Source organism: Gluconobacter aidae (genome assembly GCF_009547075.1).
GTDB lineage: Bacteria > Pseudomonadota > Alphaproteobacteria > Acetobacterales > Acetobacteraceae > Gluconobacter > Gluconobacter aidae.
The window spans coordinates 1-44,851 of the sequence record NZ_WIPH01000020.1; the positions used below are offsets into that span (position 1 = coordinate 1).

General features: G+C 60.4%; 42 protein-coding genes, 3 tRNA genes and 1 pseudogene. 29 read left to right on the top strand and 17 right to left on the bottom strand.

Annotated features, from left to right (window positions below; genetic code table 11):
• Window positions 1-692, bottom strand: a 692-nt coding sequence (gene nth, locus GFJ39_RS09330; RefSeq protein ID WP_194285334.1) for an endonuclease III, incomplete at its 3' end; no start/stop codon positions are given.
• Window positions 693-876: 184 nt separating this feature from the next.
• Here nth and GFJ39_RS09335 point away from each other — a divergent pair.
• Entirely contained in the window at window positions 877-2,694 is a 1,818-nt protein-coding gene (locus GFJ39_RS09335) for an ABC transporter ATP-binding protein (protein WP_153431111.1), read from the top strand.
• Window positions 2,695-2,827: 133 nt separating this feature from the next.
• Window positions 2,828-4,207, top strand: coding sequence for an amidohydrolase family protein (locus GFJ39_RS09340; RefSeq protein ID WP_153431079.1), 1,380 nt, complete (start codon window positions 2,828-2,830; stop codon window positions 4,205-4,207).
• A gap of 149 nt (window positions 4,208-4,356) precedes the next feature.
• On the opposite strand, the pseudogene GFJ39_RS14255 reads toward GFJ39_RS09340, so the two are convergent.
• Both GFJ39_RS14255 and GFJ39_RS09345 read right to left on the bottom strand, forming a co-directional pair.
• Window positions 4,357-4,474: pseudogene (locus GFJ39_RS14255) on the bottom strand (IS1595 family transposase); the annotation flags it as partial.
• Window positions 4,475-4,522: 48 nt separating this feature from the next.
• Window positions 4,523-5,257: a glycosyltransferase family protein gene (locus GFJ39_RS09345; protein WP_194285335.1), complete on the bottom strand. Its 735-nt coding sequence runs from the start codon at window positions 5,255-5,257 to the stop codon at window positions 4,523-4,525.
• A 3-nt stretch (window positions 5,258-5,260) separates the two neighbouring features.
• Here GFJ39_RS09345 and GFJ39_RS09350 point away from each other — a divergent pair, with 3 nt between their 5' ends.
• Together GFJ39_RS09350 and GFJ39_RS09355 are read left to right on the top strand one after the other, a co-directional pair.
• Window positions 5,261-5,791, top strand: coding sequence for a hypothetical protein (locus GFJ39_RS09350; protein WP_153431081.1), 531 nt, complete (start codon window positions 5,261-5,263; stop codon window positions 5,789-5,791).
• A 51-nt stretch (window positions 5,792-5,842) separates the two neighbouring features.
• Window positions 5,843-6,007 carry a hypothetical protein gene (locus GFJ39_RS09355; protein WP_153431082.1) on the top strand — a complete coding sequence of 55 codons (165 nt, stop codon included), beginning with the start codon at window positions 5,843-5,845 and terminating at the stop codon, window positions 6,005-6,007.
• A 1-nt stretch (window position 6,008) separates the two neighbouring features.
• Here GFJ39_RS09355 and GFJ39_RS09360 read toward each other — a convergent pair whose 3' ends face one another.
• From GFJ39_RS09360 to rph, 3 genes are read right to left on the bottom strand one after another with little or no spacing between them, the layout of a single operon-like run.
• The gene (locus GFJ39_RS09360; RefSeq protein ID WP_153431083.1) at window positions 6,009-7,808 is read right to left on the bottom strand and encodes a discoidin domain-containing protein; all 1,800 of its coding nucleotides are present in this window, start codon (window positions 7,806-7,808) and stop codon (window positions 6,009-6,011) included.
• 55 nt (window positions 7,809-7,863) lie between these two features.
• Complete coding sequence (rdgB, locus tag GFJ39_RS09365) at window positions 7,864-8,490, bottom strand: RdgB/HAM1 family non-canonical purine NTP pyrophosphatase (protein WP_153431112.1); 627 nt, start codon at window positions 8,488-8,490, stop codon at window positions 7,864-7,866.
• The gene (gene rph, locus GFJ39_RS09370) at window positions 8,490-9,212 is read right to left on the bottom strand and encodes a ribonuclease PH (RefSeq protein ID WP_153431084.1); all 723 of its coding nucleotides are present in this window, start codon (window positions 9,210-9,212) and stop codon (window positions 8,490-8,492) included. The genes rdgB and rph overlap by 1 nt, the downstream gene beginning before the upstream one ends.
• Before the next feature lie 83 nt (window positions 9,213-9,295).
• Here rph and hrcA point away from each other — a divergent pair, with 83 nt between their 5' ends.
• The 8 genes from hrcA to GFJ39_RS09410 all read left to right on the top strand — a co-directional run bounded on the left by hrcA (window position 9,296) and on the right by GFJ39_RS09410 (window position 18,753).
• On the top strand, window positions 9,296-10,366 hold the full coding sequence (hrcA, locus tag GFJ39_RS09375) for a heat-inducible transcriptional repressor HrcA (protein ID WP_153431085.1): 1,071 nt from the start codon (window positions 9,296-9,298) through the stop codon (window positions 10,364-10,366).
• A gap of 107 nt (window positions 10,367-10,473) precedes the next feature.
• Window positions 10,474-13,116 carry a penicillin-binding protein 1A gene (locus GFJ39_RS09380; RefSeq protein WP_153431086.1) on the top strand — a complete coding sequence of 881 codons (2,643 nt, stop codon included), beginning with the start codon at window positions 10,474-10,476 and terminating at the stop codon, window positions 13,114-13,116.
• A 40-nt stretch (window positions 13,117-13,156) separates the two neighbouring features.
• Window positions 13,157-14,288 (top strand): peptide chain release factor 2 gene (gene prfB / locus GFJ39_RS09385; protein ID WP_153431087.1). Its coding sequence is split into 2 segments (ribosomal slippage): window positions 13,157-13,225 and window positions 13,227-14,288, totalling 1,131 coding nucleotides; the frame shifts between segments, so codons are not numbered across the junction.
• Between the two features lie 379 nt (window positions 14,289-14,667).
• Window positions 14,668-15,336: an energy transducer TonB gene (locus tag GFJ39_RS09390; RefSeq protein WP_153431088.1), complete on the top strand. Its 669-nt coding sequence runs from the start codon at window positions 14,668-14,670 to the stop codon at window positions 15,334-15,336.
• A gap of 137 nt (window positions 15,337-15,473) precedes the next feature.
• Window positions 15,474-16,571 carry a MotA/TolQ/ExbB proton channel family protein gene (locus tag GFJ39_RS09395; protein ID WP_153431089.1) on the top strand — a complete coding sequence of 366 codons (1,098 nt, stop codon included), beginning with the start codon at window positions 15,474-15,476 and terminating at the stop codon, window positions 16,569-16,571.
• Window positions 16,572-16,575: 4 nt separating this feature from the next.
• Window positions 16,576-17,001 carry an ExbD/TolR family protein gene (locus GFJ39_RS09400; protein ID WP_153431090.1) on the top strand — a complete coding sequence of 142 codons (426 nt, stop codon included), beginning with the start codon at window positions 16,576-16,578 and terminating at the stop codon, window positions 16,999-17,001.
• Between the two features lie 72 nt (window positions 17,002-17,073).
• Window positions 17,074-17,508, top strand: coding sequence for an ExbD/TolR family protein (locus GFJ39_RS09405; protein WP_153431091.1), 435 nt, complete (start codon window positions 17,074-17,076; stop codon window positions 17,506-17,508).
• A gap of 3 nt (window positions 17,509-17,511) precedes the next feature.
• The gene (locus GFJ39_RS09410; protein WP_325062899.1) at window positions 17,512-18,753 is read left to right on the top strand and encodes an outer membrane protein assembly factor BamD; all 1,242 of its coding nucleotides are present in this window, start codon (window positions 17,512-17,514) and stop codon (window positions 18,751-18,753) included.
• Between the two features lie 60 nt (window positions 18,754-18,813).
• Here the strand turns inward: GFJ39_RS09410 and flgH are convergent, their stop codons facing one another.
• Window positions 18,814-19,575, bottom strand: a complete 762-nt coding sequence (gene flgH, locus GFJ39_RS09415) for a flagellar basal body L-ring protein FlgH (protein WP_153431092.1) — start codon at window positions 19,573-19,575, stop codon at window positions 18,814-18,816.
• A 304-nt stretch (window positions 19,576-19,879) separates the two neighbouring features.
• On the opposite strand from flgH, the gene GFJ39_RS09420 reads away from it, so the two are divergent.
• The 3 genes from GFJ39_RS09420 to GFJ39_RS09430 all read left to right on the top strand — a co-directional run bounded on the left by GFJ39_RS09420 (window position 19,880) and on the right by GFJ39_RS09430 (window position 22,392).
• Complete coding sequence (locus tag GFJ39_RS09420; protein ID WP_228391880.1) at window positions 19,880-20,794, top strand: GDP-mannose 4,6-dehydratase; 915 nt, start codon at window positions 19,880-19,882, stop codon at window positions 20,792-20,794.
• An 87-nt stretch (window positions 20,795-20,881) separates the two neighbouring features.
• Window positions 20,882-21,061: a DUF4089 domain-containing protein gene (locus GFJ39_RS09425; RefSeq protein WP_062456129.1), complete on the top strand. Its 180-nt coding sequence runs from the start codon at window positions 20,882-20,884 to the stop codon at window positions 21,059-21,061.
• Window positions 21,058-22,392, top strand: coding sequence for an AtzE family amidohydrolase (locus GFJ39_RS09430; protein ID WP_153431093.1), 1,335 nt, complete (start codon window positions 21,058-21,060; stop codon window positions 22,390-22,392). Before GFJ39_RS09425 ends, GFJ39_RS09430 begins: the two co-directional genes overlap by 4 nt.
• Window positions 22,393-22,437: 45 nt before the next feature.
• On the opposite strand, the gene GFJ39_RS09435 is transcribed toward GFJ39_RS09430, so the two are convergent.
• Both GFJ39_RS09435 and GFJ39_RS09440 read right to left on the bottom strand, forming a co-directional pair.
• Window positions 22,438-24,030 carry a gamma-glutamyltransferase family protein gene (locus GFJ39_RS09435; RefSeq protein WP_228391881.1) on the bottom strand — a complete coding sequence of 531 codons (1,593 nt, stop codon included), beginning with the start codon at window positions 24,028-24,030 and terminating at the stop codon, window positions 22,438-22,440.
• A 10-nt stretch (window positions 24,031-24,040) separates the two neighbouring features.
• Window positions 24,041-24,913, bottom strand: coding sequence for a LysR family transcriptional regulator (locus GFJ39_RS09440; RefSeq protein ID WP_228391882.1), 873 nt, complete (start codon window positions 24,911-24,913; stop codon window positions 24,041-24,043).
• Window positions 24,914-25,028: 115 nt separating this feature from the next.
• Between GFJ39_RS09440 and GFJ39_RS09445 the strand changes: the two genes are divergently transcribed.
• From GFJ39_RS09445 to GFJ39_RS09455, 3 genes are all read left to right on the top strand, one after another.
• Window positions 25,029-26,264: an allantoate amidohydrolase gene (locus GFJ39_RS09445; RefSeq protein WP_153431095.1), complete on the top strand. Its 1,236-nt coding sequence runs from the start codon at window positions 25,029-25,031 to the stop codon at window positions 26,262-26,264.
• Window positions 26,261-27,493 carry a pyridoxal-phosphate-dependent aminotransferase family protein gene (locus GFJ39_RS09450; RefSeq protein ID WP_153431096.1) on the top strand — a complete coding sequence of 411 codons (1,233 nt, stop codon included), beginning with the start codon at window positions 26,261-26,263 and terminating at the stop codon, window positions 27,491-27,493. Before GFJ39_RS09445 ends, GFJ39_RS09450 begins: the two co-directional genes overlap by 4 nt.
• 1,224 nt (window positions 27,494-28,717) lie before the next feature.
• Complete coding sequence (locus tag GFJ39_RS09455) at window positions 28,718-29,263, top strand: hypothetical protein (protein WP_153431097.1); 546 nt, start codon at window positions 28,718-28,720, stop codon at window positions 29,261-29,263.
• A gap of 32 nt (window positions 29,264-29,295) precedes the next feature.
• Here GFJ39_RS09455 and tnpC read toward each other — a convergent pair whose 3' ends face one another.
• The 4 genes from tnpC to GFJ39_RS14070 all read right to left on the bottom strand — a co-directional run bounded on the left by tnpC (window position 29,296) and on the right by GFJ39_RS14070 (window position 32,126).
• Entirely contained in the window at window positions 29,296-30,822 is a 1,527-nt protein-coding gene (gene tnpC, locus GFJ39_RS09460) for an IS66 family transposase (protein WP_153431098.1), read from the bottom strand.
• Window positions 30,823-30,874: 52 nt separating this feature from the next.
• The gene (gene tnpB / locus GFJ39_RS09465; protein ID WP_153431099.1) at window positions 30,875-31,237 is read right to left on the bottom strand and encodes an IS66 family insertion sequence element accessory protein TnpB; all 363 of its coding nucleotides are present in this window, start codon (window positions 31,235-31,237) and stop codon (window positions 30,875-30,877) included.
• Entirely contained in the window at window positions 31,234-31,893 is a 660-nt protein-coding gene (tnpA, locus tag GFJ39_RS09470) for an IS66 family insertion sequence element accessory protein TnpA (protein WP_153431100.1), read from the bottom strand. The genes tnpB and tnpA overlap by 4 nt, the downstream gene beginning before the upstream one ends.
• 62 nt (window positions 31,894-31,955) lie before the next feature.
• Window positions 31,956-32,126, bottom strand: a complete 171-nt coding sequence (locus tag GFJ39_RS14070) for a hypothetical protein (protein WP_194285336.1) — start codon at window positions 32,124-32,126, stop codon at window positions 31,956-31,958.
• Window positions 32,127-32,282: 156 nt separating this feature from the next.
• Between GFJ39_RS14070 and GFJ39_RS09475 the strand changes: the two genes are divergently transcribed.
• The 5 genes from GFJ39_RS09475 (at window position 32,283) to GFJ39_RS09495 (ending at window position 37,400) form a co-directional block, all read left to right on the top strand.
• Window positions 32,283-33,209, top strand: coding sequence for a 2-hydroxyacid dehydrogenase (locus GFJ39_RS09475; RefSeq protein ID WP_153431101.1), 927 nt, complete (start codon window positions 32,283-32,285; stop codon window positions 33,207-33,209).
• Between the two features lie 79 nt (window positions 33,210-33,288).
• Window positions 33,289-33,364, top strand: a tRNA-Thr gene (locus GFJ39_RS09480).
• 251 nt (window positions 33,365-33,615) lie between these two features.
• Entirely contained in the window at window positions 33,616-35,100 is a 1,485-nt protein-coding gene (locus tag GFJ39_RS09485; protein ID WP_153431102.1) for a paraquat-inducible protein A, read from the top strand.
• Window positions 35,097-36,779, top strand: a complete 1,683-nt coding sequence (locus GFJ39_RS09490; protein WP_325062900.1) for a PqiB family protein — start codon at window positions 35,097-35,099, stop codon at window positions 36,777-36,779. Before GFJ39_RS09485 ends, GFJ39_RS09490 begins: the two co-directional genes overlap by 4 nt.
• Before the next feature lie 3 nt (window positions 36,780-36,782).
• Window positions 36,783-37,400, top strand: coding sequence for a PqiC family protein (locus tag GFJ39_RS09495; RefSeq protein WP_153431103.1), 618 nt, complete (start codon window positions 36,783-36,785; stop codon window positions 37,398-37,400).
• Between the two features lie 77 nt (window positions 37,401-37,477).
• On the opposite strand, the gene nusG is transcribed toward GFJ39_RS09495, so the two are convergent.
• From nusG to GFJ39_RS09510, 3 genes are all read right to left on the bottom strand, one after another.
• Window positions 37,478-38,008, bottom strand: a complete 531-nt coding sequence (gene nusG / locus GFJ39_RS09500; protein ID WP_153431104.1) for a transcription termination/antitermination protein NusG — start codon at window positions 38,006-38,008, stop codon at window positions 37,478-37,480.
• Between the two features lie 9 nt (window positions 38,009-38,017).
• Window positions 38,018-38,272: a preprotein translocase subunit SecE gene (gene secE, locus GFJ39_RS14075; RefSeq protein WP_228391883.1), complete on the bottom strand. Its 255-nt coding sequence runs from the start codon at window positions 38,270-38,272 to the stop codon at window positions 38,018-38,020.
• 62 nt (window positions 38,273-38,334) lie between these two features.
• Window positions 38,335-38,411: transfer RNA gene (locus GFJ39_RS09510), tRNA-Trp, on the bottom strand.
• 169 nt (window positions 38,412-38,580) lie between these two features.
• Here GFJ39_RS09510 and GFJ39_RS09515 point away from each other — a divergent pair.
• A tRNA-Gly gene (locus GFJ39_RS09515) sits at window positions 38,581-38,654 on the top strand.
• A 28-nt stretch (window positions 38,655-38,682) separates the two neighbouring features.
• Here the strand turns inward: GFJ39_RS09515 and GFJ39_RS09520 are convergent.
• Window positions 38,683-39,246, bottom strand: coding sequence for a cupin domain-containing protein (locus GFJ39_RS09520; RefSeq protein ID WP_153431105.1), 564 nt, complete (start codon window positions 39,244-39,246; stop codon window positions 38,683-38,685).
• Window positions 39,247-39,573: 327 nt separating this feature from the next.
• On the opposite strand from GFJ39_RS09520, the gene atpH reads away from it, so the two are divergent.
• The 5 genes from atpH to atpC are packed head-to-tail and all read left to right on the top strand — an operon-like array spanning window position 39,574 to window position 44,488.
• Window positions 39,574-40,146 carry an ATP synthase F1 subunit delta gene (gene atpH, locus GFJ39_RS09525; protein WP_325062901.1) on the top strand — a complete coding sequence of 191 codons (573 nt, stop codon included), beginning with the start codon at window positions 39,574-39,576 and terminating at the stop codon, window positions 40,144-40,146.
• Window positions 40,146-41,681, top strand: a complete 1,536-nt coding sequence (gene atpA, locus GFJ39_RS09530) for a F0F1 ATP synthase subunit alpha (RefSeq protein ID WP_153431106.1) — start codon at window positions 40,146-40,148, stop codon at window positions 41,679-41,681. The genes atpH and atpA overlap by 1 nt, the downstream gene beginning before the upstream one ends.
• Before the next feature lie 9 nt (window positions 41,682-41,690).
• Window positions 41,691-42,581, top strand: coding sequence for a F0F1 ATP synthase subunit gamma (locus GFJ39_RS09535; protein WP_153431107.1), 891 nt, complete (start codon window positions 41,691-41,693; stop codon window positions 42,579-42,581).
• Window positions 42,582-42,603: 22 nt separating this feature from the next.
• Window positions 42,604-44,067, top strand: coding sequence for a F0F1 ATP synthase subunit beta (atpD, locus tag GFJ39_RS09540; protein WP_153431108.1), 1,464 nt, complete (start codon window positions 42,604-42,606; stop codon window positions 44,065-44,067).
• 4 nt (window positions 44,068-44,071) lie between these two features.
• Window positions 44,072-44,488: an ATP synthase F1 subunit epsilon gene (atpC, locus tag GFJ39_RS09545; RefSeq protein ID WP_153431109.1), complete on the top strand. Its 417-nt coding sequence runs from the start codon at window positions 44,072-44,074 to the stop codon at window positions 44,486-44,488.
• The last annotated feature ends 363 nt before the right edge of the window (window positions 44,489-44,851 follow it).

The window sequence follows — 44,851 nt, forward strand, 5'->3', positions numbered from 1 at the left end:
GCGACAGCCTTCCGTGGCGCTGGCGCCGCCAGGCGTTTGTCCGGATACAGGCACCATGTCGTGGCCGGGCAACGCCAGCATTCGGGCGCGCGCGCTTTGCAGACATAGCGCCCGTGCAGGATCAGCCAGTGATGCGCCGGGCGGAGCATGTCTTTCGGGATGCGTGCGACCAGCCCGTCCTCGACCTGTCGCACGGTTTTGCCGGGGGCCAGGCCGGTGCGGTTGCCGATACGGAAAATATGCGTATCGACCGCCATCGTATCCGCGCCGAACGCGACATTCATCACGACATTCGCCGTCTTGCGCCCCACACCGGCCAGCGCTTCGAGCGAAGCCCGGTCGGATGGCACCTGCCCTCCGTGACGTTCCAGCAACTGGTGGCAGAGCAGGTTCACATTATGTGCTTTCGCCCGCCACAGGCCGATGGTGCGGATGTGCCGCGCAATGCCCTCTTCGCCGATGGCCGCCATGGAGGCCGGGTCGGGGGCTTCCTCGAACAGGCCCTTCGTCGCCTTGTTGACGGATTTGTCCGTCGCCTGTGCCGACAGCACGACGCTTACCAGAAGTTCGAACGGATTGCGGAACACCAGTTCGCTTTCCGCATCGGGATTGGCTTCGGCAAGCGCTGTGATGAAGGCTTTTGCGGCCGCCTTGCTCATGGCCCGCTTCGCGGTTGCGGGGGCATCGGTCATGACGGGCACTCCAATAGGGTATGTTGCGTCCGGTCCGGACACACAGCAAGATACGGCAAAGTTCTGAAAATTCCATGCCATCATCCTCCATGTCATTACACCGTGGCCTGTTCTGCATGACATCGCAGACCGGCAGACGGCGGAGCGCCCTGTGTCTGATACCGTGTCCGATACCCCTCTTCCCATGACCCGCCAGCAGCAGGAGGGGAGCAGGCAGGATGTCTCCTTTACGGATGTTCTGTCTTTCGTCTGTAGCCGCTGGCGCGATCATCCCCTTCTGCTTGCGAAGACCCTCGGCGGCGTTGCCCTTGCCACGCTGGCCGATGTCTGCACGCCCATTCTCGCAGGACGTCTGGTGGAGGATATTTCCCGCCATGCCGCCGGGCCTGCCGTGGAGAAAACCGCGGAGCTTATTCACCTGCGCGACGATGCGGGGCTGATGGTCGCGGGGCTGATCGTACTCGGGCTGGTCGGGCTGTTCGGACGACGCTCCTCCTTCATCGGGATCTCGCATCTCACGCTCGCCATCATGCATCGTGTTGCCAATCAGGCGTTCGATCGCGTGCAGCGGTTTTCGACGGACTGGCACGCGAACAACTTCGCCGGCTCGACCGTCCGCAAACTGACGCGCGGTATCTGGGCGATCGATACGCTGGACGACACGCTCCTGCTCCTGATCGCGCCGGAAGTGCTGGTTCTGGGTGGGACGACGGCGGTGCTCATGGTTCGCTCGCCGCTGATGGGGTCGGTTCTGGCGGTTTCGGTGGTGCTGTTCGCCACGCTCTCCATCATGCTGACCCTGCGCTATGTCGCGCCCACCGCCCGTGCGTCCAATGAATGGGACACGAAAATGGGTGCGGCCATGGCGGATGCCGTCACCTGCAATCCGGTCGTCAAGGCATTCGGTGCGGAAAACCGCGAGGACGACCGGCTCGACAGCATCATCCGTGGCTGGCGTCAGCGCACTCTGAAAACCTGGGTGCGCGGCACCAACAGCGCCAATCTTCAGGCTCTGGCCTCGCTCGCCATGCGGATGCTGCTGATCGGGCTTGCCGTCTGGCTGTGGTGGGACGGCAAGGCTGGTCCGGGTGACGTGGCCTATGTGCTGACGATGATGTTCCTCGTGCAGGGGTATCTGCGCGATCTGGGGCAGCAGGTCAGTCAGGTGCAGCGTTCGGTCAACGAGATGGAGGAACTCGTGACGATTTTTCGCCGCGATCCCGCCATTCAGGACGCTTCCGATGCCCGGATGGCGCGTTTCACGACAGGGGCCATCCGCTTCGAGCAGGTGGATTTCCAGTATCCGGGGCAGGCCAAACCGCTTTACCACGATCTGAGCATTGATATCGCGCCAGGGTCCCGTGTGGCGCTTGTCGGGCCGAGCGGTTCGGGCAAGACGACCCTGACCAAGCTGCTTCAGCGCCTCTATGATGTGAATGGCGGACGCATCGTGGTGGATGGGCAGGATATCGCCCATGTCACGCAGGAGTCCCTGCGCGCGCATATCGCCATCGTTCCGCAGGAACCGGTGCTGTTTCATCGCACGCTTGCGGAAAACATTGCCTATGCGTGCCCCGATGCGAGCCGCGCCGAGATCGAGGAGGCCGCCCGTCTGGCCAATGCGGCACCGTTCATCGAGCGGCTGCCCGAGGGGTATGAAACCATGGTTGGAGAGCGTGGCGTGAAACTTTCGGGGGGTGAGCGCCAGCGCGTTGCCATCGCCCGCGCCTTTCTGGCCGATGCGCCCATTCTGATTTTCGACGAAGCGACCTCAAGCCTCGATTCCGAGTCCGAATCCCTTGTGCAGGACGCGATGCGACGCCTGATGCAGAACCGGACCGTCATTGTCGTGGCGCATCGTCTCTCGACCGTCATGGAACTGGACCGCATCCTCGTATTCAGTCAGGGGGCTCTGAAGGAAGATGGCACGCATGCCGAACTGATTGCCCGCGAGGGCGGGATCTACCGCCGCCTGTTCGAGCTTCAGTCGCTGGAGGGCTGAAGGCGGAAGGAAAGGGTCTGCTTTTCGGCATCTTTCCCGGTCTGGGGGCGTTTCGTCCTTCATGGACGTTTCCGCCTGGGCCACATGATGCCCGATGAAGAAGCTCGGCGGGAGCCACACAGGAGACCGCCGCATGACCATCCGTTCCACCTTTACCGCCCTGTTGCTCGCAACGCCCGCCGCTTTCAGCATTGGAAATGCGCTGGCCGAACCGGTCGCGTTCGACCACGCGCGGCTGATTGACGGAACCGGGGCATCGGCGCAGCCGGACGCCACGGTGGTCATCGACAATGGTGTGATCCTTTCGGTCGGCACTCCGGCGCCCGCCGATGCCCGTCATGTGGACCTGACGGGCAAGACGCTGATGCCCGCTCTCATCAGCGATCACAGTCATGTCGGCCTCGTGAAAGGTACGGGGGCCAGCCGCGACAACTATACCCGCGCCAATATTCTCGCCGCCATGAAGCAGTATGCCGACTATGGCGTGCTGACCGTTACGGCACTGGGTCTGAACCGCTCTCCGCTGTTCGATACGCTGCGTCAGGAACAGCATGAGGGCCGCAATCCGGGGGCGGATCTGTATGGCGTGGATCAGGGGATCGGCGCGCCGGATGGTGTGCCCCCGGCCGCCATGGTCAAGGGCATTGGTCCCGATCAGGTCTTCCGTCCGACGACGCCTGAAGAAGCGCGCAAGGACGTGGACCAGATGATTGCGGAACACACGGATCTGGTGAAGCTCTGGGTGGACGATTTCCGCAATGACGTTCCGGACGGCAAGACCTATCCCATGCTGCCACCCGCCATCTATCAGGCCGTTATCGACGAAGCGCACCAGCACGACACGCGGGTTGCGGTCCATATCCACGATCTTGCCGTCGCCAAGGCCATCGTGGCGGCAAAAGCCGATATCCTCGCGCATGGTGTGCGGGACCAGCCGGTGGATCATGATCTGATCGCGGCGATGCTCCGTCAGGGCACATGGTATATTGCGACGCTGGATCTGGACGAGGCGAACTATCTTTATGCCGAGCAGCCGGAGCTGCTCTCCAATCCGTTCGTTCTGGCAGGCATCGACAAACCCCTGCGCCGCCAGTTCACGGACCCGAAATGGCGCGCGGAGACACTGGCCAAGCCTCTGACCAAGGCTTCGCATTACGCGCTATCCGTCAACCAGAAGAACCTCGCCGTTCTGTATCGGGCGGGGGTGAAGGTTGGTTTCGGCACGGATTCCGGGGCCGCACCGACCCGTATTCCCGGCTTCGCAGAGCATCGCGAGCTGTATCTGACGGTGCAGGCCGGGCTGTCTCCCGTCCAAGCCATCAGTCTGGCGACGGGCAATGCCGCGGCCCTGCTGCATCTGTCAGACCGGGGCGTGATCGCACCGGGGCGCCGGGCGGATCTTCTGGTCGTGGACGGGAATGCGGATGAAAACATTGCTGCCGTGGACCAGATTGATCAGGTCTGGCAGCGGGGCGCGCTTGTCAGCCACGGCCCCGTCCGTTCGAAGAACTGACTCTGTCGCTGCTTCGGGGGGCAAACGTCCCGGGAGCAGTCGGAACACTGGTCCGGTCAACGTCGTGGAAATCACGGTCAGAACCATGAGCGAGGCAGGGGCCAGGGGCGAATTCCGAAAATCATGCCAGCGCGTGTGGGGTGGATGAATCAGGCGTGGAGCGAGCGGTAATTGAAGCACCACTCGCAGTCAGTCAGGAATAAGGGGAAAGCCCTGACGTGGGATTCCATTGTATCGTTGCAGATGTCGTTTCGCCTGGTGCCCAAATTGGTCTTTGGATGGCATATGCCAACTGGTTGCGACGTTTTGCTTTCTTTATGATTGGCGAAGCTTCTCGGCTTCGTCAATGTAAGTCTGCATGGCCAGATGTTTCTCTGCTGTATTCCAGAAATGGATGAAGCCACGTGGATGGGCGGGGTCCGTGGGATGGTCGTAACCGCCTATCTGGGTTCGGGCACTGACAGGTTCGCCATCGAAATCGTCGAGTTTATACAGCGTGTAGTTTAGCACGCTCTGGTCATAGAACGGGATGGATTTGCGGCCATGCCGGGATGTGTAGCGGACCAGTGTCTGATAGGCGGCTCTGATGTAGCGGGCATGATCCGTCATGTTCGGAACCAGAAGAAGGCCGCCATTGAAGCCATGCAATCCTTCGCATGTAAACGGATCGGCCTGCACCAGACTGGATCCTGTGTGTTCTGATGTGGTAATCATATGGAAAGGTTCGATTTGTGCACTGCACCGACGGGCTTTGACTGCCTCGATAAGGAAAGATTCGATGGGGTGGTCAAAAACGATATCCACGTCCGAATACAGGATGGGCTGGTATTCATCGAGTAATGACGTGTTGAAGATCGTCAGCCGGGCGCCAACAAAGTCGAGCTGGTCCGAGCCTTGCATCGGAATGACCTGGATCTGACTGCGAAGGGCCTCAGGGGCCAGACCTTTCAGATGGTCCGCTTCGATGTTGCTGACGATCAGGATCGTGCCGTCATATTTTGCGAGCGATCCAATACTGCGGATGCATTCGCAATACTGCTGAAGAGCCACTCCATGCCCGAAAACGACAAGGACGATGGCGGGATTGAGCAAAAATGCTTCATGAACTTTCCAGTCATCGAAAAATATGAAGCGGGGCAGGTGTTTCGTGGCTGCGGCGCTGTTGAAGAACGCTTCCATTGGAAGCTTCTTTTCTCCGAATGTAACCTGGTCGAAATTCGATTCCCGGAGATTCAGCTTTACGATGGTGTCGCTGCCCCCCAAGACCCAGCGATAGCTGGCAACCCGTCTGGCAGCATGAAAGGTCTCAATATCGAGAAGCTTGAATGTTTCCCAGAGGTTGCGGTGCTCGGCAACGAAATCAAGACCGCCAAGATGGTTGGCCCGAGCGAATCTGCCACCGTACTGAAAGCTGTAATGCCCATTGCCATGATACTCGGATGTTATCGCGACAGTGGGAATGGCGCGCGTGACGGTCAATGTTTCGAGATCCAGCCAGCGGTCCGCATCTTCCAATGTACAGAAACCCTGAAGTCCGTTTCTGTCATAAAAACAAAGAACATCTTCAGGACGTTTAATATTTGAAAGATCTCGCTGAACGACGCGCTCTCCTTCCACGTGGAAGACTTTCAAATTATGGCTGACCAGAATTTTCAGCATTGGTTCGCGCGCGCTTTCCCTGTGAATGGCGGTTTACAACATCGCATGAATTATGTTTGGAAACAAACCGGCATCGTTGCCGATGACCTCTTTGAGGTCAGTATTCCGTTTGTAAGTCCTGGCCTCATTCTGCAGGGTTGATTCAAGTAGAAGGGCGGCCCAAAATCTGAATTTGACGCAGGTTCAGGACACCGTGCTCCAGCAGCCGGATACGCAGATGGCGGGTGGCAACGGCCTGCTTCGGGTTCCACACGATTTCGTCTTGTGGAGCCGGGGAAGGGCTTTGTCCATCCAGGACCAGACGCATGACACTCCAGTACTTGCCATCGGCCGAAGTCTCGAATGCAAAGCGGATGAAGCGGTTGCGCCATCCGGGGCGTGTCAATATCCGGATCTGATCGATGACCACCAGCCGGTCGAAATCTGCTTTCCACCACGGAAAAGATTCATTTTCCGAATGAATACTGTAGTCGTCCGATCCAATGAAAAGTAAATCGGCTTCGGAATATTTATCTTTCCCGCGTGAATAAACGGAAACAGAACTCATTTCAGCTGACGCATAAAGAGAAAGATTCTGTGGAATGCCTAAATCCAGGGTTTCCGCCCTGAGAGAGCGTAGATGCAGGCAACTCTTTGACAGGCTGGTAATACGAAGGAAGCGTCCAAGAGAAGGGGCTTTGAAAGTAACAAAACTTTCTTTTTTATCGGGATCGATGGAAAGGTCGAAAACCTCGCTGCGCCACGATTCACTGTCCAAGCTTGTCTCGATAGTGAAATGTTCAAAGCGTTCGGAATAGGTTTCCCGGTTTTTGATCGTGAGTGATTTAAGAAAGGTCCCTTCAAGAAGATCAATCACGATCCATGGATGATTTTCGTAACCTGTATGGAAAGCAAATTCGCCCTCCCAACGTGGATTGGTGAGGTTGTCAGCTTCTGCGGGAAGGTCGGACCGGGAATAATCACTGCTGGAACTCGTTGCCACGGGTTTGTGTGCAGCGGGATCCTGCGTGGAATAAATGTCGATTTCGTAAATGCGCGACAGTATGGCTGCGGCCGTATGGTCTGGTTCGCGCAGGGATTTGTCCAGAATGGCTTGCTGCACTTCCCTCTGGTTTTCGTAACGGAAGGCGGCTTCGTCCTCCGGATAATTGTCTATGAAGGTGCGTGTCGGCCGGGAAGCCAATGCAAGATTAATGATCTTCTTTCCTGATACCACCGAATGGACGAAGGAGCCCGGAATATTGACGATCGGATTGTGCTCCGAATATTTTCTTTCGAAATGGAAGTTGTGCAGATTTGCGAAATCCTGGAGATCGGCGATCTTCAGGCCTGCGTCCCGTATTGTTGCCGGCACGACGGTTTCGCAAAACGGCCAGTTGGTACGAGTGCCGACAGCGTGCTCTCCTGCCATTTCCAGACGTCGCTCTGTTATGAGTTCGAGGGCTTTGTGCGAGAAAACAGAGACGCAGAGCAGACATCCCAATGGGTCGTTACTGACCGAAAGGGCGTCATTGTACCACATCCATTCCGGTGTCGGACTGTGGATGAAATCGACGATGAGATCGATGCCATCTTTCGCCATTGTTTCGCAAAGACGGGAAAAATCCATGTTGACGGAAACATCTGATTCAGTAACGACGTAGTAGTCGTATTTCTGTTTTTCCCATGACAGAATAATGGGGCAGATGTAATCCCAGTTGTGCCAGAGTGGCCTGTCTTTTGGTATGATCGGAAGCCCCAATTGGGCGATTTCAGTCTGTGTATGTCCGATACAGTCAAAACCAGGTGTGGCAAAGACGTGCTGCGTGAAATCAGCGGCAATGACAAAATCTCCCCCATGGCTGCTGTCCTGCGCCTTGTGGGCCATTCTGTCGATACATTCATCCCATGAATAGGTTCTGAACACGGTAAGAAAACGCATCTTTTCTACACAGTCTGGCATGATCAACTGCTCATGATTAACAATGTATGCTTCAATCCAGTCAATATTTTAGATTTTAGCATGTTTTCGGGCGCTCGACATGAAATGTGTCCAGACAAGTGTTCAGAAACGCCGTCAGGGCCCGTCCGCGATGGCTTAGGGTGTTCTTTTCGGCTTCCGTCATTTCCGCGAACGTCCGGCTTTCGCCTTCGGGTACGAACATGGGGTCGTAGCCATGTCCATGATCGCCCCGTGGGGGCCAGACGACCGTGCCGTGACATTCGCCCTGCACGGTCCGCGTTTCGCCGTCCGGCCATGCCAGACACAGCGCTGCGACGAAAAAGGCCCGATGATCGGCGCTGTCGCCCATCTCCCGGTGCACGCGCTCCATCGCGATCTGCATGTCCTTGGTCGGGCCGCCCCAGCGCGCGGAATACACGCCCGGCCGGTTGTCCAGCGCCGCGACGCAGAAGCCGGAATCATCGGCCAGCGCGGGCAGTCCGGAAGCCCGGGCCGCGGCCAGGGCCTTGATGGCGGCGTTGCCGGTGAAGGTCTCTTCCGTCTCTTCGGGTTCCGGAAGGTTCAGTTCGGCTGCCGAGATGACGGTGATCCCGCTCTCGGCCAGCAGAGTGGAGAATTCGCGTAGTTTGCCGGCGTTATGGCTGGCCAGAACGATTTTTGAGCCTTGGGACAGTGTCCGCATCATGCAGTCTCCAGTACGTGGTTCTGGGCGTCGAACAGTCGGGCCGTGCCGAGCTTCGCCAGTCGGAGGAGTTCGAAAAATTCGGTCTCCTGAAACGGTTTGTCCTCGGCGGTTCCCTGAATTTCGATGATGCCACCATCTGCCGTCAGGACGAAATTCGTATCGGCCTGCGCGCTGCTGTCTTCGATATAGTCCAGATCCAGCACGGCTCCCGCCTCTGTCAGCCCGCACGAGACCGCTGCGACCTGGGCCGTGAGGGCCTGCGAGCGCCTGATTTTCTTCAGTGCGATCGCCAGTGCCACCCAGGCGCCCGTGATGGAGGCGCAGCGCGTGCCGCCATCCGCGTTCAGCACATCACAGTCGAGCGTGATGGTCCGCTCTCCCAGCTTTTTCAGATCCACACAGGCCCGGAGCGACCGGGCGATCAGGCGCTGGATTTCCTGCGTGCGGCCGGACTGCTTGCCTTTGGCCGCCTCGCGCTGGCCACGATGATGCGTTGCCCGGGGGAGCATTCCGTATTCGGCCGTGATCCAGCCCTGTCCCCTGTTGCGCAGGAACGCCGGTACACGCTCCTCGACCGTGGCCGTGCACAGGACTTCCGTGCCGCCCACGCGGATGAGGGCGGAGCCTTCGGCATGGCGGGCAAAGCCCGTTTCGATTGAAACAATGCGGTTTTCGTCCGGCGCACGCCCCGATGGACGCTTGCGTGCGGTGTCAGTCATGTCAAAATAGATCCTGTGGAAGAATATGTCCCGCCTCTAGCGCGTTTGACGCAGACCCATCCAGCCCCGACAGTGGGTTTACCATGATGCGACCACAGCCTCCCCTGTTCCGCCCTTCCATCCCGATGCCGCACGGTCTGGGAGATCGTGAAGCCGCGATTTTGCGCGAAATCGTCGAGGAATATGTCGAAACGGGTGAGCCCATCGGCAGCCAGACTCTCGCCCAGCGCCTGCAACCGGCCCTGTCTCCAGCCACGATCCGCAATGTCATGGCGGATCTCGCGCGGGCCGGACTGCTGTTCAGCCCGCATGTCTCGGCTGGGCGCCTGCCGACCGAAAAGGGCGTGCGTCTGTTCGTGGACGGACTGCTCCAGTTCGGCCCCCTGACGGAAGAAGACCGCGCCAGCATCGACAGCCGGCTCGATATTCACGGGCGGTCCTATCAGGATATCCTGTCCGAAGCGTCGTCCCTGCTGTCGGGCCTGTCTTCCGCCGCCGGGCTGGTGCTCGCGCCGAAATCGGATGCCGCGCTCAAGCATATCGAGTTCGTAGCACTTGGTCCGGGGCGGGTTCTGGTCATTCTGGTGGGCTCGGACGGGCAGGTCGAGAACCGCATCATCGAGACCCCGCCCGGCGTGCCGCCTTCCGCTCTTGTCGAGGCCGGGAACTACCTGAACGCCCGTCTTGGTGACCTGACGCTCGGCACGCTGCGCGAGCAGGTTCGCAGCGAAATGGATGCCAGCCGCCATGAACTCGATGCCCTGACCGCCAGTGTGATCGAAAGCGGCCTTGCGACATGGGATGCCGAGGGGGGGACGCTGTTCGTGAAAGGGCAGGGGAAGCTTTTGGCCGACATCACGGAAATCGAGCGCCTGACCACGATCCGCATGCTGTTCGACCATCTGGAGACGCAGGAGACCATGCTTCAGCTGCTGCAACTGGCGGATGCGTCCGAAGGGGTGCGGATCTATATCGGGCGCGAAAGCGGCATGTTCGGGATGTCGGGCGTGTCCATGATCGTGGCGCCTGCCCGCAACGAAGCCCAGAAAATCGTAGGTGCGATTGGTGTGATCGGCCCGACCCGTCTGAATTACGGGCGGATCGTGCCTGTGGTGGACTACACCGCGCGAATGGTTGGTCGTCTGCTGGGCTGAGGGCTTCTGGATGTTGCGGGATGATGATCCCGGAGTTACGCCTCTTTCATGAAATGACCTTTTTAGACGGGGCGACTAAAGGTACGGAATAATGCTATGCAGGGGACATGACGCGACGCTCTTTCCGCTCCCGTAACCCTCAAGGTCCGGGCGCCACGCCACCACGCCCTCCCCGTTTCCGCCGCTACCGGCAGTCCCTGGCGATCATCGCCGGTGTGGGGCTTGTGGGTGTGGCCGGGGCGGGCGTTCTGGGCTGGACGACCTATGCCAAGCTGGTGGCTGATCTGCCCAGCGTGGACAGCCTGCGCGCCTATCAGCCGCCGACCGTCAGCCGTATCTACACGTCCGATGACCGCCTGATGGCCGAACTGGCGAACGAGCGCCGGATATTCGTACCGATCAACGCCATTCCAGAGCGCGTGAAGAATGCCTTCATCGCCACGGAAGACCATAATTTCTATACGCATGGCGGCGTGGATTTCATGGCGATCGGCCGTGCGGGTCTGACGGACATTTTTGCGCGTCATGGCCGCCGTCCGCTGGGGGCTTCGACCATCACCCAGCAGGTGGCGAAGGTCATGCTGCTCAACAGCAACGTTCTGAGCCTCGATCGCAAGATCAAGGAAGCCCTGCTCGCCATGAAAATGGAGCAGGTGCTGTCCAAGGATAAGATCCTCGAAATCTACCTGAACGGTATCTATCTCGGGAACGGCGCCTATGGTGTGGCCGCGGCCGCGCAAAGTTATTTCAACAAACCGCTCGACCAGCTCGATGACGCCGAAGCCGCCTCTCTGGCGGCACTTCCCAAATCACCCACGAACTACAATCCGTTTCTGCATCCGCAGGCCGCGATGGGCCGCCGTAACCTCGTGCTGGATCTGATGGTCGAGGCTGGCGTCCTGACACGTCAGCAGGCCGATCAGGAAAAGCAGGAGCCGTTGGTCCCGCAGCAGAAGCAGCGTTTCGGACCTCTGCCGGATTCCGAATGGTTCGGCGAGGAGGTCCGTCGTCAGCTCATCGCCCAGTACGGACAGGAGCGTGCGGCGCAGGGTGGTCTGGAAGTCCATACCAGTCTCGACCAGAACCTTCAGGTTACGGAAACGCGCCTTCTGCATGAAGGCCTGATGAATTACGACCGTGTCCATAGTGGGTGGCGCGGGCCTTTGCGGAACCTGCCGGACATTCAGGATGATGGCTGGAAAAGCGCGCTCGATCATGTCACGCCGCCCGGCGGGATGCTGCGCGAGTGGCGTCTGGCGGTCGTGTTGCCGGGTGGCACGCATGTCGGCTGGATCGAGGAAGGTAGCCCCCGCAAAGGCGCGCTCCTTGCGACCGATATCGGCTGGGCGCGTCGGGCGCATCCGCTGCGTGCCGGGGACGTCATCATGGTCGAACCGCAGGAAGGCGGTGCGGCGGCACTGCGCCAGATTCCGCAGGTCGAAGGGGCGGCGGTGACGCTGGATGTGCATACGGGCCGCGTTCTGGCGATGGTCGGCGGCTGGTCGTTCCATGAAAGCCAGTTCAACCGGGCCACGCAGGCGCTGCGTCAGCCAGGGTCGTCCTTCAAGCCTTTTGTCTATCTGGCGGCCATGGAGAAGGGGATTTCCCCGTCCGAACGCTTCGACGATTCTCCCATTTCCTATGGCGACTGGCACCCGCAGAACTACGAGCACGACAACTGGGGTCCGACGACGCTGCATGACGCGCTGCGTGAAAGTCGCAACCTCGTCACGATCCGCGTCGCTGCCCATCTTGGCATGAAAGCGGTCGCCGATACGGCCATCCGCGCCGGACTTGTGGCGCAGATGCCGCATGTCCTGCCCGCGGCGCTGGGCGCTGTCGAAACCACCGTCATGCGCGAGGCCGCTGCCTACGCCACGATCGCCAATGGCGGCCACATCGTCACGCCAACCCTTGTAGACGATATTCAGGATCGCGCCGGGACTGTCCTGTGGCAGGCGGGGGGGCTGAAACTCGGCACTGCCATGCAGGCACCGCCCGGCGAGCAGCCCGCTCCCACGGACGGTACCTCGGCGGATAGCGCGACGCCGCCTGTCACGCCTACTCCCGTCACGCCTACTCCCGTCCCGGCCACGCCAGTACCCGGCAGCGTGTCTGTCCCCTCTCTGATCGACACACGCCCGACGCTGGCCAGCGAGCAGAGCACATTCCAGATCGTGAAGATGATGCAGGACGTGATCGCCCGGGGCACTGGCCGTATGGCGGGTGTCGGCATCGACCGTCCCATCGCGGGCAAGACCGGCACCAGTCAGGACTTTCATGATGCCTGGTTCGCCGGATTCTCGCCCGATATCGTTACGGTGGTTTGGGTCGGTTTCGACACGCCCCAGACATTGGGACGCAATTCAGATGGTGGCCGTGTGGCTGGACCCATTTGGAATAAAATCATGAAGGTGGCGCTCGCGAGCCGCCCGAAACTCGACTTCCGTGTGCCGGATGGCATTATACTGGCCAGCTACGACACGGGGCGCATTTCGGCCGTGGATGGCTTCAAGACCGATCAGGTTCCGGGAGCGTCGGTTGAACTGCATGGCTTCGGCGCGGGTACCGAAGCTTTGACCGCCGCCGATACCGGAGCCGATGCCGTGATTTCGGACTCCGAAAGTGACATGGCCCAGACACCTGGCCAATCCGGAGCCGCGGTGGGCACCGGCAGTTCCGCAGCGCAGGGACAGGCCCAGAAGCCTGCTCCGTCCGATGGTGACATCGGCGTGGGCGGCCTATACTAAGACCCACCAGAACAGACCCCCCTTATGAGTGGAGGAACCTATGTCGGCCGAAACCGAGGCCCTTTCCGAGCAGATCAAGCAGTCGGTGGCACTGCTGAGGAGGCATCTTTGACTGGGATGTCGCAACAACACGCCTCGCGGAACTGAACCATCGCGTTGAAGATCCCGACCTGTGGAATGACGCGGACGCTGCCCAGAAGCTGATGCGGGAGCGCACGACGCTCGCCAACCAGATCGAGGGCGTCCAGCAGATCGAAGCCGAGGTCGAAGGTACGCTTGAACTGGTCGAACTGGCGGAAATGGAAGGGGATGACAGCCTCGTTCAGGATGCCGTTCAGACCCTGCGCGCCATCGCCGAGGACGTCCGCAAGCGCGAAATCGAAAGCCTGCTCTCTGGCGAGGCGGACAGCAATGACTGCTATGTCGAGGTGAATGCGGGCGCTGGTGGCACGGAAGCTCAGGACTGGGCCGAAATGCTCCTGCGCATGTATACGCGCTGGGCCGAGCAGCATGGCTACAAGGTCACGTTCATCGAAGGCAGCGAAGGCGAGCAGGCCGGCATCAAATCCGCCACCATCCAGGTGAGCGGCCCGAATGCCTATGGCTGGCTCAAGACTGAAGCGGGCGTCCACCGTCTGGTCCGGATCTCGCCGTTCGATGCGGCCGCCCGCCGGCAGACGTCGTTCGCGTCTGTCTGGGTTTATCCGGTCGTGGATGATTCGATCGAGATCGAGATCAACGATTCGGACCTGCGCGTCGATACGTTCCGCGCCTCGGGCGCAGGTGGACAGCACGTCAACAAGACGGATTCGGCCATCCGGATCACCCATATCCCGACCGGAATTGTGGTGGCCTGTCAGACCGACCGTTCGCAGCACCGCAACCGCGCCAAGGCCATGGAAATGCTGCGAGCCCGCATGTACGAGGCGGAGCTTCAGAAGCGTGAGGCCGCCGCGGCGCAGACAGAGGCCTCAAAGACCGATATCGGCTGGGGGCACCAGATCCGTTCCTACGTCCTGGCGCCTTACCAGTTGGTCAAGGATCTGCGGACGGGAGTGGAGAAGGGGAACCCGGGCGCCGTGCTTGATGGTGCTCTGGACGATTTCATGTCGGCCTCTCTGGCGCAGAGCGTCGGGGCGACCCGTTCGGAAGCCAGCGCCTCGGCCCAGTAAGCCCTCTCTCCCCTAAGATGGATTCGGTCACGCGTCGGAACAGTTCGCTGTTCCGGCGCTTTTTTCTTAAATCTGTCATAACGCGCCGTAGTGAAATTGCGTTGCAAGGATTTCAGAGGATATTTTTGTTTGTCCCTCTGGCCCACAAAGCGCAGAATATGTCGACAATATGAAAAAATCGTTTCGATAAAAGCAATCACCCGCTTGACAGCATGGAGGTTAGACTGCCCAATCAGCATATCGGGTATGTTCTCAAAGCATGTGACGCATTTTATGGGTCTGCGGTGAGGGAACCTGATGGAAACACAGAAATCGGGGGCACCGCACCCGGCAGATGTGGATCAACGCCGGTGTCAGTGAGGGGTAAGAAGGTTTCGACATGAAGAGCTACGCCGCACAGCAGCGCAAGCCGACAGACTACATTGTCGCGATCATCGTGGCCGTGCTGGCTATGGGCGCCGTGATCTATGCGCTCATGAGCGGTGCCGTGAGCAAGCTGGTCCAGGAAAAGCCGCCTATCAAGACGGAGGTCATCAAGGAACAGCCTAAACCACCGCCGCCGCCACCGCCGCCGCCGCCGCCGCAGATGGAACAGCCGCCACCGCCGTATATTCCGCCGCCGAAGATCAGCGTTCCGCCGCCGCCGAAGGCGATCCAGCGGGTCACGCATGCCAAGCCGCCGCATCCGGTGCCGCCCAGCCCGACTCCGTCGCCAGAGCCCGTTCCGGCTCCGCCGCAGGGTCCGCCGGCTGAGGCAGTTCCCGACCATTCGGCGGGCGCACGACCGATCAACGGCGCACAGGCAGTCTATCCGGACGAAGCCATGGAAGAAAATCGCGAGGGTCATGTGACCGCATCGTGTGACATTCTTCCGACAGGCAAGACGGCGAACTGCACCATTGTGAATTCAAGCGGTGGCCACGAGTTCGTGGAAAGTGCGCTCGACTTCCTTCGTCGGGCCCGTTACCAGCCCGCGGTCGTGAACGGCGCTCCGGTAACAGAGCATCATCACGTGCTGCACATCGACTTCACGATGGGCGACGACTGATCTTTCGATTGCCGTCAAACAGAATTGCCCTGTCAGGTTCTCCAGGCCTGGCAGGGCTCAGAAAAGGGCCGGTCTCCATATGGCCGACAACCCAGAAAGCTCCGAAAACGGGCATCTCTAACGAGGATATGGAGTTCATGACCAGACTGTTCCGCCTTCCTGCCCTTGCCGTTCCGACGAAGGCGCGTGCCGTCCGGGCCAGCGCACTGGCTCTGACGCTGGCCCTGGCTTCCGGTGCGGTCGCACCGGCCGTCGCTTTCGCCCAGCCGGCTCCGGCCGACCAGAGTGCTCCCGCAGCGGCGCCGGTGGATCCCTCTTCCAACCCGGCAGCTCCGGCGACCACTGCTGATCCGGCTGGCGCGCCGCCTGCTGCACCCAACGATGCCGGTGCTCCGGCAGGAGGCGCTCCTTCCGACAGCGCAGCTCCGGCAACGGCTCCGGCCGATGAATCTCCCGCCGCGGCCGCAACGCCGGGTGAGAGCGCAACCGCAACGCCGGAAGCTCCTGCTCCGCAGGGCAACCCGTACGGCCTTGGCGCCCTGTGGGCCAATGGTGACGCGATTGCCCGTGGCGTCCTGATCATCATGGTCATCATGTCCGCTGGTACCTGGATCATCATGGTCATGAAGTTCCTGGAGCAGGGCCGTCTGTTCGCAGCCTCCAAGGAAGCTGCCCGCGAGTTCTGGACCAAGCCGTCCGTTCATGACGGTGCCGCTGCCCTGAAGCCCTCTTCTCCGTTCCGTTACATTGCCGAGACGGGGATCGTGGCCGCAGAGCATCACGAAGGCTCCATGCGTGACTCGATCGATCTGCCGTCCTGGACCGAAATGTCCATCTCCCGCTCGGTCGACACCATCAACACCCGTATGCAGGGCGGCCTCGCTTTCCTTGGTACGGTGGGCTCCACGTCACCGTTCGTCGGTCTGTTCGGTACGGTCTGGGGTATCTATCACGCCCTGACGGCCATCGGCATCTCCGGCCAGGCGTCCATCGACAAGGTTGCCGGTCCGGTTGGTGAGTCCCTCATCATGACAGCCATCGGTCTTGCCACTGCTGTTCCGGCCGTGCTGGGTTACAACCTGCTCGTTCGCCGCAACAAGGGTGCCATGGATCGTGTCCGCAACTTCGCGGCTGACATCCAGTCCGTCCTGATCGGCGGCTTCCGTCACGGCGTCAGTCCGGAACAGGGCAGCATGGCTGTTCCGACCACAATCACCACCAGCGAGCGGATCTGATCCTATGGGAATGAACGTCGGAGGAGGCGGCGGTGACGACGAGGTGGTGTCGGCAATCAACACCACCCCCCTCGTCGACGTCATGCTGGTGCTGCTGATCATCTTTCTGATCACCATCCCCGTCGCCACGCATACGGTGAAGGTCAAGCTGCCGGTCGATGCGAATACGCCTACCCAGACCAGGAAGGGCAACATCGTTCTGGCAGTGAACTCGAACGGGCAGGTGTTCTGGGACACGACGCCGATTGCGAACCACACTGATCTGCTGAACCGTCTCGTCGAGGCGGCAAAGCAGAAGCCCCAGCCGCAGATCCAGATCCGCGGTGATCAGGCTGCCAAGTATCTGGCAGTCGGCCAGGTGGTCGCGACCTGTCAGGAAGCTGGCATCGCCCACGTGGACTTCATTACCGAGCAGCCTCACTCGAACTGAGGTCGTGTCGGGTCGTTTTCATCAAGGCGGCCCGTCCCTGCTTTTACGTCACCCTTTTGGAGAACCGCCGTCATGGGCATGAGCGTCGGATCTGACAGCACGCACGAAGACGAAGGCATTGTCGATATCAACACCACGCCGTTGATCGACGTGATGCTGGTGCTGCTGATCATGCTGATCATCACCATCCCGCTTCAGACACACTCGGTGGCGATCGATCTGCCTCAGGGCAATCCTCCCCCGTCGACCGTACAACCCAAGCTCGTGACCGTCAGCATCGGCTACGACAACAGCATTTCCTGGAACAACGAGCCGATCACGTCCGAGGCCGCTCTTCAGGCCCATTTCGAAGCTGCCGCAGCAATGCCGGACCAGCCTGAAATGCATATCCATCCCGATCGTCTTGCCGATTACAAGACGGTGGCCCATGTTATGGCAGATGCGCAGCGTCTCGGCATGACCAAGCTGGGAATTGTCGGTCTGGATCAGTTCATGGAAGGACAGTAATTCGTGTCTTTGTCCCTTTACCGCCGTCTGAGCGCCCGTAATCTCCTGCTGGCCGGTGTTTTCGGTATCGCCGCTCTTGCCGGCTCTGCTCATGCTGACGATGTCCTCGGTCAGGCCGTGGGCAAGGATCTGCAGCAGGCCCAGAGCGCCCTGGCATCCAAGAACTACGCCAAGGCGATGGCAGCCGTCGACGCCGCGGACGCGGTCAAGGGCAAGACTGATTACGAAGCCTATACCACGGCCCAGATGCGTGCGGCCATCGCCGCGCAGTCCGGCAACACGGATGCTGCCATCAAGGCCTATGATGTCCTGATCAACAGCTCCCGTACGCCGAAGGCCGCCAAGGGGCAGATGCTGATGGCGCAGGCCACGATGGCCTACAGCGCCAAGCAGTATGCCCGGGCGATTCCGGCGACCGAGCGTTATCTGAAGGAATACGGCGCCGATCCGCGCATGCAGACGATGCTGATCCAGTGCTACTACCTGCAGCAGGACTGGAAAGGCACGGCCAAGGCTGCGCAGGAGCAGGTGGACGCCACGATCAAGGCTGGCAGGATTCCGCCTGAGAACCAGCTTCAGATGCTGGCCACGGCCTATACGAACCTGAAGGACGCGGATGCCAAGACGCATGCCTATGTGCTGCTGGCCAAGTATTATTCCAAGCCTGACTACTGGTCGATGCTGATCCATGATCTGGTGGCCAACCCGAATCTTTCGCCACCGCTCGTTTTCTACGTCGAGCGTCTACGTCTGGCGACCGGTGTGCTCAAGGATCCGTCCGATTATCAGGATATGGGCGAGCGCGCAGTTCAGATGGGTCTGCCTCAGTTGGCGCTTAATCTGCTGAATCAGGGCTATGCCAATCACTCGCTCGGCAATGGTCCGACCGCAGCCACTGACGCGAAGTTCCACGCCTTTGTGGCCCAGCAGGCTGCAACAAACCGGAGCCAGCTGGCCTCTGCCGTTACGCAGGCTGCTTCTGCTCCGAACGCAGGTCCCGCTCTGACCGCTGGTTATAATCAGGTGCTGAACGGACAGGTTGATGCCGGTCTGGCTCTGATGAAGACAGGTCTGGGCAAGAAGCCGCATTATCCGGATCTGGCTCAGGTCGAATACGGAATGGCCCAGATGGATGGTGGCCAGAAGGCCGAAGCCATCAAGACCTTTGCTTCCGTGCAGGGCAATGGCCCGGCCAAGGACGTTGCTGAACTCTGGTCGCTGCTACTGTCGCGTCCTGCAAAGTAAGATTTTCGTCTTGGAGAAGTATAAAAAAGCCGGGGTTCCGCCCCGGCTTTTTTTATGTATTCAGAACGGCAGGATCGCGTCCATGACCTGCTGGCCATAACGGGGTGTCTGAAGCTGCGTGAGGGTTCCGCGACCTCCGTAGGAAATCCGTGCTTCCGCCATCCGGTCATGCGTTACGGTATTATCGGCCGTGATATCCTGTGGTCGGACGATGCCGCTGACTCCCAGTTCACGCAACTCGCTGTTCACCCGCACTTCCTGCTTTCCCATTACGACGAAATTGCCGTTGGGCAGCACCTGGGTGATCGTTCCTGCCAGACGCAGGGTCACGGTCTCGTTGCGGGTAATCTTGCCGGTTGCGCCGGAATCGCTGCTGCTGGCGGTGCTCAGGCTGTCTGCTCCGGTGATGGCGCTGATGACCTTGCCTTTGATCCCGAACAGATTGGGAATCCCGAATTTCTCGTCAGCGGTCCGGTCGGCAGTCGTGCCGTTGTTGAAGGCGGCGTTGTCGGTGATATCCACGATGATCGTGACCAGATCACCCACCTGCGATGCCCGCTGATCCTTGAAGAACGCCTTGCTGCCCGAGCGCCAGAGGCTCGCGGCCTCGTCGGGGGGGGGCTGAAGTGGCGGCATCGGCATGGTGACGGGCCGGTAGGAATTGGCCAGCGTGGGATCGGTAATGGATGTCATGCGGGGAGGCCGCCCGATCTCCGACATCTGCGCGAGGGAATTGCAGCCTGACAGGACCGGCAAAAGGCCGAGCAGCCCCAGAGTGCGAACAGCCAGAGTGCGAACAGAATGTCGAAAAGCGTACCGCATGGGAAAGTTGAGATCCGTCAGTTCCGTATGATCCCAAGCAAACACGACAACGGTAAAAAACCTGTTAAGACGTCATCATTCCAGTCCACTGAAAAGACTCGGACTTCGCCTGCATCTGGCGGGAAGGCTGTTTGAGCGTGACGGTTCCCGCCTGACCCTTGCCCTGTCGGAGGATGTGGCCGAAAACAGCATGGCGTGGGCCGATGTTCCTGATGGCCCGGGCCCATCCTGTCTGGAGAATGCCCCATGCCGATCGTTTCAGCTTCTTTCACCGCGGATAGTTCCTCCGCATTCCGCTCCTGACATGGGGCTGCGGATTCTGCTGACTGGCGGCCAGGGCTTCGTCGGGCAGCATTTCAAGGCGCGTCTGAAAGATCGCATTCCCGGTCATGTCCTGCTCGAAGATCCGATGGATATCCGGGACCGTGCCGCCGTCGAGCGGTTCGTGAAAGACGAAAAGCCCGATGCCTGCCTGCATCTGGCCGCCGTGTCTTCGGTTGCCCGTGAGAAAGCGGAAAATGCTGAGGCCTGGACCGTCAATCTCGATGGAACGCTCATTCTGGCCGAAACCTTCGAGACCCACGCTCCTCAGGCCAGTTTCGTGTTCGTTTCGACGGCCGAGATCTATGGCGCCAGTTTTGCCTCGGGCCAGCCTCTCGACGAGTCCGCCCTGATCGCGCCAGTCAGTTCCTATGCGTCAAGCAAGGCCGCGGCGGATCTGGCGATCGGAAATCTGAGTCAGGAAGGGCTGCATGGCCTGCGTCTGCGTTCCTTCACTCAGGCTGGAACGGCACAGGATGAAGAAGCCATTCTGCCGTTTCTTGCGGCTCAGGTCGCCCGGATCGAGGCAGGACAGCAGCCCCCGGCCATGACCGTGGGTCATCCGGATGCCGGTTTTGACATCACCGACGTTCGCGATGCCTGTGACGCCTATATCGATGCGCTCGCACTTCCCCGGCCTCTGCCGAACGGAACGGTTCTGAACATCTGTTCCGGCGTGACCCGGAGCGTGCGGTCCATGGCGCGTGATCTGCTGGAAGTCGCCGGGATTTCCGCATCCCTGAAGGTCGATTCCACCATCCCCTGTCCGTCCGGTCTGCCATCCATGCGGGGTAATCCGGCTGCCGCCCGTCAGGCACTGGGCTGGGCGCCGCGTATTCCGTGGCATGAGACCCTGGTCACGGTTCTCAATGACTGGCGTTACCGGATCAGACCATAAGGTTCTGCTCTCGAGATCGTCAGATGCTGGACAGCGCCTGAGCGCGTTGTCATTCTTTCCGCAGAACCGGCAACCGGAGTGCGTATAGTGACAGACCCTCATGATACCGAAATCACGGTGCTCGCCCGTGCGAATGGCCTGACCATTCCTGCCGAATTTCACGCCGGCGTGCGGAGCAATCTTGAGCTTTTGCGCAGCTACGGCGCGCTGATCGAAGGGCTGGACCTGCCAGATCGCCTCGAACCTGCCTTCCGGTACGAACCATGAGCGGCCTTCAGCAGCGCACCCTCGGGCTTGCGGCCAGTGTACGCAAAGGCGAGATTTCCGCCCGCGACCTGACCGTAAAGACCCTGGCCGATATCGAGGCGCGGGACAAAGACTATAACTGCGTCACGCGCCTGCTGATGCATCGTGCGCTGGAAGCTGCCGAGCGCGTGGACCGGCTGGTGCTACAGGGTCAGGATCCGGGGCCGCTCGCCGGGGTGCCCTTTGGCATCAAGGACCTGTTTGATGTCCGTGGGGAAATTACGACGGCTGGCTCGAAGGTTCTCGCCAATGATCTACCAGCCACGCAGGATGCAACACTTGTTGCTCACATGATCGCGGCCGGGGCCATTCCCATTGCGCTGACGAACATGGACGAGTTTGCCTACGGGTTCGCCACGATCAATGCCCATTACGGCAATACCCGCAATCCGCATGTTCCCGAGCGTCTGGCCGGCGGATCATCAGGCGGTTCGGCGGCGGGGGTGGCGGCGCGGATGTTTTCCCTCGGTCTTGGGTCTGACACGAACGGCTCCATCCGCGTTCCGGCATCGCTTTGCGGGATCTGGGGTCTGCGGGCGACGCAGGGGCGTCTGTCGGTTGAAGGCAGTTATCCCTTCGTCCCGAGCCTCGATACGGTTGGGCCGTTCGCCGACAGTGCAGGCGGCCTGAAAGCCTGTTTTGAAGCCCTCTGCGCCAGATCGCTGGCGGATGTGGATGTGGGCAGTCTGCGCATTGCCCGTCTTGGCGGATGGTTCGGAGAGAACATGTCTGCGCCGATGCAGACCGCGATCGATAGGCTTTCCATGGCGCTGGGAGCCACGGATGTTGTCGAACTTCCGGAAGTAGCGCGGGCGCGGGCTGCGGCTTTCGTCATCAGCGCTTCCGAAGGGGCGGGGCAGCATCTCAAACGCCTGCGCGCGCAGGCCGCGGACTATGATCCCGCTGTCCGGGATCGGCTTCTGGCCGGTGCGCTCCTGCCGTCAACGCTGATCTTTCAGGCCCATCGTCTGCGGAACTGGTTCCGCGACCGCATGCACGAGGCTTTTGCGAAGACGGACATCCTGCTGGCTCCGGCGCTTGTCGGCGAGGCGCCGCGTTTCGATCAGCCGGAAATCGAAATCGGCGGCAAAATGGTCTCTGCCCGTGCCAATCTGGGCCTTTACACCCAGCCCTTGACGCTTGCGGGTTTCCCGGTCCTGACGGCCCCGATGAAGGTTCCGGGCCTGCCCCTCGGTGCGCAGTTGATCGCGCGTCCGGGGCGGGAGGACCAGCTCTTTGCTTTGGCGGAAAAGCTGGAAGCGGCCGGACTGGCCGAAGCCCGTCTGATCTGATTAGCACCCCAGCGCCTCGGCCATTTTCGTGTGGTCGAGGCGCTTTCACCACGCGGCAACGGCCCCGTCACTGCGAGGATCGGTGGCACCTTCAAGCCGACCGTTTTCGTGGCGGATCAGCGCACCGGCATGGCCCATGATGATGGATCGCCCGTCAAGCGCCTCGACCGTATGCCCGGCTGCCTCAAGCCGCGACATGACATTCGGACTGAATCCCGGCTCTACCTTGAGCGACAGGCTCTCGTCTCCCCAGGTGCGCCCGAGCAGCCAGCGCGGACGGCAGATGGCCTCCTGAAGTGGCACGCCATAGCGGACGTGACGGCTGAAGATCGCGGCCTGTGTCTGGGGCTGGCCTTCGCCGCCCATGGTGCCATAGACCATCGTGCGGCCATCCCGCAGCCGGGCGGCAGCGGGGTTGAGCGTATGGAACGGCTTGGCGCCGGGACGCAGGATGTTCCAGCCGGAATGGGCCAGCCGGAAGGATGATCCGCGGTTTTGCCAGAACAGTCCGCTCTGTGGCAGCATCACGCCGGAGCCGAACTCGAAATAGAGGCTCTGGATCATGCTGACTGCGACGCCATTGCGGTCGATCGCACCCATCCAGGTCGTGTCGCCCCACTGTGTCTGCTCTGTCCAGGGCATGGCGTGGGTCATGGAGATGCGGGACGCCATCGTTTCCAGCCGTGCCGGATTGGCCAGCAGTTCCCGGGCGAGTGTCTCGGAGTGTTCGCTGCCATCCGTATGGCGGTTGCGATAGAGGAACGCCTGTTTGGTCGCTTCGACCAGACCATGCACATGCGCAAAGCTCTCCGGCCCGTCCGTACGGCTCAGGTGATCCGACAGGGCCAGAATGAGCAGTGAGGCCACGCCCTGCGTGGGCGGGGCGGTATTGTAAAGGAAGCCATCGCTGGTCTGCACATGCAGCGGTTCCTTGATCTCCGCCCGATGTGCCAGAAGATCCAGAGACCGGACCGGACTGCCTGCGGCGGCAAGATCGGCGGCCAGACCGCGCGCCAGCGGCCCGTTATAGAAACTTCGCAACCCGTCCCGGGTTAGCATTTTCAGCGTCCGGGCCAGTTCAGGCGATTTGCGGATACTGCCCGCTGTCCATGGTTTGCCGTCGGGAAAGCAGATCCGCGCCAGCGTCGGATCCGACATCAGTTCCGGCTGTTTCTGTGCAAGAAGTGCTCCCTCGCTTTCGGAGACGACCCGCCCGTGTTCCGCATAATGGATGGCATCACGCAGCAGGCGGTCCAGCGGCAGGGGCTCGCGGAGTTCGGCGCTCAGGCCCAGAGCGGCTTCCCAGCCGGACACCGTTCCCGCCACCGTATTGGCCGCGAGACCGCCGCGCCAGGGAATGGTGGTGTGTCCGGCCTCGGCATAGAGCGCGTGCTCTGCTCCCATCGCCAGCGCCCCGCAGGCGTCTATGGCGATGGTCCGTCCGTCCGGATGGCAGATCAGCCAGAACGCATCCCCCCCCAGACCCGTCATGTGGGGGTAGACGACGGCCAGCGTGGAGGCCGTGGCGACAATGGCCTCGATCGCCGTTCCACCGTCGCGCAGGACATCCAGCCCGGCCTGGCTTGCAAGATGGTGCGGGCACGTCACCATGCCGCCAAGGGCGTTGGGTGTCAGCATGGCAGGAGCCTCACAGTGGCAGGTGATCGGGTTGCAGTCGGGGAATATGGAGGCAGAGTGTGCGGACCAGCAGGGCTTCCGGCCCCTGAGCGGTCTGGTGACGGGTGGAGGCAATGAATTCCACCTGAGGCATTTCGGGCAGCAGGCCGGGCGTGCAGTGTGACAGGTGTTCCATATTGCGCAGAAAGGCAGGTTGCGGAGTTACGCCATATCCCGCGCGCACGGCAGCCAGCAGGGCGCCAAGACTGCCGCTGGTAAAGGCCAGATGCCATGCGCGGCCGGACCGGTTGAGCGTTTCGATGGCCAGCCGCCGCGTGACGCTGCCATCGGGGAAGGTCACGAGCGGGATGGACTGGTCTGCGGGAAAATCCGCGTCGGCCGGAGCGTACCAGCGCATGTCTTCGGTCCAGAGCTTCTGCCCTCGGGTCTCCGTCGTGCGTCGCATGCCGCACCAGACGTCCAGTTCACCCTGTTCCAGAAGACGCGCCAGACAGGCCGAGAGCCCGACCGTCATCGTGATCTGAAGGAGCGGATGGGAGGCGCGGAAGGTCCCGAGGATCTCGGGAAAGCGTGTCAGGAGCAGGTCTTCCGTTACACCCAGACGGATCGTCCCACGCGGCGCATCCTGCCGGAAGCGGGACAGGATGCTGTCCTCGCACTGGAGAAGCTGTCTCGCCAGACCGATGAGCGCCATGCCATCCTCGGTCAGTCGAACGCTTTTGGTGCTTCGGGCCAGAAGGCGCGCGCCAAGCTGCTCCTCCAGCCGGCTGACATGCTGGCTGATGGTGGACTGGCTGACTCCCTGGCTCTGCGCGGCGGATGTGAAGTGCAGCGTTTCCGCGACCGCGAGAAAGGATTGCAGATGGAACGGATCGAGATGCATCTGATCTTTCATCCCGATATGTGGGACCATATTTATTGGCAGGTCAACTTGATCTGACTCCGTTATGAGAGCAAAGTTTCCCTTCCTTAACACATCCCCCTGGACAGGAGCCCCCATGACAGCCCACGGAGCCCGCGCCGTCGAGCGGTGCCGTATTCTCGCGGATGTCCCGTTCAGCGAGACATCGGGCAGTCTGTTCCGTTTCTGGCTTGGTCCCGCCTATCAGCGTACCCTCACACAGGTCGCGGAATGGATGGAAGAAGCCGGTCTGACCACCCGTCTGGACGCGGCCGGGAGCCTGATCGGACGCTATGAGGGTCTGACGCGTGGCGCTCCGGCGCTGATGATCGGCTCCCATCTCGATACGGTTCGCAATGGCGGGGCCTTTGACGGGAATCTGGGGGTTATGCTGGGGATCGAACTGGTCGCCGCTCTGAATGACGAAGGCACGCGCCTGCCATTCGCCATCGAAGTCATGGGCTTCGGAGACGAGGAAGGCTCGCGTTTTGCGGCTCCCATGATCTGTTCCCGCGCCATGGCCGGGCTGATCGAGTCCATCCCTGAAAACATGACCGATGCATCCGGGATAACCATGGCCGACGCCATGATCCGCTACGGCCTCGATCCCGCCCGTCTGACCGAAGCTGCGCGTCGCCCCGATGAACTGCTTGCCTATATCGAACCCCATATCGAGCAGGGGCCCGCCATTGAAAGCGCGGATGGTGAAATCGGCGTCGTCACGGCCATCGCCGCCCAGACCCGGCAGCGCGTGACGGTCACCGGCCAGTCCGACCATGCGGGCACGACTCCCATGAGTATGCGTCAGGATGCTCTTGCGGCGTCGGCCGAAATGATTCTTGCAGTCGAACGTCATGGTGCCTCAGGCGGCACGACGCAGGTCGCTACGGTTGGTCAGATCGACGTTACTCCGAATACGTCGAATGTCATTCCCGGCGAAGTCCGCTTTTCGCTCGATATGCGGGCCGAAACCAACGAGGCCCGCGATGCCATGGCCGAGGCGATCCGCATCGATCTGCGTGCCATAGCGGGTCGGCGCGGTCTGGGGATCATGTTCGACACACCCCAGAATCTGCCTGCCGCCGCCTGTGCGCCCGAACTGGTGGAGCGGCTGGCCCGCGCCGTCACGAACGTCACCGGTTGTCCGGCCCAGCGCCTTCTAAGTGGCGCCGGTCATGACGCCATGGCCATGGTCGATCTGTGTCCGATGGGGATGCTGTTCATCCGCAGTCCCGGTGGCCTGAGCCATCATCCCGATGAAACAGTCCGTGTGGGAGATGTCGAGCTTGCCCATCGCGCCCTGCTCGCCTTCGTCAAGGAGTTCCAGTCATGAGTCAGCCCGCAGCTTTCGCCCAGCTCGATCTGCCGTCCCGTCTGCTGATGGGGGCGGGACCGACCAATGTCCACCCGCGCATCCTGCGTGCCATGTCCTATGACGTGATCGGCCAGATGGACCCGGAAATGACCGCCTATATGGACGAGGTCATGGCCCTGTACCGCGAGGTCTTCCGCACGAAGAACCACTGGACGCTACTGGTGAACGGCTCGGCCCGGTCTGCCATTGAAGCGGCTCTGGTGTCGCTGGTCTCGCCGGGCATGAAGGTCGTCATTCCGCGCTTTGGCCGCTTTGGGCTGCTGCTGACGGAAATCGTCCATCGCTGCGGTGGCGTTCCGTGCACGGTGGATGTGGAGTGGGGGGAGGTTGTCGATCCGGCCCGCATCGAAGCCGCCATTATCGAGCACAAGCCCGGTCTGGTCGCCTGTGTGCATGGTGACACGTCCACCACGACGGCCCAGCCGCTCGAAGAGATCGGCCGGATCTGCCGCAAACATGACGTGCTGTTCTATGTGGACGCCACCGCGACCCTCGGCGGCATGACGTTCGAGACCGATGCCTGGAACATCGACGTCGCCACGGCCGGGCTTCAGAAATGCCTGAACGGCCCTCCGGGTTCGGCACCCATTACGCTGTCAGACCGTGCCGTTGCCGCCATTCTCAAGCGTCGCCATGACGAAGCTGGCATTGCCACCGGTCAGGTTCAGGGCGACGGCCCGGTTATCCAGTCGAACTATTTCGACCTGGCGATGCTGATGAATTACTGGTCTCCGGCGCGGATGAACCATCATACCGAAGCCACATCCATGCTCTACGCCGCCCGCGAAACGGCGCGTCTGGTCGTGGAAGAGGGTGTGGAGGCCCGCGTTGCCCGTCATGTGCGGGCAGGGCGCGCCATGGTCGCCGGCCTGCGCGCCATGGGCCTGAAGGTTTACGGCGACGATGCCACGCGCATGAGCAATGTCACGGGCGTCTGGGTGCCGGAAGGCGTGGACAATGCCCGCATCCGTCAGCTCATGCGCGACGATTTCGGGATCGAGATCGTCTCGTCCTTCGGGCCGCTGACCGGCAAGATCTGGCGCATCGGGGCGATGGGCATCAACGCCCGCAAGGACAAGGTCCTGCTGACGCTCGCCGCCCTCGACTCCGTGCTGGCCGGCGAGGGCGTGACTCTCAACCGTGGCGCGGGCGTGGATGCCGCCCGTGCTGCCTGGGACGCGGCCTGATCGGTCTTCGGGCCGGAAACCTATTCCTTCGGATGGTTCTTCCGGCCCGAACCGCTTTTCTTCCGTAAGCGTCCGAGAATTGCACGATTGACGGCTGCTTACGCCCTCATTCCTGACGAACGAAGGAGCGTTCGTACTGCGCGACACAGCGCGGCTGGCTGGCTTTCCCATGAAAGTACTCGGCATGACGACAGCCGACGCCCTTGCAAGGCGCGCGGAAAAGGAAGTTGATTACGCCGCGAGTTTTGGTCTTGCTGGATGGTGGGCGTGGGATGTCACCGAGGAGCCCAAGCAGCAGATTTGTCATTCAGCCTGGCTAAGGAAGACGAGCGTCCAAGAAAACTCCCGGACAAGCCGCATAATCTCGATCTTGCCTGATTATCTGATTCATTGGCGTTTGCCGTGCGCCACTTATTAAGTTCGGTCCAGCAAGCTTGATGCCCGCCTTTCTGGCCGCGCGAGAATTGCATAAGCGAGGCCACCGATTGCACCTGTGAGGAAAAATAACAGTCCGCTGCTCTGGGACGCCTCCAGATAGCTGGACCAAAAACCGGCTGTCGGTATGGCTGTTGTAGCAAGATCAGGCATCATCGGCCCAAGTAGTGATCCTACCGTCAAACCGGTCATCGCCCCACCTCCTGTATAGAAGAGAAGGGTATGTCGCGTCGCTTTTGCAGTGCACCAGCGGATTACAGTGAACGGCAAAATGGCACCTACTGCGAACAGTAATGTGAACAAGGCCGTTAGACCGAGCCACATCACCATATGGTCAGCATGGAACCGATGGCGATCAGCAATCAGTCCTCGGAATACTATGAAGAAAATCGCGGAGCAGAAGACACTCACACAATAAGCCATTGCCTAGTCCTCACGTAACGACATCTGCCACACCAGAAAAAAATCGGGCCAAAAGATTTCTATTTTGATCACGTCAAAAGCCTACTTGGTTGCTACTGCTCTCGCCCTCTTTCTGGTCATTTCAACGACCGGCACGTCACTCCGTAATCGGACGTAAAAACTCAGTGATTTGCTATATGTCTACTAAAATTATATCGATTTTTTGTACCGTTGCAGATACGCGTCCTCATGCAATTCTAATATTTTCTTGCATCCTTCAACGTGCGCATGGAGGCTAGGGGCGTCTCCGTAATCATCATACCGTATTGACTGTTTTTTTAAGTTAAACGCCGGAGCTACAGGGTGAAACGTCGAGGCTAGATCGTTATGCACACAAGACATGTCTTTTATTTTCTGGCATTTCTGGGCGCAGTCGCCGTTGCGGCACGCGCCGACGATATAAGTGTGATCGGGGGCCGCTATAATGTCCATTTCAAAAATAGCGATATATATAGGAACCAAAATTATAGTGATGACGTAGCCGAGATCGTTCCTCTTTCGCCGCATGACGCTTATATCCGAATTTCATTGTGGTTCTTTAACGGCCATAAATGTGACATCTCGGGTATTGCTCAATGGGATGGCGCGTCGCTCGTCTACAAGCCAGCTCTGCAGTTACCGCTATCAAAATCATGCGTGCTCGCAATCCGTAAGCTGGGTGACAGGCTACGGCTTGATGACGACGAGACCTGCAAGCCATACTACTGCTCGATGAGAGGCAGCTTCAACGGTATGACCTTTCCCATGTCGAGCCGCCGACCGATCACCTATTTGCCGAGATTGCGTGAGTCTCGCGAGTATCAAGCCGCCATAACCCAGTGGCATCATGAGTCGCCCCCGGATCAACAAAAACATCTTCTTTCAAGTCATTGAGTCGCAAACCAAGCATTCTGTTTTTCCCCAAATCAGCCGTTGGCGTTTTGAGGGAACGGGAGCAGTTCGCTGATGCGTGCGGCTGGATGCCCGTCAATCATGCGCGTCAACACGTCACGCAGCCAGGAAAAAGGCTCGATTCCATTGAGCTTGGCGGTTTCGATCAGGGATGCCACGATGGCCCATCGGTTGGCGCCGCCTTCGCTACCCGCGAACAAAGCATTCTTACGGCCGAGCGTGACGGGTCGAATAGCCCGTTCCACCGGATTGGTGTCGAGATCTATGCGCCCGTCCCCGACAAAGCGCGCGAGATCGTCCCAGCGGTTCAATGCATAACGGATCACTTCTGCCAGTCTGGCGCGAGAGGGCAGCAGAGCCAGTTTTTGTCGGAGCCAGAGTTCCAGCGCCTCAACACGCGGTCGACTGTGTTCCTCCCGAAGCGTTTTGCGTTGATCAGGCGGCAGCCCCCGAACGGATGCCTCAATCTCATACAGAGACCGGATCTGCATCAAAGCCTCGGTGGCCATTGGTGATCCCGTCTGGTGCAACTCATAAAACTTACGGCGCGTGTGTGCCCAGCAGGCCGCCAGATGGATTTTTCCGTCCTGTGTCAGCTGCTCAAACCCGGCATAACCGTCGACTTGCAGAACGCCGCGATAGGTCTGCAAATGACGGGCAGGCCAGGAGGCCGTGCGATCTGGTGTCGCATAAAACACCACGGCGGGTGGGGCCGTACCACCAAAGGAACGGTCGTCGCGCGCGTAGGCCCAGAGCCGTCCAGTTCGGGTGCGTCCGCGTCCCGGATCAAGGATGGGGAGTGAGGTGTCGTCCGCGAAAACCCGTTCTGCGGCACAGACATGGTTCATCAGCTGGTCGCGCAGCGGGGCCAGCCACCAGGCGGCGGCCTTGACCCAATCGGCCAGCGTGGAACGCGCGAGAGTGACACCGTGACGGGCCAACATCTGGCTTTGGCGATACAGCGGCAAATGATCGCAATAGCGGCTGGTCAGCACATGCGCGATCAGGCCCGGAGTGGCGAGACACCCTTCGGCAATGCGCTCAGGCGCTGGAGCCTGATGCAGCGTGCCGCAGGCGCGACACGCGCATTTGGGCCGGTTGATCCGCACGACCCGCACCGAGGCCGGAACCCAGTCCAGCATTTCACTGGTAGTCGTGCCTGCGTCGCGCAGTACACCACCGCGGGACGGACAGGCTGTCACGTCAGGCAGGATTGTCACGTCTGTACGGGGTAGGTGCTCAGACAGGTGTTTGCGATGCGGTGGTTTGACGGTCGGCGCTGTGCCGCTGATGTCCGGTAGTGTCGTGGAGATTGGCGTTATAGGGGGCGGTTGGTCAGCGTTGGCCTCCAGCGTCAACAGGAGCTGGTCGGGTTCGAGTGTCTCGGCACGACGACCGAACCTGGCGCGCTGGAACTCCCGGATCATCTGCCGCAAGCGGTCAATCTCGATCTGTCTCTCATCGACTGCGCCTGCCAGATCCCGCACCATGGTCTGCAGGGTGATTGGATCAAATGGCAGGCTGTCGAGGGCAATCCGCATGTCTATAAAATGCCAGTTTTCTGCGGTTTTGTACAAGAAAAATCGGCGCGTTTTACCCTGCCATCAGCATACGCCGCGCGGGGGCCTGTGCCCGCCAGTCCAACCCTTCCAGAAGCATCGACAATCGGGCTGGGGTGAGCAGAACCGTCGCCGGTTCTCCGGGGCTGGCCTGCGTGACCGGCCATGTAAAGATCCCCTGATCGAGGCGCTTGACGTATAGGCACATGCCGTTGCCATCGTGATACAACAGCTTGATCAGTCCGGCCTTTCGGCCGCGAAACACAAAAACATGCCCGCTGAATGGATCGGCCCGCAGCGTCTCCTGCACCAGCACCGACAACCCGTCGATCCCTTTGCGCAGATCGGTGTAGCCCAGGGCCACATGAACCCGGACATGAGGTGGCAGGCTGATCATGCCGCAGCCTCGAGCGCATCTGCCAGCCGGGTCATCACGTCAAAGTCGATCGGAGGAGTAACCCGCAGGATACGCCCGTTGCGCAGTACAATCTCAATGGGCGCTCCGGGGTTTTGCCTGTCTTTGGAGACAAGCGGGAAGGCTTGTGTTTGGGGTGACTGTTGTGGCGCGGAGGGGGTGTCGTCTATTTTAACTGAGGCAAATTTTGGCTGACGTGCCAGGGGATCAGCCGGACATTCTGCAATTTGATCTGCGAACTGCTTCTGCCAGCGATACAGCACACTGGGTGTCAGACCGTTCATTTTGGCATAGCGATCCAGCGACATCCCTGATTGCCGGGCATCGACCAGAAGCGCCAAGCTCTCCTCGGGCGTCCATGTCTTACGCACCCGGACCGCCAGAAGATTTTTCAGCTCTCCAACGGGGATCGCAAGATCCGTCCTGGACGAGCCAGAGAATTCCTTAGCCCGTTTTCCTGATGTCCCGTCCGGGATCGACACCTTGCTCGGTGGCGGCCAGACAAAACCAAGGCGGCGCGCCCAGAGACGAAGAGCTTTGGCGCTGAGACCATGGCGGCTGCAGAAAGCAGTCTGCGTCAGCCCGCTCTCAGCGAACAGGACAAGCCGGTCTCGCCAAACCTCCTCCCGATTAATCATGACATTCCAATACCCGTAGTGAAGGCGCGATAAAGGCACACCTCACGCAGGATCGCAGCGTGTCATCTCCGGACGCTTACTTTCTTCCCGCCACCGTCTTCCTTGTTGACGGTGGCCCAGGCCCGGCGTTCGGCTTCCTTTTCCGGGACGCCACGCTTTTCGTAGCCTTCCTCGATATGCTCCGCCTGACGCTTCTGCTTGTCCGTATAGGCTGACTTGTCTCCACGAGGCATGATCCTGCCCTCCTGCAAGAGATCCAGCCCCCTCTACGCCCGAACCCGGCATATGTTCCCGATAGTCCGCCATACACAAACGGGTGTGCGGGGTTGATCCGAACTCCCCGTGGCGCGAGCATTCCCGCATATATTTCCGGCTGGAGAGCACGCAGAATGTCGATTGTCTTCCATCACACGCCCGAACGCGCAAAGGTCTGGAGGGAGAAATTCGCGAAGGCCCGTCCTGACATCCCGTTCCATGTCTGGCCGGAAACCGGCCCGAAAGAGGATGTCCGCTATCTCGCGGCCTGGAAGACACCGGACGATCTCGCCACGCTTTTTCCCAATCTTGAGATCCTGTTTTCGCTGGGCGCGGGGATCGACCAGCTCAACCTCGCCAATGTGCCACAAGGCGTGCAGATCATCCGCATGGTGGAGAGCAGTCTGGTAGAGGGCATGATTGAATATGTCCTGTGGGCCGTGTTCTCTTTCCATCGCGACATGTTCCGCTACGCCCGCCAGCAGCGCGAACATGTCTGGGATGGCTCGCATAACCGTCCGGCGAAACTCTACCGCGTCGGCCTCATGGGGGTGGGAGAGCTGGGCAGTCCGGTTCTGGAGAAGCTCGTCTCCTTCGGCTACGAGTGCCGGGGCTGGAGCCGCAGCCGCCGTGAGGTTCCGGGCGTAAAGTCCTTTGCCGGGGCCGGGGAGCTGGATGCCTTTCTGTCGGAGACCGACATTCTGGTCTGCCTCGTCCCGCTGACGGATGCCACGCGCGGCATTCTCAATCACAGCCTGTTTGAAAAACTGCCCAAAGGTGCCTGCCTCATCAACTGTGGCCGCGGCGGTCATCTGGTGCAGGACGATCTGATTTCCGCCCTCGACAGTGGCCAGCTTTCACAGGCCGTCCTCGACGTCGTGACACCCGAGCCGCTTCCTCCCGAACATCCGTTCTGGGATCATCCGCGCATTGTCCTGACCCCGCATATCGCCAGCGCTGCCCAGTCGGATACCGCAGCCGAGGCCGTTCTGGCCAATCTGCGACGTTATGAAGCCGGCGAACCCATGACGGGCGTGATTGATACCGGACGCGGCTATTGAGATCCCGACGCGGTTTGTGCATTTTCCGGCTTGCCAAGCCTCAAGGGCTCGGTTAGAACGCGCCCACCTTGATGGGTGCGCCGGTGTAGCTCAGCTGGTAGAGCACGTCATTCGTAATGATGGGGTCGGGAGTTCGAATCTCTTCACCGGCACCATCAAGGTCTTCCAAAAATCCGGATCAGAAATATTTTCCGCCTGTCAGGCAGGAAAAGGATCCCTGATGTCTGATTTTCAGGGCAGATTTTCCGGTCTTCACAATTTTTCAAAATATTGCCGATAAAACCGGCTTCCTCTGGGCAATCCGCCTGCGATGGGACTACGATGAGTTCTGATATCCCGATGCGGAGGGCTGCCCGAAGAGGGTGGACTGTCAAAAGACGGCTCCCTGCGTTAGGTTAGGAGCCCGATGTCTGACCGTTTTCATAAACGGCTGTGGCGCAACGCCGTCAGCTTTTCCCGCAGTCAGGAACCCCACGCATCCATTCATGCGGTGGAAGGTCTGCGTGAATGCCCGACCTGCGGCCTTTTCCAGCATGTCCCGCGTCTGAAGCCCGGCCATCTCGCCGAATGTCTGCGCTGCGGCTGCCAGCTTGCCCGCCGTCGCAGGACGTCCCTGATCGGTGCCCCGGCCGCCTTCTGCATTACATCCGCCGCGCTCTATGTCACGCTCCTCATCAGCTCTCTCATGACGCTGAACGTCTACGGGCGTGAAAACACGGTTTCGCTGATGAGCGGCCCGATCGAACTCGGCCATCAGGGATATGGGGCGATCGGCGTTCTCGTCGCCCTGGTGACGATCCTCATGCCCGGAGTCATCATCGGTCTGATGGCGGCCATTCTTTACGGTGTTTCCCGCCCCCAGATGCCTGACTGGGCCCCGCGTCTTCTCACCTGGTACGACCGCCTCCGGGGCTGGTCGATGGTGGAGGTGTATGTCCTCGGCGTTCTGGTGGCCTACACCAAGCTCGTGGACCTCGCCCTCGTGATCCTTCAGCCCGGCGTTTATCTTCTGGGCGGGCTGATGCTGAGTATGGCCGCCGTGGATTCGACCTTTGACGCCGAACGGATCTGGCGCAGCCGCGACATCCGTCCCCAGCTCGACGATCATCAGGGCCATCTGCTGGATGTCGCCCATCTGGACGCCCGCAACGGTGTCATTCCCCCTGTGGAGAACATGCTGTCCTGCCATGCCTGCAATCTGGTCCTGGCGTTCGACCATACCGTGCCGCAGGAACAGGACATGGGCGACTGCCCCCGCTGCGGGCAGATCCTGCATCGCCGCAAGCCGCAGAGTCTTGCCTCGGCCACGTGTCTTCTCGTGGCCGGTGTCGTGTTTTACCTGCCGGCCAACCTGCTGCCGGTCATGACTTACACCAAGGTCGGCCATGGAGCGCCCAGCACCATCATTAGCGGCGTGATTGAACTGTGGCAGGCGGGAATGATTCCGCTGTCCCTGCTGGTTCTGTTCGCCAGCATCACCGTGCCTGTTCTCAAGATCGTCGCCCTGACGATCATGATCATCAGCACACGCCTCGGGGCCCGCTGGCAACTTCGGCATCTGGCGAAACTCTATCGTCTTGTCGTGATCATCGGCCGCTGGTCCATGATCGACGTCTTCATGATTTCCATCCTCGTCGCCGTCGTGCATTTCGGCTTTCTGGCCAATGTCACGGCCGATCCGGGGATGGTCTGCTTTGCGCTGGTCGTGATCCTGACCATTTTCGCCGCAGAGCTTTTCGATCCCCGCGGCATGTGGGATGCAGCCGGCCTCAACGGCGCGGTCGCAGGCGCTGCAGCGGACACCAGGGAGCCGGAGACGCCGTCTCCGTCCGATCCTGTTCCGCACCTGCCTTCTTCTGACCCTACTGACATGGAGCCTGGACGCGCGTGAGCGATTCCCGAAACAACCGGGGGGAGCCAACGGTCTCGCCGAAGGAAGCCCCGGTGCGCCGCACCCGCTTCTCCCTCATTCTGCTGATTCCGGTGGTGGCCATCCTCATCGCCGGATGGCTGGCGTGGGAGCATTTTGCCACGCGTGGTCCCGTCATCACCATTACGTTTGAAACGGCGGATGGCCTGACTCCGGGCCAGACGCAGGTGAAGAACAAGGCTGTGACGCTGGGTACGGTGCAGGACATCACGCTGAGTGACGACATGAAACATGTTGACGTCACAGTGCAGATGAACGCCAACAGCGCGCATATCCTGACCGACCATACCCGGTTCTGGGTCGTACGCCCGCGGATCAACGGCGCCAGCATCACCGGCCTCGATACACTGTTCTCAGGTGCCTATATCGCCCTGGATCCGGGAAGCGATGACGGCCACTATCAGAAGTCCTTCAAAGGTCTCGAATCGCCGCCGGGTGTCCGTTCGGACCAGCCAGGCGAGACGTTCTGGCTGGTGTCTCCGTCGCTGGGCTCGCTTGGTCCGGGGTCGCCGGTCTTTTTCCGCGACCTTCAGGTGGGTGAGGTGCTGGGTTACACGATGCCGCCGGGCGGAAAGGGACCCATCGTCATCCAGGCTTTCGTCAAGGAGCCCTATGACCACTACCTGCGCACGGACAGCCGGTTCTGGAATGTTTCCGGCGTTCAGGTCGGTCTCGGCGCCGGTGGTCTGAAGGTTCAGCTCAAATCGCTTCAGGCCCTGCTGTCTGGCGGCATCGCCTTTGGTCTGCCGGAGCGCCGTCGCAACATCGATCTGCCCGATGCGCCGGCCAACTCCGTTTTCAAACTCTATGCAAGCGAAGCCGATGCCGACAATGCGCGATACCACAAGCGCCTGCGCGTCGTGACTTACATCAACTCCTCCGTCAAGGGCCTTACGAACGGCAGTCAGGTTACCATGTTCGGTTTGCAGATCGGCAGCGTCACGGATGTCCGTCTCCTTCTCGAAGGCCCCACAAAACTTCCCCGTGTCCGCGTGGATATGGAGCTTGAGCCGGAGCGCATGCTGTCCAACTGGGATGACCGGATCGAGAACAGCAAGGAGCCGCCCGTCGAGAAGTATCTCCAGGCCTTTGTGGCTGACGGGATGCGGGCCTCGGTTCAGAGCGCCAGCTTCCTGACCGGCGAATCCATGATCGCCCTGCAATTCGTCAAGAACGCCCCTGTCACGACTCTGACTTATGAAGGCGACGTTGCTGTTCTCCCCAGTCAGGCTGGCGGAATGGACGGAATCATGGAGTCCGTCTCCACTATCACCGACAAGATCGCCGCAATGCCGCTGACCGAAATCGGTGGCCATGTGAACGATCTTCTGGCGCATGCGGATGGCCGCCTGAACAGTCCGGAAGTCACGCAGTCCCTCGCGGCGCTGCGCGATTCGCTACAGAACCTGAGCAGGCTGACGAAAACCGCCAACCAGAATCTTCCGGCGCTGATGAAAGGTCTGCAGGGCACGCTGGCGAACGCCCAGTCGGTTCTGGGGGCTTATGGTGGCGATACGGATTTCCACCGCAGCCTTCAGAGCATGATTACCCAGTTGACTCAGATGTCCCGCTCTCTGCGGTTCCTCACGGATTATCTGGATCACCACCCTTCCGCTCTCATCACCGGCCGCAGGAACTGAGCCATGACACAGTCTTTGACGTCCCGCCTTCGTTTTCTGTCCCTGATGGGGGCTCTGGGGCTGACGGGTCTCCTCTCGGCCTGCAGCAGCGATCCGACGCTCTATACGCTGGCCCCTCTGCCGGGTGTGTCCCAGGCGGGAGGCCCTGCCGTGGTCGAGGTCCGGACGCCGGTTGTGAGTGCGCGGCTTGATCGCGATACGATCGTGAGGGCCAGTGAGGATTACCAGACCAGGCTGGCTTCGGGTAGCAGCTGGAGTGAGGCGCTTCCCGATATGGTGGGCCATACGCTGATGACCGATCTGGCCCAACGCCTGCCAGGTACGACTGTTTTCGCGCAGGATGATGCGGTTACGACGACGCCTGCGGCCTATGTTGAACTGACGATCCGCAATTTCGAAGCCGATTCGGCCGGACATGTACTCGTGACGGGAATGCTGTCCGTTCATCCGGCCGAAAAGATGATCGGCCCCGTGATGACCACGCCTGTGGTGTGGCGGTCGCCCGAGCCTGTCTCGTCCAGTACGGCAAAGCTGACAGCAGCGCTCAGTCAGGGTGTTGCCAGCATTGCGGATCAGGCAGCCGCAAAACTGCGCGTTCTGCCGGTGCCCCTGAAGGATTGAGAACCATCAGGGGCATCAACAAAAAAGGCTCCCGGAAGGGAGCCTTTTTTGTTGGAAGAAACAGAATCTGAAAAGACTTAGAGCTTTTCAACCTGCGTGAAGTCCAGATCGACCGGCGTAGAGCGGCCGAAGATGGAGACGCTGACCTTGAGGCGCTGACGCTCGTCGTCGACATCCTCGATCATGCCGGTGAAGGACGTGAACGGACCATCGGCCACGCGGACCTGCTCGCCAATCTCGAAGGAGAGGCTGGAACGGGGGCGCTCGACGCCTTCCTGGGCCTGCTTCATGATCCGCTCGGCTTCAGCTGCCGTAATCGGGGTGGGGCGGTTGCGGGTTCCAAGGAAGCCAGTGACCTTGGGTGTATCCTTGACGAGATGCCAAGCCTCGTCCGTCAGCTCCATCTTGACGAGGACATAGCCCGGAAAGAACTTGCGCTCTGCATTGACCTTACGGCCGCGGCGCATTTCCGTCACGTCTTCAGACGGAACAAGAATCTGTTCGAAATGGTCGGAAAGGCCTTTCTGTGCAGCCTGTTCCTGAATGTGACTCGCGATCTTTTTCTCGAATCCGGAATAGACGTGCACAACGTACCAACGCTTCGCCATGGTGCGAACCTAGCCTCCAACGCCAAAAAGTTCGCGGACGCCGAGGCCGATCACCTGGTCCACGATGAAGAAGAAGATGCAGGTCACGGTAACCATGACCAGCACGGCACCTGACGTGATCAGGGTGTTGCGACGGGTCGGCCATGTGACGCGCTTCGCTTCGGCGCGGACGTCACGGACGTAGGCGACCAGATTGAAGCCGGATCCGTTCTTTTGAGGCGCCGTTTTCCGCGACTCGTTTTTCGGGGTACTGACCGACACCATCGTCCTCGAATCAAGTGAAAATCCCGCTCCCGGTGTCGGGAAGGACATCCGGCGAGAAGGAGTGGCAGGGGCGGAGGGTCTCGAACTCTCAACCTCCGGTTTTGGAGACCGGCGCTCTAGCCAATTGAGCTACACCCCTATCATCGGGCAGAACGTTTGGAAACGTCATGCCAGCGACAGTGGCCGCAAAAGAGAATGTTCAGGACTAAAAGTCAAGAGGCATGAACATCTTTGTTGTGGAATTTCCGTTTTGGATTTTCCCCTCTTGCGGGCGTTGGAGCAGATGGAGTAAGGACACTCTCGTCTGGGCGGGCGTAGCATAGTGGTAATGCAGTAGCCTTCCAAGCTTCTTAGGAGGGTTCGATTCCCTTCGCCCGCTCCAGAGTTCCATGAAATCGGTTTGTCTGCCTTCACTGCCTCTGACAGGGTATGTGTGATGGCGTCGCTTCTCCGAACCGGAGAACCTGCAATGCGACAGCGGCATTGCCGACATTTCCTGACAGGTGCCCTTTCGGATCCGCGCCGCGACCTGCTGGGGCCAGATCCTCACTGAGCAGGACGTCGCCCGGATTGAGTTCAACGCTGGTCCCGTCCATCGCTTTGACGAAATAGATCCCCGACAGCGGCACGATCCACTGGACATGATGGCTTTCGTCCCATCCGCCTTTCCAGTGCGGGGGCTGAACCTGTATCGTCATCGTTGCCGGTCCATCATGAGGCGTGCTGAGCATGACCTTGCCTGCGTCGGGAGTTTCAGCCGACGTGGTCGAGGCTTCGTGGAATGTCGATATTTTGCATTTGGTCAGATGTGTGACGCCCTGCGGGTCGGTCCAGTTGTCCCAATAGGAAATGGTCGGGAAGGAGGGTCTGTCCTCGACGGAGGTCGCCTGGGCTGCCGTGATCGGGATCAGGGCAGGCAGGGTCGGGATGGACAGGGTGCCCAGCAGGAAAAAGACGCGCTTATGAAGGGTCATCGGGTTTCCGTGGCTGTTTGTGGGGAGCGTGTTGGACGGGAGAAAGATCCCCCGAAAAATCGCCGTGAAACCTCCGTCATGCCAGTCCGGTCATGGAAAACGCAAACCTTCGTTCAGGCGACGGACGGATGAACGGGGTTTTGCGTATCGTCTCGGTTGCGCAGGAACCGGACAGCGTGCTAGAGGCGGCGCCACGTGGAGGACCGGGTTTCAGACGAATCCTGCGCAGGGATGTGTGCGCCCGGTCCGGACAGTTTTGATGCAAGGAGCCGGATAAGCCGGTTCCGGCCGCACTCTGCGGCGGATTTAGTGAGACGGAACACGCGTGTGACGGTGACACAGGTGCCGCAGGTTGGACAGACAGGGGGCTTGGCCCAGCGCTACGCCCGTGCGCTTTATGATCTTGCTTCGGAGCAGGGGAAACTTCCCGATGTTCTGGGTGAAGTGAAGGCGCTGCGTACCGCCATTTCCGAAAGCGACGACCTGCGGAAATTCCTGGCTGACGCCCGGATGGACATCCGCCAGGGTCAGACGGTTTCGAATGTCCTGATGTCGAAACTCGGTTTCGGCGACGTTCTGCGTCGTTTTGTTGGCGTCATTGCCGATAATCGCCGCCTGCCTGATCTTGCATCCATTCTGGACGGTGTTCTGGCCCTCGATTCCGCCCTGCGCGGTGAAGTCGTTGCCGAAGTCCGCTCCGCACAGCCTCTGACTGACATGCAGCGCAGCCAGCTTCAGGCCCGACTGGCCGAAGCCGGCTACAGCCGCGTGTCCATGACCGAACGTACGGACGCCGCCCTGCTTGGCGGCATGACCGTGCGGATCGGTTCCACACTGTTTGACACTTCGATCGCCGGGCGCCTGACCCGCCTGCAGAACGCCATGAAGGGAGCCGCGTGATGGATATCCGTCCCGCCGAGATTTCGGACATCCTCAAGCAGCAGATCGCGTCGTTCGACCAGGTCGAGACCGTTTCCGAGACGGGCACGGTCCTGTCCATCGGCGACGGCATCGCCCGCGTCTACGGCCTGACGAACGTCATGGCCGGCGAAATGGTCGAGTTCGAAGGCACAGGCCTCAAGGGCATGGCGCTGAACCTTGAAGCCGACAATGTCGGTGTGGTTCTGTTCGGCGACGGTGATGGCATCCGCGAGGGCGACACCGTCCTGCGGACGAAGTCCGTGGTTGAAGTTCCGGTTGGCAAGGGTCTGCTGGGACGCGTTGTCGATGGTCTCGGCAACCCGATCGACGGCCGCGGCCCGCTGACGGATGTCGAATACCGTCGCGCCGAAGTAAAGGCTCCGGGCATCATGCCGCGCCAGTCGGTCAGCGAGCCGATGCAGACGGGCATCAAGGCCATCGACGCTCTCGTTCCCATCGGACGTGGCCAGCGTGAGTTGATCATCGGTGACCGCCAGACGGGCAAGACCGCGATCCTGATCGACACCATTGTCGCCCAGAAGCCGGTCAATGCCGAAGGTGACCCGAAGAAGTCCCTGTACTGCATCTACGTCGCCATCGGCCAGAAGCGTTCCACGGTGGCCAATCTGGTCCGCACGCTGACCGAGCATGGCGCGATGGAATACACCATCGTTGTCGCCGCTACGGCCTCCGATGCGGCTCCGATGCAGTATCTCGCGCCGTACACGGCCTGCGCCATGGGTGAGTACTTCCGTGACAACGGCATGCACGCTCTGGTCTGCTATGACGATCTGTCCAAGCAGGCTGTGGCTTACCGTCAGATGTCCCTGCTGCTGCGTCGTCCGCCGGCCCGTGAAGCGTTCCCGGGTGACGTGTTCTACCTGCACTCCCGTCTTCTGGAGCGTGCGGCCAAGATGTCCGACGCCCATGGCGGCGGCTCCCTGACGGCCCTGCCGGTCATCGAGACGCAGGCTGGCGATACGGCAGCCTACATCCCGACCAACGTGATCTCCATCACCGACGGTCAGATTTTCCTTGAGACGGATCTGTTCTACAAGGGCATCCGCCCGGCCGTGAATGTCGGTGGTTCGGTATCCCGCGTGGGTTCCGCAGCCCAGATCAAGGCGATGAAGCAGGTTGCCGGCAAGATCAAGCTGGAACTGGCGCAGTATCGTGAAATGGCTGCGTTCTCGCAGTTCGCTTCCGATCTGGACGCAGCCACCCGCAAACAGCTCGATCGTGGTGCCCGCCTTGTCGAACTGCTGAAGCAGCCTGAGACGTCCCCGCTGCCCGTCGAAGAGCAGGTTGTTGTCCTTTACGCCGGTACGCGTGGTTATGTTGATCCGATCGCCGTGGACAAGGTTGTGGCCTACGAAGCTGCTCTCCTGTCCGAACTGCGTGGTGCGGGTTCTGATATCCTGACGGCCATCCGCAATGACCGCCAAATCAAGCCGGAGACGGAAGGCAAGCTCAAGGAGCTGCTCGAAGCATTCGGCAAGCGTTTTTCGGCCTGAGGATAGCCCATGGCTTCGCTGAAGGAACTGCGCGGACGGATCACGGGCGTCAAATCGACGCGCAAGATCACGAACGCGATGAAAATGGTCGCAGCCTCCAAGCTGCGACGCGCCCAGATGCAGGCCGAAGCGGCTCGCCCCTATGCCGACGCCATGCGTCGCATGATGGCGGAGCTGGCGACGGCAACCCGGGGTGAGGACGCGACAAGTCTGCCGCGCCTTCTCGCGGGAACGGGCAAGGACCAGACCCATCTCGTGGTGGTGCTGACCTCCGACCGTGGTCTTGCGGGCGGCTTCAACGCCAATATCGTCCGCAGTGCCCGTCAGCTGGTCGATACGCTGGTATCGGAAGGCAAGACGGTTCGTATCCTGCCGGTCGGTCGCAAGGGGGCAGATATCCTCGTGCGTCACTATCCGGAGATGATTATTGATCGTCTGGCCGGAACCGAAGGCAAGGATGTCGGGTTCGACAAGGCCACCGACATCGGAAACCGTATCGTGACCCTGCTGGAAGCGGACGAGATCGATCGCTGCACGCTGGTCTATAACCGCTTCCTCAATGCCATGACGCAGGTTCCGGTACAGGCGCCTCTGGTTCCGCTCGCGGTTCCCGAGAACGATAATGCGGCCCCTGATGCCGACACGGCCCAGTATGAATTCGAGCCGGACGAGACGACGCTTCTGACGCAGCTTCTGCCGCGCAACCTTCAGGTCCAGATTTTCTCGGCCCTGCTGGAAAGTGCTGCTGGCGAGCAGGGTGCGCGCATGACCGCGATGGACAATGCCAGCCGCAACGCCAGCAAGGCCATCGATCGTCTGTCGCAGAAGTACAATCGTACGCGTCAGGCCAACATCACTAACGATCTGATCGAAATCATCTCCGGCGCAGAAGCCGTTTGAGATCACGCAGGAGACGAATCCGATGTCTGAAACCCTTACCCCTTCTGCCGGAGCTGCCAACAACGTGGTCGGTCGCGTCACCCAGGTGCGTGGCCCCGTCGTGGATGTGCAGTTCGAAGGCGATCTTCCCTTCATCCTGAACGCCCTGCACGTCCAGAACGGCGATCACACGCTGGTTCTCGAAGTTGCGCAGGAAATCGGCGAGCGTCAGGTCCGCTGCATCGCCATGGACACGACCGACGGCCTGGTCCGTGGCGCTGAAGTCCGTGACACGGGCAAGCAGATCATGGTGCCGGTTGGACCGGCAACGCTCGGCCGTATCCTGAACGTCGTCGGTGAGCCCATCGACGAGCGCGGTCCGATCAGCAGCGAACTGCGCTTCCCGATCCATCGTCCAGCCCCTGCTTTCGAAGATCAGGCCGCTGCGTCCGAGATCCTCGTGACCGGCATCAAGGTCGTCGATCTGCTCTGCCCGTACCTCAAGGGCGGCAAGATCGGCCTGTTCGGTGGCGCCGGCGTCGGCAAGACGGTCATCATTCAGGAACTCATCAACAACATCGCGAAAGCCCATGGCGGCGTGTCCGTCTTCGCTGGTGTCGGTGAGCGTACCCGTGAAGGTAACGACCTGTATTTCGAAATGCAGGACGCAGGCGTCATCAAGATCGCCGAAGACGGTTCGACCGAGGGTTCCAAGGTTGCGCTGGTGTATGGCCAGATGAACGAGCCGCCGGGAGCCCGTTCGCGCGTCGCCCTGACGGGTCTGTCGCTTGCCGAATACTTCCGTGACGAAGAAGGCCAGGACGTCCTGTTCTTCGTGGACAACATCTTCCGCTTCACGCAGGCTGGTTCCGAAGTCTCCGCGCTTCTGGGCCGTATCCCGTCCGCGGTGGGTTACCAGCCGACGCTGGCCACCGAAATGGGCGCCCTGCAGGAGCGTATTACCTCCACGAAGAAGGGTTCCATCACGTCCGTTCAGGCCGTATACGTTCCGGCTGACGATCTGACCGATCCGGCGCCTGCCGCGACCTTCGCGCATCTTGATGCAACGACGGTTCTGAACCGTTCGATCGCGGAAATGGGTATCTATCCGGCTGTTGATCCGCTGGATTCGACGTCCCGTTCGCTCGATCCGAAGATCGTTGGTGAAGAGCACTACCAGGTCGCCCGCCAGGTCCAGCAGACACTCCAGACCTACAAGGGTCTGCAGGACATCATCGCGATCCTCGGCATGGACGAGCTGTCCGAAGACGACAAGAAGATCGTTGGCCGTGCCCGTCGCATCCAGCGCTTCCTGTCTCAGCCGTTCCACGTGGCCGAAGTCTTCACGGGTGCGCCGGGCAAGCTGGTCTCGCTGGAAGACACGATCCGCTCCTTCAAGGCGGTCGTGGCCGGGGAGTACGATCACCTGCCGGAAGGTGCTTTCTACATGGTCGGCGATATCGACGAGGCCATCGCGAAGGCCGAGAAGATGAAGCAGGAGGCCTGATTCGATGCCGCTTCGCATCGAGATCGTCAGCCCGGAAAAGCGCCTTGTCGAACGTGATGTCGATATGGCCGTGGTCCCGGGTATGGAAGGCGATATTGCAGCCATGCCGGACCGCGCACCGCTGATGCTTCAGCTGCGGGGCGGCGTTGTTGCCCTCTATCAGGGCGACAAGATCATGGACCGTTATTTCGTGACGGGCGGTTTCGCCGATATGGGTGCGGATCACTGCATCATTCTCGCGGATTCTGCCCAGCTCATGAGTGAGTTGTCTGTGGATGAGGCCAAAGCCCGTCTGCGGGATCTGGAAAGCCGTTGGGCCGAAATCGGTCCGAACGACGTGGATATGCACGACCAGATCAGTCGCGAACTGCAGTCGGTTCGCGCGGAGCTGGAAGCTGTTCAGGAGCACGGTCAGGCCTGATCCGACTTTTTCAGACCACATTTGAAAACCCGCTTCATCGCAAGGTTAGGCGGGTTTTTCTTTGCCATTTTCCAAAACTCTTCATTCGCAGGCATGCGCCGCTGCCTGAAATGACGTCGGGTCGAACCATCAAGCGTATTATCTGGGTGTGTTATCTGGGGGTGTTCTGGAGCTTTGGTGAGGTGAGGGCGCCTGCTGTCTCCCACTCAGAAGTCTCGTAGTTTCGCTCGAGTACCTATTCCCCGAGCAGGAAAACTTTCCCAAAGAACGCTATGTGAGGCGATAGACGCGATAACGCGCAGTCTCTGGCTGCCCAGATGGCGATGAATGAACGTCAAATCGGGAAATTCAAAGAAAACGAGA

Bases quoted from the DNA above. Each gene is read 5' to 3' on its own strand.
- rph (WP_153431084.1), bottom strand. From the start codon at position 9,212: ATGACTGACACCGCACGCAAGCGTCCATCGGGGCGTGCGCCGGACGAA.
- GFJ39_RS09495 (WP_153431103.1), top strand. From the start codon at position 36,783: ATGACACAGTCTTTGACGTCCCGCCTTCGTTTTCTGTCCCTGATGGGG.
- flgH (WP_153431092.1), bottom strand. From the start codon at position 19,575: ATGCGGTACGCTTTTCGACATTCTGTTCGCACTCTGGCTGTTCGCACT.
- GFJ39_RS09455 (WP_153431097.1), top strand. From the start codon at position 28,718: ATGCACACAAGACATGTCTTTTATTTTCTGGCATTTCTGGGCGCAGTC.
- GFJ39_RS09535 (WP_153431107.1), top strand. From the start codon at position 41,691: ATGGCTTCGCTGAAGGAACTGCGCGGACGGATCACGGGCGTCAAATCG.
- GFJ39_RS09340 (WP_153431079.1), top strand. From the start codon at position 2,828: ATGACCATCCGTTCCACCTTTACCGCCCTGTTGCTCGCAACGCCCGCC.
- GFJ39_RS09390 (WP_153431088.1), top strand. From the start codon at position 14,668: ATGAAGAGCTACGCCGCACAGCAGCGCAAGCCGACAGACTACATTGTC.
- atpD (WP_153431108.1), top strand. From the start codon at position 42,604: ATGTCTGAAACCCTTACCCCTTCTGCCGGAGCTGCCAACAACGTGGTC.
- GFJ39_RS09475 (WP_153431101.1), top strand. From the start codon at position 32,283: ATGTCGATTGTCTTCCATCACACGCCCGAACGCGCAAAGGTCTGGAGG.
- GFJ39_RS09335 (WP_153431111.1), top strand. From the start codon at position 877: ATGACCCGCCAGCAGCAGGAGGGGAGCAGGCAGGATGTCTCCTTTACG.
- GFJ39_RS09440 (WP_228391882.1), bottom strand. From the start codon at position 24,913: ATGCATCTCGATCCGTTCCATCTGCAATCCTTTCTCGCGGTCGCGGAA.
- GFJ39_RS09395 (WP_153431089.1), top strand. From the start codon at position 15,474: ATGACCAGACTGTTCCGCCTTCCTGCCCTTGCCGTTCCGACGAAGGCG.
- GFJ39_RS14070 (WP_194285336.1), bottom strand. From the start codon at position 32,126: ATGCCTCGTGGAGACAAGTCAGCCTATACGGACAAGCAGAAGCGTCAG.
- GFJ39_RS09350 (WP_153431081.1), top strand. From the start codon at position 5,261: ATGCCCGAAAACGACAAGGACGATGGCGGGATTGAGCAAAAATGCTTC.
- GFJ39_RS09445 (WP_153431095.1), top strand. From the start codon at position 25,029: ATGACAGCCCACGGAGCCCGCGCCGTCGAGCGGTGCCGTATTCTCGCG.
- tnpA (WP_153431100.1), bottom strand. From the start codon at position 31,893: ATGATTAATCGGGAGGAGGTTTGGCGAGACCGGCTTGTCCTGTTCGCT.
- tnpB (WP_153431099.1), bottom strand. From the start codon at position 31,237: ATGATCAGCCTGCCACCTCATGTCCGGGTTCATGTGGCCCTGGGCTAC.
- GFJ39_RS09435 (WP_228391881.1), bottom strand. From the start codon at position 24,030: ATGCTGACACCCAACGCCCTTGGCGGCATGGTGACGTGCCCGCACCAT.
- GFJ39_RS09380 (WP_153431086.1), top strand. From the start codon at position 10,474: ATGACGCGACGCTCTTTCCGCTCCCGTAACCCTCAAGGTCCGGGCGCC.
- tnpC (WP_153431098.1), bottom strand. From the start codon at position 30,822: ATGCGGATTGCCCTCGACAGCCTGCCATTTGATCCAATCACCCTGCAG.
- GFJ39_RS09430 (WP_153431093.1), top strand. From the start codon at position 21,058: ATGAGCGGCCTTCAGCAGCGCACCCTCGGGCTTGCGGCCAGTGTACGC.
- GFJ39_RS09520 (WP_153431105.1), bottom strand. From the start codon at position 39,246: ATGACCCTTCATAAGCGCGTCTTTTTCCTGCTGGGCACCCTGTCCATC.
- atpC (WP_153431109.1), top strand. From the start codon at position 44,072: ATGCCGCTTCGCATCGAGATCGTCAGCCCGGAAAAGCGCCTTGTCGAA.
- GFJ39_RS09355 (WP_153431082.1), top strand. From the start codon at position 5,843: ATGGCTGACCAGAATTTTCAGCATTGGTTCGCGCGCGCTTTCCCTGTG.
- atpA (WP_153431106.1), top strand. From the start codon at position 40,146: ATGGATATCCGTCCCGCCGAGATTTCGGACATCCTCAAGCAGCAGATC.
- GFJ39_RS09420 (WP_228391880.1), top strand. From the start codon at position 19,880: ATGGGGCTGCGGATTCTGCTGACTGGCGGCCAGGGCTTCGTCGGGCAG.
- hrcA (WP_153431085.1), top strand. From the start codon at position 9,296: ATGATGCGACCACAGCCTCCCCTGTTCCGCCCTTCCATCCCGATGCCG.
- GFJ39_RS09360 (WP_153431083.1), bottom strand. From the start codon at position 7,808: ATGCCAGACTGTGTAGAAAAGATGCGTTTTCTTACCGTGTTCAGAACC.
- nusG (WP_153431104.1), bottom strand. From the start codon at position 38,008: ATGGCGAAGCGTTGGTACGTTGTGCACGTCTATTCCGGATTCGAGAAA.
- GFJ39_RS09485 (WP_153431102.1), top strand. From the start codon at position 33,616: ATGTCTGACCGTTTTCATAAACGGCTGTGGCGCAACGCCGTCAGCTTT.
- GFJ39_RS09450 (WP_153431096.1), top strand. From the start codon at position 26,261: ATGAGTCAGCCCGCAGCTTTCGCCCAGCTCGATCTGCCGTCCCGTCTG.
- secE (WP_228391883.1), bottom strand. From the start codon at position 38,272: ATGGTGTCGGTCAGTACCCCGAAAAACGAGTCGCGGAAAACGGCGCCT.
- GFJ39_RS09405 (WP_153431091.1), top strand. From the start codon at position 17,074: ATGGGCATGAGCGTCGGATCTGACAGCACGCACGAAGACGAAGGCATT.
- rdgB (WP_153431112.1), bottom strand. From the start codon at position 8,490: ATGCGGACACTGTCCCAAGGCTCAAAAATCGTTCTGGCCAGCCATAAC.
- GFJ39_RS09400 (WP_153431090.1), top strand. From the start codon at position 16,576: ATGGGAATGAACGTCGGAGGAGGCGGCGGTGACGACGAGGTGGTGTCG.